This is a genomic window from Vibrio sp. S9_S30, assembly GCF_014694455.1.
Lineage (GTDB): Bacteria > Pseudomonadota > Gammaproteobacteria > Enterobacterales > Vibrionaceae > Vibrio.
Map to the genome: position 1 here is coordinate 346,028 of NZ_JAAUWT010000001.1, position 57,671 is coordinate 403,698.

Here is a 57,671-nt window from a genome sequence, read left to right on the forward strand (position 1 = left end):
ACAGGGATAAATGCCCCAGGGCTAATATACCCTTCCACAGGGTGCTTCCAGCGAACCAGCGCTTCTGCACCGTTGATACTGAAATCACGCGCATTCACTTTTGGCTGATACCACACTTCCAAACCGTTTTGCTGCAGTGCTTTTTGTAGCTCGATTTCAAGCCACAATCGCATGCGCGCTTCTTTATTCATCTGATCGTTGAACTTAATCAGGCGGTTGCGCCCACGATCTTTGGCTTCATACATAGCGGTGTCAGCGTTTTGTAGCAAAATACGCGCATCATGCCCGTCACCTGGGTAGCTTACGCTGCCGATGGAGCAAGCCAAACGCTTACTAAAGTGGTGCAAATCAAATGGCTGATTAATCAAGGAGATAATACGTTCAGAAAGCTGGTCAGCGGCGCGGTTATGCTCGGGTTCTGGAAGTATGATACCGAACTCATCACCGCCAAGGTGCCCGAGCACTGCTTGCACTGGCAACAATCTTTGCAAACGAGAAGAGACCTCTTTGATGACTTTATCGCCGATATGATGCCCTAGAGAATCGTTAATATTCTTAAAGTTATCGATATCCAGGTAGAGCATAATCAATGGTGTTTCATTGTGAATGAACTGCTCTAGACGCCGAGTAAAGCCAAAGCGGTTATACAGTTTGGTGAGCGAGTCTATATGAGTTTCACTCTGACCGATGCTGGCATCGTTTGCCGCTTCGTCTAGCCCTTGAATCAACACGATGTGTGATTGTTCACCAAGCAAACTGGTCAAATTTGCTTGCAATGAAACTCGTCTTTCTAATCCACAACGTTCGCCTGTTAAGCAAGTTAACTGGGTTTCAGTCAGCGTATTAAGCAGTTGGTTACTACTTAATGAGAGTTTGGATTGCTCATCAATGAACAGCTGGCTGAGCTCCTCTCCTAACAATTCGGTCGAGGCATTGAAGCCGAGTAACCGTGCTGCTGACGCATTTGCAGAAATGATGCAGCCATCTTCCACAAGAAGAAGCCCATTAGGCAGTAATTCTGTCAGTTTGGAAAATTTATTTTCGGACTCTTCAAGAGAGCGAACAAGAATTTGTTTCTCGGAAGTATCAATGGCATGAAAAGCAATATATTCGACCGTTTGCTCACCAATAACGGGAGATAAACTGAAATGTAGGCTGGTTTCGAGGTTGTGATCATTTAAAGTGATTTCTGCTTCTACAGATTCCCCTTCAAACGCTCGTTCATAATAGGGTTTCAAATTTCGATAAAACGCTTCACCTAAGACTTGTGTGTCGCGCATACCAACCAATTCTTCACTGCTAAGACCTGCGATTTCGCAATAACGAGCATTGACCATGCGGTAATTGTGCTGCTTATCTAAAATAGCAAAGAAAAACGGACTGTGATCAGTGAGTTTTGAAAACCAGTGTTGTAATTGTTCTGTTGGCATCAATCTGTTACCGAGTCTCCGGGGAGGTAATGCAAACACCTACAGGTGTGGGTCGATAAGTTTACTATAACCTTGATATACGAGATGTAAAAGCGATCCAAGGCCTAGCTGAGTTTTTTTTGATACATAACATAAATTCGAGACAAAGATTACTCTAGTATTGAAACCATTCATGCTTACTCAAGAGATATTACCGTGTTTGGACTCCTACGCACTAAGCTAGTGCATAACGCCGCATCCATTTTGAGATCTCCAGCCCAAATTTTACCTCATTATCTTCAAAACAAAGCTATACTTGAAGGTTTGCAATACATCTTTAAAGAAGCGTTGGAAGATGGAGATTTCGAATTTCTAGAGGGAAAGTGGTTGAAAGTAGAGGTTTCAGATGTCCAACTAGAGTGGTATATCAGCTATCGAAATGAATCTCTTATCGTGAAGAGCCATGCAGAGCAGCATGATGTTAGCTTCAGTGGAACATTGAATGATCTCGTTCTCATTGCTGGACGAAAAGAAGATCCTGATACGCTTTTTTTCCAACGTCGTCTTAAAATAGAAGGAGACACGGAACTTGGGCTAGAAGTGAAAAACTTAATGGACAGTGTGGATCTGAATGCATTACCGAAAGCACTTAACATTTTGTTAAATCAATTAGCCGACTTTGTTCAAAAAGGACTACAATCTGCGCCTGAACACAAAGAGGTAATGAATGCTTATACGAACTGAAGCACCAGCAGATATTCTGCCTATAGAACAGTTGATCAAAAATGCTTTCCCAACTGGCGCAGAAGCCGAGTTAGTGAATCGACTGCGTGAAAATGGACAAAGAACCTTATCGTTGGTTGCCTGTAATGATGAAGGTGAAGTGGTGGGGTATGTGCTATTCAGCCCTGTTACGTTAGAGCAACAAGATTTAAATTGGCAGGGTTTAGCGCCACTTGCGGTAAAAGAAGACTACCGTGGAAAGGGAATTGCTTCAGATTTGGTGAAAGAGGGGTTAGCCTCGTTAGCTGAATTGGGCTACCCAGCCTGCGTTGTATTAGGCGACCCTGCTTACTATGGTCGATTTGGGTTTGAAAGCGCTGCTGATTATCAACTGGATACACAGTGGGAGGTGCCTGAAGGGGCATTTCAAATTCAAGCGTTAAAAGAAGGCGAATTCGACGGTAAATCAGGAAAGGTGTTCTTTAGCCCTGAATTTTCAGAATGATAGCAGATGGAAGCGTGTACTATCTTGTTGAAGAATTGAAGAATTGAAGAATTGAAGAATTGAAGAAAGGGGCTCCAAGCCCTTTTTTTATGGCCTTAGAGGTGTGTTTTTTCGCTAAAAAAACGAGATTTTCGGCTTGCCGTTGATTAACATTTTGGCTTGCTTTTTTATGTCAATCATCTCGATTTTTTTTCAAATTTTATTTTGATAAGAATCAATTCTTTATTCATTTTAGTCGAAATTATTGTCAAAATTGCCTTTCGAGCTCACTGGTTTGTCTATACTCATTTAGCGGTTGTGAATGGTTTGACTAGGAAAGGGAGAGGATAATATGCTGGCTAGACATTTAGATTGTGCGCTGAACGATGTGTCACACTCCAAGGCACATATCGAGGTAAACCCAACTGGTGTGGTCGCTGTTGAAATCCATGAGAGTCATCAAAGGTTAAGAACGGAATTTGATTCTCTGAGATTCGAACGAAAGGGTAATGTTACAGAGCTTGTCGGAGAAACACCGAATGCTCGTAAAGGTAAAACCTGGAGATTACCACTTTGTCATCGTGATGCACGAGTTTTACAAGAATGTATTGAGGACGCATCGGAAGAACTTGAGATTTTGATGCGCGATCTCTAACAAGCAAGGTCAATGAATCATTTTTCTAGAGCACTTCGGTGCTCTTTTTTTGTATATACCCCAATTCAATGAGTGATTTCAGTGTGAATTAGATATGGGGCTCTTCTCGTTGAAGCTTTCCTTTGCTATCGAGCGAGTTCCCATGGGGAAAGTCGTTGCTCATTTAATGCCGTTTTACCTCGTCGCATTAGGCGTACTTGCACTGGTTAGCTTTGTACCTGAATTGACCTCGTGGGTACTGTAAATGAGGTGCACCTTTCCTTCGTGACTGGTGCACTTTTTTGTTACTATCGACCACCTTAATGAATAACTAATTGTGTCGATGTCATGAGTAACGCGTCTTTTCTTCAAGAAATGCAGATCGATCAGTGGCAGGTTCTTCACCCTGAGCGTTTAGAGGGGGTGAATATCACACCTATCTCATTGCCAGAACACTGCCGAATGTTACTGATTTGCCCTAATGTTCCGACATCTGCCGAGCGCACCTTTCTTACAAAAGTGCTTGGTAGCTTCAAAGTGAGTATTGATGATGCCTTTTTACTTGAGCCTCAGCAGTTGTCACAAGTTGATATTGCCAATGTCGAGTGGGTCTGGTTTTGTCAATGTGAGCCTATCGAACTAGAGAGTGTGAAAACGTTGCATTCGGAATCACTCTCATTGGTTGAATCGAATAAAGAGCACAAGCAAGCACTTTGGAAGCAAATAAAGTCCTATGAATAATGCAATTACGCCGCTGTCTGTTCAGCACTTAGATAGTGTGTGGGCCATTGAACAGCAAGCGCACAGCCACCCATGGAAAGAGTCGATGATACGAGATCTTAACTCTCGCGGAGCATGCCATTATGGGCTTCATATCGATGGTGAGTTGGTGGGGTATTTTTACGCGCAGAACATTGTAGGAGAAGTGACGTTACTGAACATTGCGGTGTCTCCTTCTCATCAAGGAAAAGGCTATGGAAAGCAGCTGCTTCAAGGGTTTATTGAAATCTGCACAGCCGCCAATGCCGAGAGTGCTTGGTTGGAAGTGAGAGAAAGTAATCAGAATGCATTTGGGCTGTATGAATCGGAAGGGTTTAATGAAGTCGACCGACGCATAGATTACTATCCGACGGCATCAGGGAAAGAAGACGCGATTATCATGAGTTATCTGTTTATGTAACGTAATGGTTTTTCTGTGTGAATAGAAACCCTCTTTCATCGTTCTTCTCGCGCCTTGATTTCCGATGAACTTGATTTCTGGTGACATACACCAAAAACAGCACATAACCGTCATTTATATTGACTCAATTGTTTGATGATTTGGTTAGCATATTGTGGGTTTTTTAGCCGCTCGGTCATGGTGGCGGCGTTCAAAGGTTTATCGAATAGATATCCCTGAAATTGTTTACAACCTAAGTCTGTTAACGCTTTTAGTTCTTCCGGCTCTTCGACTCCTTCAGCAATCACCTCTAGACCAAGGCGCTCTGACATCAAAATGATCGAATCAACGATGGCGGTATCGCTTTTATTGAGGTGAAGATCGGTCACAAATGAACGATCGATTTTTAATACATCCAGCGATAATCTTTTTAAATACTTAAGAGAGGAATACCCCGTACCAAAGTCATCAATGGCAATCTTGAAACCTTTCCTTTTTAACTCGGCCATTTTTATCACGCAGGAGTCGATGTTTTTAAGCAACATATTTTCGGTGAGCTCCAGCTCAATATCCTGTGGTGCTATGCCGGAGCGTTCCACAGCATTCGTCACGTGTTCAACAAAATCTGCCTGAGAAAATTGCAGTGGACTGATGTTGATTGCGAGGCGTTTAAAAGAATGCGGAGCACTTTCGCTCTCTTTCCAGAGTGCCATTTGTAAACAGGCTTGTTCAAGAATCCAAGATCCCATGGGGATGATCTGTCCGGTCTCTTCGGCAATAGACATGAATGTGTCTGGCGGCACAGTTCCTAGAGTAGGGTGGTTCCAACGGATGAGTGCTTCCGCTCCCACTAACTCGCCTTTTTTGTTAACTTGAGGTTGATAGTAGAGCTCGAATTGATTTTTGTTGAGGGCTTCATAAAGCCCTTTTTCGATAGACAAAAAAGAGTCCACTAACTTACGCATCTCAGGCTCGTAAATTTTATAGGTGTTGCTGCCGGCAGACTTTGCACGATATAGGGCGGTATCGGCTTGTCTAAGAAGCTCTAAAGCATTCGTATCTGGGCTTGGGAAGGTGGCAATGCCAACACTGATACTGCAATACAGATGGTGCGATTCGACAACATAGGGAGAGCGAGATAAAGATAATACGTCTTCTGCGTGTTGTTGAGCCTGATCCACTGATACGTTAGGCATAAGAATCGCAAACTCATCCCCCCCAATTCGAGCGAGCAGATGGATTGGATCGAGTAGCTTTTTCAAACGCTCTGATACGGCTTGAAGAAGTTGATCGCCAATCGCATGACCGAGTGAATCGTTAATGGTTTTGAACCGGTCAAGGTCAAGGTACAAAAGCACACCGGGCTCACTGGTACGATAAGATTTATTGAGCGCTTCATCCAGTCGGTCGAGCAGCTGCTTCCTGTTCGGCAGTTCGGTTAATCCATCAAAATAGGCCAGGTTATGAATTTGAACTTCCGTCTGCTTACGGTTAGAAATGTCTCTCGCTTGCACTAAAAACATCGGCGTATCATTCATTGTGAGCTCAGTAGCGGTCGCTTCTACGGGAAAAGTCGTCCCATCCTTTTTGCGATGAATGGCTTCAAATAAAGAAGCTTGGCTTTCTGAAGGTTGCTTAACTTTAAAGCCGATGTAATCAATTGAATAACTTACGCTTATGGTGGCCGCAGGAAAACCCACCAGTTCGTCTTTGTCGTATCCCAGTAAGTTGCAGGTATTACTGTTGACGTGAGTAATTTTGCCATCTCGATTGATCAGCAAGAGAGCATCACTTGAGCTATCCATGATGGTACTCGCAAAATGCTCGCTTTTTTTAAGCGCTTCAATATTCTGGCTTAATTGGGCGGTTGCTTGTTCACGTTCATTCCACATGGTTTGAAAAGACTGAGCAAGCTGACCGAGTTCATCGTTTCTGAGTTGACCAGGAAGCTTTTTCTGAGGTTCTTGAAATTGCAAAGAACGAACCCAGTAAGTGAGGTCAATAAGCGGTTTAGACAATTTTCGGTAAAAGAAACAAAGCAGAATACTCGCAAGCAACACATTTCGGATCATATCGAATATGAGCAGTGATTTGGCTCTTTCTAAAAAGCCATCAGCGGATGCAATGCCATTTACAGTGAAACTGAGCGTCCCTACGATTTGAGTCGTTCCTGGCTGGTGGAGTGAAATCGTGTAAATTTGCTCATTGGTGAAAAGCCACTGACCAAGGGACTGATTCAATCGGCTCTCATAATGAAAAGTGCGATGTTCTTCCGACAATATGTCATTAAAGTCGTCAGTCAGCACCACATGTCGCACTGCTTTATCAGCCATAATGCTGTCTGTCACCTGTTGCGCTAATAAGGGGTTGACGTGATAGGCTGCTTGGCTGGCATTGGTGTAATTTTGTTCTAGCTTAAGATGATATTTCTCGGATATTTTTATGCGCTCTCGGTGAAGATCCAGAACAATCTGATAAAAGCTAAAAAGCAGCCCCAGTGCAACAGCAACCAGAAATACAGTTGTGGTCTGATGAGTAGCAAGAGATTTTCGGGGCTGACGATACAAATTTTCTTCCTTAAACGTTAATGTAGCTCGATGAAAAGGCGCTGAATCATGATTTAATCTTTGGTTGCTTTGTATGTTGCAAGATCTTGATTAAACCTTGCTATGATTTCTCTTGCGTTGGGCGTTTGTTTGCCTAAGCACATATGCAGCGTGATGGGTGGACGCTCTTCAAACAATATGACTTTCAGCTTATCTTGTTTGTGTGACTTTTCAGCAAAATACTTCACACTCTCGGTTCCACTATAAATCGCATCAAAATTTCGCCTTAGTAGCATATCTAAAGCTTGAGGGATAGAGTTTGCTTGAGCGTGAGGGATATTATTTCTTACCAACTCGGTTTGAGTGTTCCACTTGTGGATAGCAATGAGTTTTATGCCATTTAAATCGCTGATGTGCTTTAGTGGTGCGCCTATATAGCTGTTTCGAACAATGAGACCGTTATTGATGGTATCAATGGGATCGGAGAAAAGCATATACTGAGATCTGCTCTTGTTTTTTGTACAGCTCACGAGCCCTGAAATCTTCCCGTGCTTGACACTTTTTAACGCCCGAGACCAAGGTGGGCTGATCAAGTTAATGCGTATTCCTTGCATAGCCATAACGTCAACAACAATTTTAGCGTCGGTTCCTGTTACCTCGTTGTCGTCGTTAATAATGGTGTAAGGAGGGTAATGAATGGCGGCTAAAGAAAGTTCTTTAGAAATAACAGGTAAAGAAAAAAACATCACGAGGAATAATACTCGAATTTTTCCATTCAACATGATGCGCTTCTTCCTGATTGTTATCGAGCCGTCAATTTAGATTCTAGAGACTTTACAACATATGTGAATGATAAATATCACAAATAATCTAAAACTTTTACAAAATTATCTAATTAAAGAATTTTGGTAAACTATTCATAATAGTTAAATTTTTTATCTATAGTAATCTCATTTTTTGAATAGCTCACATTTAAGACGAAAGCATAAGATGTGAGCCACGCTTTGTTTTTGTTTTTTTCACGTTATTACAAATTTCGCTGATTTTAATCTCATGTTTGGCGAAAGTATCGTGCTACTTGGCTTTTTAATATGCCACTTTTTTAACATTCTATTTACTTTTGAGTGTGCGACTTACTTTTGAGTGTGCGACTTAGTTAAAAAAATGGAGGTCATGACGTTTATTGTTCCGGTTATGCTGCCTATCCATTGACGTACTATCGATAACCAACTGGAAAGCTGAGCGCGGATCTCATACAATTGCGCCATTTGTTCACGCCTGACGATAAGACCGATGTAATAACCTGAATCCAAGTACACAGTTTATACCTCGCATATTGTGCCTAAAGCTTGTTTTTAAACAGCAGGTGGGCGTGTCGTGCATATCAGTTTCAATGTCATTGTAATGCAGTGATCAATAAAGAAGATTACAACCATGTCTAATTCTCCCTTTACGCAAGAAGTGTCTAAACGCAGAACCTTCGCCATTATCTCTCACCCAGATGCGGGTAAGACCACCATTACAGAAAAAGTTCTTTTGTTCGGACGTGCGATTCAATCTGCCGGTACGGTAAAAGGCCGAGGTTCTAATCAGCACGCTAAATCCGACTGGATGGAAATGGAAAAAGAACGGGGTATCTCTGTAACGACGTCGGTGATGCAGTTTCCGTACAACGAGTCTTTGGTTAACCTTTTGGATACTCCTGGACACGAAGACTTCTCGGAAGATACCTACCGCACCCTTACTGCCGTCGATTCCTGTTTGATGGTGATTGATGCGGCGAAAGGTGTCGAGGATCGTACCCGTAAACTCATGGAGGTAACGCGTCTACGTGACACACCTATCGTGACGTTCATGAACAAACTTGACCGTGATATCCGTGACCCAATGGAATTATTGGATGAAGTGGAAAGCGAGCTGAATATAGCTTGTGCTCCCATTTCTTGGCCTATCGGCTGTGGTAAAGAGTTCAAAGGGGTTTATCACATTCATCGTGATGAAACGATCTTGTACTCGACAGGTCAAGGTCACACGATTCAAGATGAGCGCGTCGTAAAAGGCTTGAACAACCCAGAGTTAGATGAAGCGATTGGTGAAGAATTTGCCGAACAGTTGCGTGAAGAGCTCGAATTGGTGGTAGGGGCTTCCCATGAATTTGACCGTGAATTGTTCTTACGTGGTGAGCTTACCCCCGTGTTCTTTGGTACCGCTTTAGGTAACTTCGGTGTTGATCACATGCTAGATGGTTTGACCGAGTGGGCACCAGAGCCTCTATCTCGCCAAGCGAATGAGCGAGAAGTAGAAGCCAAAGAAGAAAAATTTTCGGGCTTTGTCTTTAAAATTCAAGCAAACATGGATCCGAAACACCGTGACCGCATAGCGTTTATGCGAATTGTCTCGGGAACCTACACGCAAGGCATGAAGATGAACCATGTTCGTCTTGGTAAGCAAGTGAGTATTTCGGATGCCGTTACCTTTATGGCGGGTGACCGATCTCGCGCAGAAAACGCGTACGCTGGCGACATCATCGGTTTACATAACCATGGTACGATTCAAATTGGTGATACCTTTACGCAAGGTGAAAACCTGAAGTTCTCTGGTATTCCGAACTTTGCACCAGAGTTGTTCCGCCGTATTCGACTGAAAGATCCATTGAAACAAAAGCAGCTTCTGAAAGGGTTGGTTCAGCTCTCAGAAGAGGGGGCTGTTCAGGTATTCCGCCCATTGCAAAACAATGATTTGATTGTGGGTGCGGTTGGTGTTCTTCAGTTTGATGTTGTAGTGGCTCGGTTGAAGTCTGAATACAATGTTGAAGCGATTTATGAAGGCGTTAATGTCGCGACGGCTCGTTGGATTGAATGTGAAGACGAGAAAAAGTTGGATGAGTTCCAGCGTAAGAATCAGGCTAACCTTGCGCTCGATGGCGGTGACAACCTCAGTTACATTGCCCCCACCATGGTGAACTTAAACCTGGCACAAGAACGTTTCCCTGATGTGAACTTCCGTGCCACTCGTGAGCACTAATCCGTTCAGAAACGTGGTTCAAGAAAACGGTTCATGAAAACCCAACTAAAACGTCGCCTTTGTGGCGACGTTTTTAGTTGGGTTTATTTTATTTTGGAAGTCTGCATTTATTCTTGAAGTCTGCATATCGTTGATTGTGCTAGTTGGCCCAATATTAGGCTACACGATACCGCGCCTGCATCTAATACCCCAACCGAACGCTCACCAAGGCGACTTGAACGCCCAATTTTAGAGACCAAGTCTTTGGTTGACTCCGCCCCCGCTTTTGCTGCGGCTTCCATCTTGATGAGGCTGTCTTTGAACGAAAAACCTTCATTTACACTGTCTCGCATCGCTTTCACCGCAGGCACTAAGGTATCCATAATGCATTTATCACCCACGTTAGCGTCGCTGATTTCCTGCAATCCGACTAACCCTTCAGATAACATCTCAACAAAATCCGCTTTGCTAATGTGTTCTTTCCCTTCCGCCTCTAACCCCATGGAGACAAAAACACTGCCATAAATGGGCCCCATTGAGCCACCAATCGAGCCCATTAGAATGTTGGCGAGCACCTGAAAGGACTGACCAAGGTTCACCTCGTTGAGCTTTTCAAGATCGGACTTACACATGGCGAACCCTTTTGCCATATTGATCCCATGATCGCCATCGCCGATAAGCCCATCTATTTCACTGAGATACACTTTGTTTGCAACGATCACATCGCAAATTTCAATCATGATGTCTTTGCCATCGGCAGCCTGTAAATGTGACATGGTGTTCAGCCCTCCTGATGGAAACCAATGGAATGTGCAGGTGTGTCAATCAAAGGCTTTAGCCTATCGTCTACTTTCATTATGGTCAGCGTCGCACCGTGCATTTCCAAAGACGTGAAATAGTCACCGACATATTGGCGATGAATACCAATATCGCGTTGTTCAAGCAGGGTGGCAACTTCATGGTACAAAATGTGAAGTTCATTATTCGGGGTCGCCCCTAACCCTGAAATCAAAACGACCACCTCGTCACCCGAGGAAAAAGGCAGATCATTCACGACAGCGTCGGTCATGATTTTCGCCATGTCTGCCGCAGAAACTAAGTCACTTACCTCGATACCGGGTTCACCGTGGTGGCCGATCCCCACTTCCATTTTGCCCAGCGCAATATGAAAGTTGGGTTTTCCAACCGCAGGAATCACACAAGGAGATAACCCAATGCCAATACTGCGCGTATTGTCGATGGCGTGCTGAGCCAGTTCAATCACGGAATCCAAATCGTCACCTCTAGCTGCTGCTGCACTGCCGACTTTCCACATGAGGATTTCCCCAGCAACGCCGCGACGTTTTTCTAGATCACTGGGCGGGGCAGAGGGAACATCGTCATTGGCGACGACGGTTTTGATGGTGATGCCTTGTTTGTCGGCCATTTTGCATGCCATTTTGACATTCATGTTATCGCCAGCATAGTTACCATATAGGCACGCCACCCCTCGACCAGAATCAGCGGCTTTAGCGGCATCTAAAAAGCTGATAGCCGTAGGAGAAGAAAAGATTTCGCCAATGGCTACCGCATCCAATAAATTGTGCCCAACGTACCCTAAAAAGGCAGGTTCATGACCGGAACCACCGCCAGTAATCACACCTACTTTTCCTGTTGGTAACTGGCTGCTTTTAACGACTCTAGGGTTGTCGGTTGCGGTTATATACTGTGGATAGGCAGACAAGTATCCCTTTAGAGAGTCTTCGACGACTTGGTCGGGATCATTGATGATTCTTTGCATCATAGTAGGTTCCATCCTTCTCTTTTTTTAAGTAGTAAGGTCAACAGACCGGAGTTAGCTATTAGTCTTTCTTACTGGAGGCATTTTCATAAAATTGAATTCGTTCAACTTTTGACCCGGATCGCTCAGCTTCAAATTCGGACTCTAAGAAAGCTTTGACGATTTCTTTTGCCAATTCCGTCCCGACGACCCTAGCTCCTAGAGTAAGGATTTGAGCATTGTTGCTTTTCCTAGCACGTTGAGCTGAATACGTATCATGAGCTTGAGCTGCCCGAATCCCCGATACCTTGTTGGCTGTAATAGCCATACCAATTCCTGTACCGCAAAGCAATATGCCACGTTGGTGTTTGCCCGATTGAATGGATGTTGCCAGCGCAAAGGCAACGTCTGGATAACTCGTGTCGTCAACGCAAAGGTCACCATAATCTTCAATTTCAAAGCCTTGCTCTGAAAGAAATTCCATAATGGTGTTCTTTAAATCCGTCGCTGCATCATCACTTCCAATGGCGATTGAAAAATCGTCCATTCCGCCTCCTTATGTATGCCCATGTGATTTATACATTGAACATATGAACAGGTTGTTTTCATTTATTTCCTTTAGATTGTTGTAAATTTAATCACCTGTCAAATGCGCTATTTATCAATAATTCAAATAAAAACGGACCCTGTTTTATTTTTATTTGTTATTTAACAATGAGTTAATGTGGTGTGAGTTTGTCATTATTATAATTGAGACAAATATTATTAAAAATATGTGAACTAAAACATGCATCGTTCAAATGTTAATCATATTATTCATATGAACGATGTGAGTTGCGAATGTTCATGTTGGTTTTCGTAAGCAGGCAAGCTTCTCACTTCTCACAATCCTATGAAGCAAAGCTGACCTCTCTGAGTGCTGAGCTACTCAAGAAAGGCTTTGAGCGCAAATAAAGGGAATTATCATGAAACATGTGTTTAGGAAAACCTCATTACTGCTAGCAACGGCTGTTCTTACTCTTGGAGCCGGCACCGTTTCAGCCAAACCCATCAGAATTGGTGCAGCTGTGTATGGCTTACAAGCTGAATTTATGCAGTTGTGGAGTAATGCAGCCAAGCAGCATCCCGCCGTTAAATCAGGAGAAGTGGAAGTGACGGTGTTCGATGGCCGATATGACGCTTTAGTGCAGGAAAACCAATTCGATACCATGGTTACTCGACAATTTGACGCCATTGTTTTTGTTCCCATTGACGCCGAAGCTTGTGCCAGTGCCGTAGCAAAAGCCGCCGCTGCCAATATTCCAGTCATTGGGTCGAACACTCGATGTAATTCGGATCAGCTTGCGTCATTTGTTGGATCTGACGACGTTAAAGCTGGGGAAATGGTGGCGAATGCCGTTCTAGAAAAAATGGGTTTCAAAGGTAACGTTGTGGTCATTGAAGGGCCGATTGGGCAATCAGCCCAGATTGATCGAGCCCAAGGCATCAAGAACGTACTGGATAAAAATTCAAACGTGACAGTACTAGAAAAACGAACAGCAAACTGGTCTCGTGCGGAAGCGCTCTCATTGATGGAAAACTGGCTAACGTCTTATCGTGGAAACATTGGCGGCATCATTGCACAAAATGATGAAATGGCATTAGGCGCAATCGAAGCCATTAAAGCGGCTGGGTTAAAAGTGGACGATTTCTCTATCGCGGGTGTTGATGGCATTACCGATGCGTTGAGGGCAGTTAAAGATGGGAGCATGGAATCGGTGTTGCAAGATGCAGAAGCTCAGGCTCAAGGAGCGATTGATGTTGCTATTCGTCAGGTGATTGGCAGCCGTTATCAACCCAAATCCCCCATTTGGACTGCGTATCAGGCGGATATGGCATGGGCTGACGGGATGAAAAAGCATTACAACGTGCCATGGACCCCAGTCACACGGGATAACGTGGAGAAATTGCTAAGTAAGCGTGGTAATTAATCGGATTGAATATTTCGCCCAAGGCTAATGGCTTTGGGCGTTGTGGCTTTTATTTCTCTAAAGCTATGTATTTCACTAACGCTATGTATTTGTCTAACGCTATGTATTTATCAAAGGAGATGAGCATGCAGCAATTACCGGATCACTCTTTTTCTCTAGCCGGAAAAACGGCGATGGTTACTGGCGGTGCCGCTGGGATCGGCCATGCGATTTGTGATGCATTTTTGATGAAAGGTGCCCGTGTCGTGCTGATTGATATTCATCCTGATGTCGATAAGGTTGCCAAACAGCTGAGTGCCGATAGAGCTTTAGGTTTACAAGTTGATGTTACCTGTCGACAAAGCGTACAAAGCGCGACAGATGACGTGAAAAAGCGCTTCGGTCACATCGATATTTTGGTGAATTGCGCGGGCATAGTGGCACTGGATGACGCACTCGAACTGTCCGACAAAGACTGGGACAACACCATGAATGTGAATCTGAAAAGTGTGTACCTCATGAGCCAGATCGTTGGGAGAGAAATGGTGGCGAATGGGGTGGGGCGAATTGTCAATATTGCCTCTCAGGCAGGCATGGTCGCGATAGATAAACACTTGGCATATTGCGCCAGTAAAGCAGGGGTGATTTCGCTTACGCAGGTCTTGGCATTGGAATGGTCCCCTATGGGGGTCACGGTTAACGCTATTTCTCCAACGGTAGTATTGACCGAGCTTGGGAAAAAAGCGTGGTCAGGTGACGTTGCTAAAGAGATGAAAATGAAAATACCGACCCGTCGCTTTGCCGAGCCGCACGAAATTGCTTCGGCCGCCATTTACCTTGCGAGTGATGAAGCGGCCATGATCAGTGGGGCTAACCTAGTGATTGATGGTGGCTACACTATCCAGTGATGGAGAATAGAATGACGGAATATGTTCTGCAAGCCACTGGAATTAAGAAAACCTTTTCTGGTGTCGTGGCCCTCAAGCGAGGAGATCTGAACCTTCGTAAAGGCACCATTCATGCGTTATGCGGTGGTAATGGGGCCGGAAAATCCACTTTTCTGAACGTATTAATGGGGATTTACGCAAGGGATGAAGGGGAGATATTACTCAATAGCTTGCCGGTCAAATTCTCTAGCCCTTCTCAAGCATTAAAAGCAGGGATCTCTTTTATTAGCCAAGAGCTAGAACCTGTGCCAGATATGACGGTGGCCGAAAATATTTACCTAGGTCGTGAGCCTAAAAAGTTCGGTGGCTTTGTGGTCGACAAAGCGCTCATGGAAGGGAATACAAGCCAGCTGCTTCATGAATTGAAGTTTGATATATCCGCGAATGCATTCATGCGTGAACTGAGTTTATCGCAAATTCAGCTGGTGGAAATTGCAAAAGCCATATCCTACAACGCTCGAATTATCATTATGGATGAGCCAACGTCTGCGATAGGCGAGCAAGAAGTCAACGATTTGTTTGACACTATGCGCCAGCTTAAAGCGTCTGGCACCTCGATTATTTACGTGTCACATCGTATGAACGAGTTGTTTCGTATTGCCGACGATTATTCCATTTTCAGAGACGGTCAATTCATCCAATCCGGCGCAATGAAAGACATCAACCACCATGAATTGATCAATTTAATTTTAGGATCTGAATTGGAAGAGGAGTACGCCAAATTCAATCAACTGACGGATCGCCCTTTACTGAGAGTACATCAGCTAGCGCTTGCAGAGGCTTTTTCTCCCATCGATTTGACGCTGCACCAAGGGGAGATTTTGGGGGTGTTTGGTTTGATGGGAGCAGGAAGAAGTGAATTTTTGGAAACCTTGTTTGGTCTTCGAGAGCCCAGCCAAGGAGAGATCGAATTGGGTGATGAACGTTATCAACCTCGCTCCCCCAAACAAGCCATGGAAAAAGGGTTTGCTTTGGTGACAGAGGATAGAAAAGGCAGTGGGCTTTTTTTGGAAAGCAGCGTGGTGAAAAACATCTCTTACGCATCATTAAATCAATTGTCCCGCAGAGGGGTCGTTACATTAAAACAAGAGCAAACAGTATCGGATGAGATGTTCGAACGCTTTTCAATAAAAGCAACGAAAGACATGGACGTCAAAAGTTTGAGTGGCGGTAATCAGCAGAAAGTGGTGTTGGCAAAATGGATGGCAACTCAGCCCAAAGTCTTGTTACTGGATGAACCGACTAGGGGGGTGGACGTAGGCGCCAAGCGAGAGATCTACCAGTTTATGTCTCAATTTGCGCGTGAGGGCAAAGCCATCATTTTGGTGTCATCTGAAATTCCAGAAATATTGGGCATGAGTGATAGGGTCATTGTGTTTCGCAAAGGAAAAATAACAGGAGAACTCACACGCGAAGCATTGAGCCAAGAAGCACTATCGAAATTGGCCTCTTAACCCCAAAAAACGAATAAGACGTAGTCGAAGGATTGAATTCATGGGAACAGAACAGAACACATCGGAAGCCCCCAAAGCATCGTTTAGCAATCAGAACACGAATTGGCGTGGGTGGGCATCTAGGTATGGCATCGTGCTGGCATTTATCGCTATTTGCTTAATATTATCGATCGCAAGCCCATACTTTTTGACAGCCAATAACTTAATCAATGTCCTCCGCCAGACATCCATTAACGGCATTCTGGCTTTGGGGATGACTTTCGTCATTTTGACGCGCGGCATTGATCTGTCGGTCGGTTCCATGGTGGCATTCACTGCGATGGTGGCCGCGAGCTTTGCGACTGGATCAGGCAATACGGCTATTCTAGCTCCGGTGATCTTTGGAATGGGAGCGGGGCTCGCATTGGGTGTCGCCAATGGTTTTGTGATAGCGCGTTTTGCGGTGCCCCCTTTTGTTATGACGCTCGGCATGCTCAGCATGGCGCGCGGGCTGACACTTATCTACAGCGATGGCATGCCGATCTCCAACTTGAACCCAAGTTACAAGTTCATTGGTCAGGGGTTAGTGATGGGCGTCCCTATGCCGGTCATTCTGTTTTTAGTGGTCTTTGCACTCAGTTGGTTTGTGCTGCGTTACACCACCTATGGGCGTTATGTGTATGCCGTGGGTGGAAACCCCAAAGCAGCAAGAACCTCAGGCATCAATGTTAAATGGATTACGTTTAGTGTTTACGGTATTGCCGGCTTACTTAGCGGGTTAGCTGGATTGATTTTGTCTGCTCGAACTTCTGCGGCGTTGCCGCAGGCCGGTGTCGCGTATGAATTAGATGCGATTGCTGCGGTGGTGATTGGTGGAACCAGTTTAGCGGGTGGCGTGGGCAGTGTTGTAGGGACGCTGTTTGGCGCCTTGATTATTGGGGTATTAAACAATGGTCTCGATCTTCTTGGCGTTTCTTCTTTTTATCAGCAAGTCGTGAAGGGCGCGATCATTGTGTTGGCCGTCATGATGGATCGTTCGCGATTGAAAGAGTAATGCGCGTGACTCCCCCTTAAGGCTCAGCCGCAGAGGGCTTAATGCCAAGTTGGATTTATATTTTGTTCATTTGTTTTTTATTTCTATCAAATGAATGGTTCTTATCGCCTTTTTTCAATGTGTTTGGCGCGTCTGTAGTTTGGATGAGCGGATTGTTGAGCCGGATCTTTCAACGTACATGATGGTCTTATCATGCGGCGTTATTTTTATGAATGGAAAAACAATTGGTTAATGTGGTGTTATTTTTGTGTTTTAAAGTTAATACAAAATACCTGTAATATTGTGATGGTAATCACTAAATGTTCAAATGTGAATAGTAGTATTCAAATGAACAGATTGTGAGCATTGTGGAAGAGAAAGAATGACAAAAAGCAGTTCATTGATCCTAGAAAGAAAAATCAGAAGTCTTTCCGCAGGGTGGCTGTGGCTTACCTTTTTTGCTTTGGCTACCGCCGCGATACTCGATACCACGTTTGTGGTAATGGGGTCGAAAGAGGATACGCGTCAACAAGTTTTTTCCGTAGAAGGCTACGCAGTGGCAACATTCCCAAGCATTCAAAGTCACGTATTCTCGCGAGCCGTCGAGGCGACAGAACTGGCGTCAGCCATTACTCAAAACAAGAAAGAAGCCGCTGAACAATACGGCGTAAAGTCCAAAGGCGGTATCGGATCGGTTGTCCCTGTGTCCTTTAGAGGGGTGGTCGAAAAAGGCAAATCTGGTATTTGGACCGTGAATATTGATGGCATGCCAGCGAACATCCGAGTGCGCGTCCAAACCGGCCCCGCGATCAACGGCACCGATCTGAGGGACGCAACGGGATCGATTGAATTCAATCAATTTAAAAATCAGATCGAATACCAAAATGTGGGGGCGGCACTCAACAATGAAATGAAAAAACAGGTGTTAGCCTCGATAGACAATACAACCCTTGAAGGCAAAGAAGTCTCCGTAGTTGGGGTATTTAAACTGATTAACGCCAAAAACTGGTTAGTGACCCCCGTTCAGTTTGAGGTGCTGCCATGAATACGATGAGTAGCAACAACACGGATGCGATCGTGGCTGATGATACGATCAAGAGTGCTGGTGCGATCAAGAATGCTGATGTGATCATGGAAGCAAGGCAGGTTTCAAAGTCTTTCGGCAATACTCATGCTCTGAAAGCCGTCAACTTTTCCATTTATCGGGGGCAGGTTACCACGCTTTTTGGTGAAAACGGCGCCGGAAAATCGACCTTAATGAATGTGCTTTCGGGCATTTTGCGCCCCACCACGGGCGACATCCTACTGGATAATGAACCGGTTGTATTTCAATCGTCAAATGAAGCGCGTGATCATGGTATTTGCATTATCCATCAGGAACTCAGCTTGGCACCCAATTTAAATGTGCGTGACAACATTTTTATGGGGCGTGAAATACAGGGCTCTTTTGGTGTGGATTACGCGGAGGAAGAGCGTCAGACACGAGCGCTAATGAGTGAGTTGGAAGAGCATATCGATCCTCTCACCCCTGTGGAAGATTTGCGCTTAGGTCAACAGCAATTGATTGAAATTGCCCGTGCACTGTCGGTCAATTCAAGAATCCTCATTATGGATGAACCCACTTCGGCACTCAGCGCAGCCGAGGTAGACGTTTTATTTAAGGTGATCAGGGAATTAACAAGCCGTGGCGTATCCATTGTTTATATATCACACCACCTAGAAGAGGCGCTCCAAATTACGGATCACGCTTTGGTGTTAAGGGATGGCGCGATGACGGCGTATGCCCCGCGTGCAGATATCGATCTTGGTTGGATAGTGAGGCACATGGTTGGCGACAACTACAGTTTGGGCAAGCCGCCGCAAGATAAGAGGGATGGAGAGGTTGTCCTTGATATCAAAAACCTGTCGGTCGATGACCCTTCTGGCTCTGGGTTCAAATCCGTGGATAAACTTTCTCTCTCCCTTCACAAGAATGAAATTGTCTGTCTTTACGGCTTAATGGGCGCTGGGCGAACGGAGCTCATGGAATGCATCGCTGGTCGCCTAAAAGAGTCAGGGGGGGCTGTTGAAATGCAAGGTCACCCGCTGACTGGAATGAGCATTTCCGAAAGAATCCAATCTGGATTGGTGTTAGTGCCAGAAGATCGCCAGCGTGACGGTTTGGTTCAAACCATGGATGTCGGCAGTAATGTATCGCTGGCTAGCATAGGACGTTTTGTTAAGCGTTACGTGCTGTCTAAGGAGAGTGAGGAAGCGTTGATTGCTCGTTCTATCCAAAACGTCACGATAAAAGCCGATGGACCGAAAAGCCAAATCAGTTCGTTGTCTGGAGGCAATCAACAAAAAGTCGTGATAGGCAAAATGTTGGCGACAAAACCGAAAGTCATTCTATTGGATGAGCCAAGTCGAGGCATCGATATTGGTGCGAAAGCGGAAGTGTTTAAGCTGCTCAGTCAACAGGCTGAAAAAGGCTTGTCTGTGATGTATTCCACGTCAGAAGTGGAAGAGTGTTTAAGCATTGCTCATCGGATAGTGGTGCTTCGCCGCGGGAAAATCTCCGCCATTTTTGACTCAACTGCGGTCAAGGAAGACATCATGGCGGCATCGGGTGAATCTCTGATCGCCTAGCCAGAAACCAAATTAAATCACTATGGAGTAAGGGATATGTCCACAGAGATTCAAGCGTCCCGTTTGGAATCCAAATCGCAGCTAAGTAAAGGCAAAGAGCTCGCTCGATTTTTATTAGAAGGCAGAGCATTTTTTGCTTTGATTGCCATTGTGCTCTCTTTTTCTCTTTTGTCTCCTCACTATCTCACCGTTGAAAACATGATGATCATGTCATCCCATGTCGCGATTTTTGGTTTGCTGGCGATAGGCATGCTCCTCGTTATTTTGAATGGCGGCATTGATCTTTCCGTGGGCTCGACGTTGGGGCTGTGCGGCGTGTTTGCCGGATTCTTAATGCAGGGCATTACGGTGGAATGGGGCGGCGTCATTATCTACCCGCCTGTTTGGGTGGTCGTGTTGTTGACATGCGGCTTGGGGGCGTTGGTTGGTGTGATCAATGGAGTGCTTATCGCCTACCTAAAAGTCCCAGCATTCGTTGCGACACTGGGGACGCTTTATGTTGCCCGAGGCATCGCATTGCTAATGACCAATGGGCTGACGTACAACAAGTTAGCGGGCGATCCTTTGCTTGGTAACACGGGGTTTGATTGGCTTGGATTCAATCGCATTGCAGGGGTTCCTATTGGCGTCATTGTGCTTGGCACGGTCGCTACTGTTGTCGCCATCATGCTGATAAAAACCAGTTTTGGTCGATGGTTGTATGCGTCTGGTGGGAATGAGCGCGCGGCTGAATTGTCGGGTGTACCAGTGAAGCGAGTTAAGGTTTGGGTTTATGTGATGTCTGGCGTGTGCGCGGCCATTGCTGGCTTAGTGCTTTCCTCCCAATTGACCTCGGCTGGACCAACGGCTGGCACCACCTATGAGCTGACCGCCATTGCCGCGGTCGTTATCGGCGGAGCGGCGCTTACGGGTGGTCGAGGGAACGTGAACGGTACGCTCTTGGGCGCATTCGTTATTGGTTTTTTGTCGGATGGCCTCGTCATGATAGGCGTTTCCGCGTATTGGCAAACGGTATTTACTGGCACCGTTATTGTGTTTGCTGTGTTACTCAACAGCATTCAATACGGTCGTCGTTAGAGTTCGAGGTATGGCTTCGTTGTAAGTTGCAGCTTCCTTCAAAGCCATGAACAAAACATAAGGGTGTAAAACTTAGGACAAGGAGCAATACCAATGAACAACAAAATGAAAACCATTTGGCTGACTTGGCTGTCAGTCGTTGCCGTCATGTTCAGTGGGGCGGGGTGGGCTAACGGATTAATCTCCATCATCATTAATGATCCATCCAACCCATATTGGTACACGGAAGGGGAGGTCGCAAAAGCCACCGCATTGAAAATGGGGTACGAGGCAAACGTGAGTGCACACAAAGGCGATACCAACACGGAAAGTCAGTTAGTGGATACGGCGATTACCAACAAATCGGTCGCCATTATTCTGGATCCGGCGAATGCAGACGGTTCAATAGGTGCTGTGCGCAAAGCGGTCAATGCCGGCATTCCTATTTTCCTTATTAATGCCGAGATAAACCAAGAAGGGTTAGCGAAAAGCCAGCTTGTGTCGAATAACGCGCAGGGCGCTGCTCTTGGTGCGATGCAGTGGGTCGATAGCGTAGGAGAAAGTGGAAAATACGTTGAGTTGTTTGGTGCACCCTCCGACAACAACGCCGCCACGCGTTCAAACGGTTTCAAAACGGTATTAAGCCAGTATCCCGATCTTGAACTCGCCGCGTCAGATGTGGCGAATTGGGATCGTACGCAAGGCTACAATAAGATGCAATCTATGCTGCAATCGAATCCCGATATCATTGGTGTGATTAGCGGTAACGATGAAATGGCTCTCGGTGCGATCGCCGCCTTGAAAGAGTCTGGCAAGCTCAGCAAAGTGAAAGTGGGCGGTTTTGATGGGTCGCCCGATGCCGTCGATGCTGTTAAAGCGGGTGAACTGGCGTACACCGTGCTTCAACCCGTGGCCGTATTTGCGGCGGAATCCATTCGTCAAGCAGATAACTTTATCCGCACGGGTAAGACAGGTGCGGACACCGAGAAACAACTGTTTGACTGCTTGCTTATTACCGCAGAGAACGCTGACAAATACATCGGACCGTTTGTGTTGGCTGAGTAAGTCGTTCACTTCAAGGTTCCTATTCAGTAAAAGGAGATAGCGATGTGTGGAGAACATGTTCCATCAAAACAACACGCTGATACCCAGACCCCAGTCACAATGACGGCCGTTGTCGCTTATGCGCCAGGCGACTATCGGCTGGAGGAGGTCGAAACCCCAACGGTGGGAGAGGGGGAAATTCTGGCGAAAGTGGAAGCCTGTGGTATATGCGCTGGCGATATCAAATCCTTCAGCGGTGCCCCCAGTTTTTGGGGGGATGATACGCAACCGGCTTACATTAAAGCCCCGATGATTCCTGGCCACGAATTTGTTGCCAGAGTGGTTAAAGTGGGCGAAGGCGTGGAAGAGTTCGCGGTTGGTGATCGCGTAATCTCCGAGCAAATCGTGCCTTGCTGGAATTGTCGGTTCTGCAACCGTGGGCAATACTGGATGTGTCAAAAGCACGATGTTTATGGCTTTCAGAACAACGTTAATGGCGGAATGGCGGAGTACATAAAGTTTCCCAAAGAAGCCATCAACTTCAAAGTACCTGAAGAACTTCCTATCGAGAAAGCGGTTCTCATCGAGCCCTATGCGTGCTCCATGCATGCGGTGCAGAGAGCGAATATTCAGCTTGGTGATACCGTGGTGATTGCTGGAGCAGGCACTCTTGGATTAGGCATGATCGGAGCCGCGAAGAAAGCTGGGGCTGAAACGCTTGTTGTGCTCGACATGAAAGACGAAAGACTCGAACTGGCGAAAAAGTTTGGTGCTGATGTTGTTCTGAACCCATCGAAAGTGGATCCGGAAACGGAAATCAAAGCCATGACGGAAGGGTACGGTTGCGATGTGTATATTGAAGCCACAGGGCACCCGAAATCGGTTGAGCAAGGGTTAGCGGCCATTCGCAACCTAGGTCGGTTTATTGAATTTAGTGTGTTCAAAGACCCTGTAACCGTCGATTGGAGTATTATCAGTGATCGAAAAGAGTTGGATGTTTTGGGCTCTCACCTTGGACCTTATTGCTATCCGTTAGTGATCAAAGGGTTGCAGGATGGCAGTTTGCCCTGTGAAGGGGTGGTGACGCATCTGCTTCCGTTAACAGAGTTTGAAAAGGGGTTCGACTTGGTCACAAGTGGGCAAGATGCACTGAAAGTGGTTCTTGTTCCTTAACGAGGGATCCGCTTTGTAGCGATGAATTCGCTCCGTTAAAAACGACACATTATCCCCTTTGTGACAACGCTGCAATGCCATAAGGCAGCCGTGATAAAGGGGATACACATGGTTCATTTCTTAATGGCGTCATCCAAGCTTAGTACGGTAAGGGCATTCGCATAGCTGGTGGCCAGTGTATCGATGACTCCGGTACGCAAGGCACCTAAAATGCCCGCCGCTTTAGTGGATTCACTGGCAATGGCGATCACATTTGGGATCCGCAATAAATCATCCAACTGCAATCCAATAACCCGCCCTTGCATTTTTGTTGTCGATTCTTGACCATGAATATCGATAAAGTCATACCCCATCATATCGCCAACCGTGCCATTCAACCTGGCTTCTGCAATTTCTTGAGGAGAGAACCACCCCATTCGCACCATGTTGGAATCTTCGCTCATGTCACCAATCCCCACTAAGGCAAAGTCAGCTCTTCGTGCCTTATCCAGCGTTTGTTTAACCGTGCTGTTTTTAAGTAACTCTTCCATTAGCGTCATATTTTGCACAAACGCAGGGGCATAGAGGGATTGGCTTTTGCCACCAAATTTACTCGCCAAACGACGACAAATATGATCAGGATTAATCAATTCACCAGCCTTAAGAGAGCCTCCGATGGCGCAGACAAATGTGCAAGATTGTTTCTTTTCCGCGAACACGCTGTCTGCAACGGCGGCCACGTTGCGCCCCATCCCAACGGCCACAACGCTTTCTTCTTCCAATTGGCTGGTAAAGTAATCAGACACTAGCGCGGCCACTTCTTTTCTCTGTATGTCTGGATTGGCGTAATCTGGGGCAATTAAGGCGCGTTTGATGCCAAACTTTTCAATTAAGTTCTGTTCGACATCATTGAGTTGAGCGGGGTGATGTTTCACGCGAACGTCAACAATGCCTTCGGCATGCGCCCTTTTAAGCAATCGACCCACTTTCATTCTAGAGATGTCAAATTTGCTGGCGATGGCTTCCTGAGTTTCACTTTCGATGTAGTAAAGCGTGGCGATTTCCGTCATCAATTGAAATTCAGAGGTATCGTTCGGCATGGTTTATTCCTTGAGCAATGTCTATAGTCAGAGTCTAGCAAAATCGTATTTCCAAGTAATGTCGCATCTCTGGGTTTGAGCTGAAGTTATCTGGTGTATACGATAATCTGAACGTTTTTCTTTTCAACAGAAGTCGAAGACAAAGATCCCAATGTTATACCTTGAGGTTACGATGGGGTATCGCCATTTAATGAGCGCCCTTGATAGTATTTTTCCAGCGCATCTCTGGTCAGCTCCAATGACACTTTTGCGTCTTTTCCTCGGCGGAACATCAAGGCGAGATAAAGCAAATCGATCAAGTACAACTGGCAGGCACGTCCTTCAAGAAAGTCGCCATACAATGGCACTTGTTTTGGGTTGTGATTGTGCCACGTTAGCAGAGTATGGTCGGCGCTTTGCCCTACTTTAGAATCCTTAGAACTGGTGATGGCAATGGTACTGGCTCCATTGATTTTTGCTTGCGTTAAGGCTTTTGCCACAGTGTCGGTTTCGCCAGTGTGGGAAATGCCGATCATCACCGCATCCGACGGCAGTGTCGAGGCAACAATGGTTTGGGTGTATCCATCGCAATAGCTGGTGGCATCGATGCCAATTTTTAACAGCAAATGCACGGCTTCATCACAAATCTCAGCGGCACCACCCACACCGACGAGCACGACTTTACTGGCTTGATGGATGGCATTAACAGCCTGTTCTAGATCGCCGTAGTCGAGGTTTTTTGGGGTCATCCCCAAACCATTGATCAATGCGTTCATCAGTTTTTGGCTTAACACCACTAGCGAGTCTTTTTCCGATAGCTCACTAGGAATGTTGGGAATGGTATTTTCTTCTGCAATACTATACGCCGATTGCACATCAGCGGCGGATAATATGGTTTCGGTTAAGCGCTGCTTTAACCCAATAGCGAAGAATGCAGAAATCTACAGTGAGTATTATCAGAAGGTGTATTTGCATTTGTATGATTCCGTGAAAGCACTGTCTAAAGTCAATGCTAAGATCACATCCAGCCTTGTTAATTGACCTAAATCGGTTTATCTCATCGTTATTAAACCCACTTTTCACTGAGTTTATGTTGAGTGCTCTCATATTTTATTATCTACACCCACTCATTTCCCTCTTTACGCAAAAATGCGATAAAGCGTTATATTGGCTTTATCGCATAAGAGAAATATAAAAACGTATTTGAATGGATACTTAAAACAGCCAGTCCATTTCATTAAATAAAGATAGCTTTAGGGTTTGTTCCATTTGATTTGAACAGTGGTGTTGCCAGGCCATTTTTTTATATCGGTATTTTGGGAAGCTAGAGTTATTAACTCTTTTGCACCAGCCTCCATCTGTGCTGGGGTCCTTCCATCTCTTCGCAGCATCGTCGCAAACCATAAGTCGACAATCAAACTGTCTTGTCGATATTCCTGATTCCAGTTAATTGCATCATTAGACTTGTACTCTGATTTAGATAGCAGTACCAGTGTGTGGTTTTCAACAGAATTTTTGGCAAGATAAGTATTGAAACCAAATTCGGATGCTAATGTTGACACGTGACTCGCTGCGACTGCACTGATTTCCCCACATTGACCGAATCCAGATTCTTCTGTTTCTGTCGCTAATTGTCGTATCGCATCTGGATGGTGAGGAATATCAGTTAAGTTTAAATTATATTGGCGTGCGATCCGAATTCGTCTTTCTCTATTTTTCCTAGCTAGCTCGTTATCGTACTGATATTGAAGCATGCCGTGTGTGTTAGTATAACTTACATTGGTTACAGAGATTGTATCCATTAATGAATAAATTGGATTAGACGTCGCTTTTGCTTTCTCAATAAAAGAATTGAGGATATTTGTCGCTTCCTGATGCCTTCTCCTCGCGAATGGCTGCGTATTCCCACCACCCCTTAAACGATTCCTCTCTATGCCAAACTCAGTTCCTTCAGGGTTTGCTGCGTATAAATGATAGAAAGGTGCATACCAAAGCACTTTGGAGGACAATTTGGGAATCACTCCAGAAGGGGTAGCTTCCTCAACAGGTAAGTAATACGTCATACCGTTGTGAATAACCTTTACACCTTTTGAAATAATGCCATTAGCAAACTCACCCTGCACAAATCGAACGTCAATGTGCTTAATGGTTGATTCTTTAGCAACGATTGGCAGAATGTCTTTTTCGAATAGCTCTGCATCAAGAGGGGGGATTGAAGGGTTTATTTCGTGAACTGGGGTATAATGATCTGACACAGACTTTGCTGATTCTTTTGACAGGTTGTAAAATGATTCTCCACTTAATTGACCTTCATGAACACGATTTGCCAGCCCGTGCATTTTACTTCTTAAATGTACTGAATGATAAAAAGTGGCACCAAATACAGCGTCCAGGAGTTCCAGATTCGCATTTTCATTTTCTTGCTCGCTTTTTGCACTTAACTTGTCGGCTCCTGCGAAAACACCGTTTACAGCAAGACTAAAAGGCTTACCCGTTTGGATATCGAGTGCTCCTAATCCACTCTGAACAAGTAAATTAGCCCCTTCTTGAGCTTCTCCAAGACCTAGCCGAACCGAGCCTTCAACCGCCAATTCAACTTCAGCAATAGGAACACCAGTGGCTAATTCTATTAACTGAAGCCCACCGTGAAGTAACTCAAATGCGCCTTGTTGTGCATGACCATCAAAAATATCCCAAAAGCCATCGATGACATCTCCTAAAAATGGAACATGAGCCAGAATACTTTTCCAATAGTTACTCTGTACTTCATATTCAGTCAGTACGCCTTCTAGTTGACGGTCTCTTAAGTTCTCCAGATACTTTTTGTATGCTGTCAGCAAATTTGGTATTTCGATCTGTACGCCATCCGGTTGCATTATCCACCGAAAATTCGCGAAAACTGGAACACTCGGACCGATCCCCATGAGTTTTTCAATAGTGGGTAAATCAATCTTTCCTTCAAGCAACATCTGGTTCGTATGTTCGATGAATAACTGCTTATTTGTGTCGAAATGATCAAAAATGATGTTTCTATAGTCTTCTTTTAAGTCAGGGTACGCATTACCGCCCACCGCATATGTGTACAACCGTTTTTTTACATTATCAGATAGTTCGGGTATTAGAAGCACATTCATCCTGCCGTCCGCATAAGGTGGGTCGATGGACGGGATGGATTCAGCAAATAACGTCGTCCAATCCAGATAAGGCAATATGTCTAACTTATAAAGATGCACAAGTGTTGCTTTTCCCAAGGGGGCGTACTCAGAAGCTTCACCTGCGCCTCGGTGGTTGACGCCATAGTTAAACTTCTTGTGAAGCATTGTTTGTTCTTGCTCAGGTGTCGGGGTTTGGTTGCCATAAAATCGACGTGCAACAATGGTCGCTGCATGTTCATCGAGAAGCTTTGGTCTTAACGCTTTATGGAGTGTTTGAAGTTTCTTAAGCTGATTTTTGTGGCGGCTAATATCGTGTACTTGAAGATTGAGCCCCACTTCCTGAGCGGATAAGTTTGGGTTCACAGTCTGATCGGTGAGCCAGAAATGAGAGGGGGAGATTGCAGCCTGACCGCTAATGCTCGTTATCATTGATAGTGCGATACCTATCGGTGCTATCATCCGTCGGTTTTTAACTATACATTCATATAGACTTTTCATTTTAATCCTTTATTTGAATAACATTTGGCGGAAATTCAAAATAATAGGTGTCAATAATAACAAGGTCATGTACTTGTAAAGTTGGGTCTTATATATGTGATTTAATGTTCGGGATTCAAATTTCTGTTACTTCGGTTCAAGGATTCCATTAAACCTTCGATTTAGTGGGGATGCGTTTATTCCCTTGCGTGTAGCTGGCTCTGTTATCGCGAGCCCCAAAATTTGGACATATAAATAGCCCTAAGTCTGCATTTTAAGTGCATAAGGAGATAAACTGATGGAATGAATCCATATTGATCCGTCAGCTTATGTCCCCGCTTTTTGATACCCACTGCCATTTCGACTTTGATGCGTTTTCCAATACTGATGAAGCGTTAGCTACCGCGAAGCAATCGGGGGTGGAGCGCATCCTGATTCCGTCAATTGGATTATCAAATTGGGATAAGGTCAGCCTGCTTGCTTCAAACCACAGTGAACTCTATTTTTCACTAGGGCTTCACCCTTATTTTATCGACCAGCATCTAGACACGCATTTGGAGCAGCTCGATGACAGGCTCAGCCATCGTGGTGATAAATGTGTTGCGGTTGGTGAGTGTGGGTTGGACTTTTATTCTGGCGACGGCTCCAAAATGAAGCAAGAGACGCAAGCAAAGCAAGAGGCGATCTTTCAGGGGCACATTGCATTGGCGAAGCGACACCAGCTTCCGCTGATTCTTCATCAAAGAAAGTCCCATCAATTGATGGTGTCGATGCTCAAACAATCACAATTTGATGGTGGAGGCGTTATCCATGGCTTCAGTGGCAGTTTTCAGCAAGCCAAAGATTGGATTGATTTGGGGTTTGCCATTGGTGTGGGGGGAACGATTACGTATCCAAGAGCACAAAAAACCCGCAATACGATCGCCCAATTACCGCTCGATTCATTGGTATTAGAAACCGATGCTCCAGATATGCCTATATGTGGATATCAAGGGAAGCCAAATCACCCTAAATACCTACCCCAAATCTTAGAGTGTCTTGCGGTGCTCAAAAAAAGATCAAAGCAAACGATTGCGCCACACATGTGGAGTAAAAGCAATTTTGTGTTCGGTATATGTGAATAATTCGTCATATTTCTTGAAACTCACGTAAGCACACGTTTGCTTTGTGTGATTTCAATCACAAATTGTAATGATATAAGAGTGAATAGGACACTAAATTGCGACGATGCCATTACTTTCTTTACGGCGGGATGATTATAATGCCCACGCTTCAATTACGAGCCAATTTGTAACACGCCAATAAATAACTAATAAGGAAGTCATAAACTATGAGCCTGTTTATGAGCCTTGTCGGTATCGTTGTACTGCTAGGAATTGCAGTACTGTTATCCGGCAACCGCAAAGCAATTAATTTCAGAACGGTGGGTGGTGCATTTGCTATCCAATTTGCACTTGGTGCTTTTGTTCTATACTTCCCTTGGGGTCGTGATCTTCTGGCTGCCTTCTCTGCAGGCGTTCAGAATGTGATCGACTATGGTAAAGACGGAACAGGTTTCCTGTTTGGTAGCTTAGTTAACTTCTCTGTTGACGGTATCGGCTTCATCTTTGCTTTCCAAGTTCTACCAACGCTAATCTTCTTCTCTGCACTTATCTCCGTGCTTTACTACGTCGGTATTATGCAGTGGGTCATTAAGATTCTTGGTGGCGCGCTTCAAAAAGCATTGGGCACGTCTCGCGCAGAATCCATGTCGGCAGCCGCGAACATTTTCGTCGGTCAAACCGAAGCGCCTTTAGTGGTTCGTCCTTTCGTTCCTAAGATGACTCAATCTGAGTTGTTCGCCGTAATGTGTGGTGGTCTTGCATCTGTCGCTGGTGGTGTACTAGCCGGTTACGCATCAATGGGTGTGCCTCTTGAGTACCTTGTTGCCGCGTCCTTCATGGCAGCACCGGGTGGTCTTTTGTTCGCTAAAATCATCATGCCTGAAACGGAAAAGACAAAAGATGATCTCGATTCAGATATCGATGGCGGCGATGACAAGCCAGCGAACATAATCGATGCAGCAGCAGGCGGGGCCTCTGTTGGTCTTCAGTTAGCACTGAACGTTGGTGCAATGCTATTGGCATTCATCGGTCTTATCGCTCTAGTGAACGGCGTGCTTGGTGGCGTTGGTGGCTGGTTCGGTATGCCTGAATTGACTCTAGAGCTGGTTCTTGGTTGGATATTTGCCCCTCTTGCATTCGTTATTGGTGTGCCGTGGGAAGAAGCAACACTGGCGGGGTCATTCATCGGTCAGAAGATCGTTGTCAACGAATTCGTTGCTTACTTGAACTTTACACCGTACATCGGTGAAGGTGCCAAATTGGTAGCGGAAACTGGTCTACCAATGTCTGAGAAGACGACAGCAATCATCGCATTTGCATTGTGTGGTTTCGCGAACTTGTCATCTATCGCGATTCTACTTGGTGGTCTAGGTAGCCTTGCGCCTTCACGTCGTCACGACATCGCTCGTATGGGTGTGAAAGCAGTTATTGCAGGTACGCTATCTAACTTAATGGCAGCGACCATCGCTGGCCTATTCTTGTCTTTCTAAGCGTTAAGAGAAAGAGTATATAGACGCCACGAAAACCCACCCCGTAGCAAGAAATTGCTGCGGGGTTTTTTTGTTTTTAGCGGACTGAATTTTTTGAGATACAAACCGTTTGCGTCACATGGAATGCTATAGTTTTGAACAAATAGAGCGTATTGTGTAAACAACGAAATGGTCAGATCTTTACAGGATGTAAAGAGACCCGAATTTGCGAAAAACGTTAGCCACGACTTAGGCAACAAAACTTAATATCGTGCCATAGACCTTATGGGTACTGTGCGGTGACAGGGATAGCAATTGAACTTGGACACTCGCTTTGTTAGCAAGCGAATATGAACAAGCTCAAGTCTTCAGGGAACCAAGTCCGTTTATGTTGTGATGAGTTATGAAGACTCACTTACTAATTGAATAAACTGATCGGAGATAGAAATGAGCGATTTAAAAACAGCAGCTCTACGTGCACTTAAACTGATGGATTTGACTACGCTGAATGATGATGACACCGATGCGAAAGTTGTTTCGCTATGTCATAACGCAAAATCAGCAGTCGGCAACACCGCTGCCATCTGTATATACCCTCGCTTTATTCCTATTGCTAAGAAGACGTTGCGTGAGCAAGGAACCCCCGATGTTCGCATCGCGACCGTTACTAACTTTCCACACGGCAATGACGACATCGAGATTGCGGTGGCTGAAACCAAAGCCGCAGTAGCCTATGGTGCCGATGAAGTGGACGTTGTTTTCCCATACCGTGCACTGATCGCAGGGGATGAGAACGTTGGCTTCGAACTGGTCAAACAGTGTAAAGAAGCGTGTGGCGATGTCCTTCTTAAAGTGATCATCGAAACAGGTGAACTGAAAGAAGAAGCGTTGATTAAGAAGGCGTCTCAAATCTGCATTGAAGCGGGCGCTGACTTTATTAAAACCTCGACCGGCAAAGTGCCCGTAAACGCAACACCTGAATACGCCCGCATGATGCTGGAAGTGATCCGCGATATGGGCGTTGCAGAAACCGTTGGTTTTAAACCCGCGGGTGGTGTTCGTACTGCGGAAGACGCTGCGGCTTACTTAGCCATGGCTGATGAAATCCTAGGTGGAAGTTGGGTTGATGCTCGCCACTACCGATTTGGTGCGTCAAGCCTATTAACTAACCTACTGAATACATTAGAAGTAACAGACGAAACGGCTGATCCAGCCGCGTACTAATCTACTCGTTATATTTGGAGCTACAGCGTTGTTGACTGCGCAAGTCCACGGTCATTACATAGGAAATCTATGCTTATGGGGACGAATTTACTTGTCGCCTAGCTGCCACTCCAACGATTTAGAGTATCAAAACAATAAGATCTGTTTGATTGTGGGCGATGTCTTCTCGCCCATATTCTGCCTCTATTCCCTACAAAACCTGACCAACCGAGTCCGGTAGGAACTGACAATGTATTTACCTCAAGAAATTATTCGTAAAAAACGCGATGGCGAAACGCTGTCGGCGGAAGAAATTCAATTCTTTATCCAAGGCGTTGTGAAAGATGAAGTGTCTGAAGGACAAATTGCGGCCTTCGCGATGGCGATCTTCTTTAATGAAATGAGCATGCCAGAGCGCATCGCGTTGACGTGTGCGATGCGCGATTCTGGCATGGTGATCAATTGGGACCACATGAATTTTGAGGGGCCGATTGTCGATAAGCATTCCACTGGAGGGGTTGGGGACGTGACGTCTCTTATGCTGGGACCAATGGTAGCTGCGTGTGGCGGTTTTGTTCCGATGATCTCTGGTCGTGGGCTCGGTCATACTGGTGGCACGTTGGACAAGTTAGAGTCCATTCCTGGCTACAACATTACGCCAAACAACGAGGTGTTTGGTGATGTGACGAAAGACGCGGGCGTTGCAATTATTGGGCAAACAGGCGATCTGGCTCCAGCAGACAAACGCGTTTACGCCACTCGCGATATTACCGCAACGGTTGACAACATTTCTCTGATCACAGCTTCGATACTTTCCAAAAAACTGGCGGCAGGCTTGGACTCGCTCGTTATGGACATAAAAGTAGGTTCGGGCGCATTTATGCCCACTTATGAAGCGTCGGAGGAACTGGCGAAATCCATTGTTGCTGTGGCCAATGGTGCAGGCACCAAAACCACGGCGATCTTGACGGACATGAACCAAGTATTGGCTTCTTCTGCGGGGAATGCGCTAGAAGTGCGCGAAGCGGTACGATTCTTAACGGGTGAATACCGAAACCCTCGATTACTGGAAATCACGCTAGCGTTATGTAGTGAGATGTTGGTGCTTGGTAAGTTGGCAAGCAATACAGACGAGGCACGCGAAAAGCTGATGGCTGTACTGGATAACGGAAAAGCGGCTGAATGCTTTGGCAAGATGGTGGCTGGCTTAGGTGGGCCTGTCGACTTCGTTGAAAACTACGACAGTTACCTCGAAAAAGCCGAGATCATCAAACCGGTTTATGCCAAAGAGAGCGGCATTGTCTCCTCAATGGACACCCGAGCGATCGGCATGGCTGTCGTGGCGATGGGCGGCGGTCGTCGTGTGGCAACCGATAGCATCGATTACGCGGTGGGTTTTGACCAATTTATCCGCCTTGGTGAAGTCGCAAGCCGCGAGAAGCCACTAGCGGTGATTCACGCACGCTCCGCAGAGCAGTGGAATGATGCAGCTGACGCGCTGCTTAATGCGATGACTGTCGGGGGTGAGTATAAAGAGACGCCTGATGTGTATCGCCAATTCCGCTCACAAGACGCATAAGAAACACAGAAATAGAGATGCTAGACATCTTGTAGAGAACGAACTTTTATAGAGAACGTACTTTTTCTAAACAAAGGTAAAAAGCGCTTTCTCTCGTTTTATGGATACTTAATTAAGCGCGCAGGCAAAGGTGTTACAGAACGTAAATTGGGTTGATCTCATGACGTGATTAACTATATTTTTCCTGCAATCAAACCTTTATTACTTTTATAAGGACCACTTCAATGGCAACTCCTCATATTAACGCTGAAATGGGTGCATTCGCAGACGTTGTACTGATGCCGGGCGACCCGCTACGTGCTAAATACATTGCTGAAACATTTTTAGATGACGTTGAGCAAGTCTGTGATGTTCGCAATATGTTCGGTTACACAGGGACTTACAAAGGTCGTAAGATCTCTGTTATGGGGCACGGAATGGGCATTCCTTCGTGCTCTATTTATGCCACAGAGCTAATAAAAGACTTTGGTGTGAAGAAAATCATTCGTGTGGGCAGCTGTGGCGCTGTCAATGAAGACATTAAAGTGCGTGATGTCGTGATTGGCATGGGAGCAAGCACGGACTCCAAAGTTAACCGCATTCGTTTCAAAGGGCATGATTTTGCGGCTCTGGCGGACTACCAGATGGTGAAAAACGCAGAAGAAGCTGCGAAAGCTCGTGGTATCGATGTGAAAGTCGGTAACCTGTTTTCGGCAGAGCTGTTCTACACACCCGATCCAGACATGTTCGATGTGATGGACAAATACGGTATTGTGGGTGTGGAAATGGAAGCGGCTGGCATTTACGGCGTATGTGCAGAATACGGCGCCAAAGCGCTGACTATCTGTACGGTGTCTGATCATATTAAAACAGGCGAGCAAACCACCTCCGAAGAACGTGCAACGACGTTTAACGAGATGATTGAGATTGCGCTAGATTCTGTGTTGCTTGGTGATAACTAACCACCACTCCGACTTGAATAAAAGCGGTTCCTTATCCAAAGCGAAAGCTAACTAGACCAGAATAAGGCTAACTAGACCAGAAACAGCAAAACACAAAGCCCCGCAAAGATGATTTGCGGGGCTTTGTGTTGGATTTCATTCTCTGTTCTTAAACTCTACGGGGAACCCACATTTTTCAATAGCAAGTTTTCACCTTTTTGGCGGCTACGACGCTGGCGTCTGAACAACACCGTAATCAGTATGCCACTGACAAAACTCATCAGAATCATCAAGTACATTAGGCGGTCACTTTTGCGATAATGGTGATCCGATATCGCGGTGACGCGTCCTTTTTCAAAAGTAATACGCATAAAGCCAATGATGGCACCATCTTTGTATATCGGTTCGACTAATTGCTGGCGTCCAATGGCAGCCGTACCTAAAGGGGTATCAAGCCCTAACATTTCACGTACAGGTTTTGCTTTGTTGCTCGCCGCCAGCTTCACTCCTTCGGCATCGTAAATGGTTGCATCGAACACGAGGCGTTCTTTAGACAGTTGTTGAGTCAGCTTAAGCAGGTTTTCCTGATCTTGATTCATCAGCATGTCACTGGCAGACAGTGCCGCTTGGGTGACCAATACATTGGTCAAGGTTTCCAGTTGTCGAGCCTGAATGGCTTCGTTTCCTTTACTGATGACGACACTGTTTTGCACCATGGCAAAAACCAGCAAAGCTAGCACGATCATTGCGATGATGCGCAGGAAAGCACGGAATGAAAATAGGGAACTGCTCATACAAAGGCTCGCCATTCGTTAGGATTTAATTTGATCATAAACTTGCGTTTCCAAATTGCAATAGGGTAAGTTTACGTTCACTACAGGATTAAACTGTCATGGACGCAATGAAAACTCTGCCAATTAAGAAACACATCACACTACTGAAACGTCTTCCAGAAACACGATTTGCCTCTCGCATTGATTTACAACGCGCGAATTGGATCCTTTTTTCTGACTACCTTTCTCCTCACCATTTTGATGACATAGACTTCTATACCAGCACTTACAATGCCGTGGTGGCGACTTGGAAGGTGGGCCAATACGAAGTGGCGTTAATGGCGGGTGAACTAACCAGTGAGCACGAAACCATTTTACAGGCGCTGTCTTTAGATTACGCCAATCTTCATGATGTTCCGGATCTCAGTAAGCCAGGTTTGGTTGTGATGGATATGGACTCCACTGCGATTCAAATCGAATGTATTGATGAGATCGCAAAGTTAGCAGGTGTAGGTGAGCAAGTTGCCGAAGTGACAGAGCGTGCTATGCAAGGTGAACTGGATTTTGAAGAAAGCCTAAGACAACGCGTCGGCGCATTGAAAGGGGCGGATGAAGGCATTCTAGAAGCCGTAAAACGTGATTTGCCCATGATGCCAGACTTACGAGCGTTCGTGGCAAGCTTGCAAGCATTTGGCTGGAAAACGGCGATAGCGTCTGGTGGTTTTACGTATTTTTCAGACTACTTAAAAGACACACTCAACCTCGACCATGCTCAATCCAATACGTTGGAAATAGTGGAGGGTAAGTTAACGGGGCAAGTAGTGGGTGATGTGGTATCGGCGCAAACGAAAGCGGAAATGTTGAGTGAACTTGCAGAACAATACGACATTGAACTCCACAATACAGTGGCGGTTGGCGACGGTGCTAACGATTTAATGATGATGAACGCCGCCGGATTAGGGGTGGCGTATCACGCGAAACCTAAAGTTGAACAACAAGCGCAAACCGCCGTACGTTACAGTGGGTTGGGTGGCGTGCTTTGTATATTAAGTGCGGGGCTTGTGAAACAGCAAAAAGTGGCGTGGTAGATCTCCTCCGCAAGTGTTTACAGTAAAAAGACACAAATGCAGGCTATATCCGCCTGCATTTGTGTCTGTTTTTTCCATAAAAGAATGGTTAGGTCAGCTCCAGCCTAATCAGAACTTCTTCCGTAATATCGGTGAACTCGCCGTATCCAACTAAGCTGGTAAATTCTTTTTCTAACGCCCTAGCATGGTGAATCGTGGCTTTGGCCAAACTGTTGAGTTCTTCATTGAGTAGATTGGTTAATGAGTCGAAAATGGGCATGCCAGAAATACGGATAGCATAGAACTGCCCGATTGACTTGGCTTTCTTTATAAATCGCATCCGCTCTTTTATGGACTCAAAATCATTGAGCAAGCGAGTATGGATCTCTTCGATCTGTTTGCCATTCTGAGTCACGGCGATGTACAGTTCGTGAAATGTGGGCTCGGCTCCTTGGATTGGGCGCATAGGCGTGGCCAGCAGTGTATTCGTTCGGTTCTTAAAGATAGGTTCTAGGGAGAGTTTTCCCCCATGACCTAAAGACTGGAAAATTTTAGTGAGAACATCCATCGGGAAATTCACACCAATGGCTCTAGGCTGTAATATTCTGTCTTTTTTCTCTATGTAGAAAGGAACGGACACCATTCTTCCTAGCAGCAAATGGTGCATGGTGTTAAGCAGTTCTGAGGATGGAATGGATTCATTGTCTTCTTGAAGCTTGCCCTGATTATGATCAATCAAACGTTTTAAGAAATGTAGGCTACGCATACTCTGCGCGTTTTCAATGATAGATAAGTGAATACTTTTGCAGTCAGGACTGAGTTTGATCACCTTATACGGTACTTCTGATAAGGGTACTCCGCTGTCGTAGCGTTGAAGCTCAATATAGTTCACATTGATTTCGTCGCCGGCTTTGGCGTGCAAAGGTATGGTCAATTGAAGGTTTAACCCTCGACTGGAGAAGTCGACCGTTTTCCCTTTCAGCGGTTCAGTGCCTTCCAAGTGTGCCTCGACAGGGGAATCAAATACAAACCTTGGTTCAGTGCGACGAGCACTGGAATCAAAATAAATGCCTTGTGGCGAACCTACTATTTGACGAGTATGACGGAATCGATTGAGCTCAGAGCTTGGTATGTTAGGCTTTTCTGTTAACAAGTAATCGTGGCTGGTTTGTGTGTCGCTGACTTCTTGTAAAATGCCTGTGTGCGTTAGCGTTTCAATGGTTTCCGACATTTCAGGTGCGACTTCTAATAAGTGAGCGATCTCATCTTTAGAGAGCTCAAACATATGCAGCCGAAATACGCGCCAACTGTCGCGTCTCGCCCCTACATGCCAAAAGAGTTGTCTTTGTTCACGGGATGCCTCAGGTAGCATCATGCTGTAAAACAACGTTTTATCTTGATGCTCGTGAGTAAACGAGTAGATAAAATTACTGCTGGTTTTCATGCCTGGTTGGGTAAGAGGAGCCATTCGCTCATGATTAAATAGGGTGCCTAGCGTCTGCTGGTTACGCTCGTCATGCCAATAAGCCCAAAGCCTTTGGTTGGCATCTGTCAGCAGTGAATACCGGAGTTCGGTGCCAGAAAAAAAGAGCGGAAGGTTACTGGTGTGTTTGAGATAGCTGTGTTCGTAACCTCGGGAGCGTGCACGAAGAATGTGGTCCTGATTATCGTGTTTGGCTCTTTTCGAGCTATTTTTTAATATCTGCTCAATGGTATGAGAAATGACCTCGGTTTCAGTGAGCCTCATCAGGCGAAGCCATTTTACACTGTTGTTTTCAAAGCAATTGTCTACGCCGAGAATTCGATATTCGATGGCTTCTTCTAATTCGGGATTATTGGTTTCTTTCGCAAGCTGCACGAAGCGTGCTTCAATAACTTCGCCAAGCTTGTAGTCGAATGCGCTCGGCACTTTAAATTTTGCGCCAGAACTCGATAAGTCAACACTGACACCGTGGATCTCTTGCCCCGATTTTAAATGGATATCGACTTGGCTTCCCATGCGTAGACGGTTTTCCTGACGGTGCAGATCGTGCCCTAAGCGAATGGCTTCCGCTTCATATGGGCTGTCAGGGTCGGTGATACTGTAAGTCATGTTCGGGCGATTTTTACTCATCACCCTAAAGTTATTACGGGTGTTGACCAATGCCTCCCATACGCCTTCTGTATAACCGCCAAAGCGTTTTACTTTTTTGTGATAGGCATTAATTGCGACGTCATCGAGCCAATGGGTTAGCCCTTCTAGTTTGTATTCGCGACACTCTCCTTGTACTCGTCCTCTCAAATCGATGGTCTTAGTGCATGATGTCATCACGCGTTTCATCTCCATTTTGACCAAGATTTTGACCGACGGGTGCTCCCCCTCTGTCAATTGCGACAATACAAGGTCAAAATCATCCGAACGATATACGGGTATGAGGCGCTCAACCAGCGAGAGTATTTCAGCTTGTTCCATTATTTCTGTTAAAGTACCTGTCCTAACTGGGTTATCGACGACATAATCGTTATCTTTAAAAAATTATATTCTTATGAGCAGAGAGATGATCTCAATGCCGAGTTTTTTATTGTAAATAATTGAGAGGCTGCAAGTTCTATGGCGAAAGCAAAACGCGCATATGTTTGTAACGATTGTGGTGCAGATTTCCCCCGCTGGCAAGGGCAGTGCAACGCTTGTGGGGCATGGAACACGATATCCGAGATTCGCCTTGCTGCTTCGCCAACGGTTGCTCGTAATGAAAGACTGTCGGGGTATGCTGGTTCTGGTGCGGAATCTAAAGTTCAAAAACTTTCAGAAATCGATCTTCAAGAGGTTCCTCGTTTTTCAAGCGGATTCAAAGAGTTAGATAGAGTGCTTGGTGGTGGTATTGTTCCAGGCGCTGCGATTTTGATTGGTGGTAGCCCAGGAGCCGGTAAATCGACCCTTCTTTTACAAACCATGTGTTTGCTTTCAAGCCAAATGCCTTCCCTTTATGTTACTGGGGAAGAGTCACTACAACAGGTTGCGATGCGAGCGTCTCGATTGGGGCTACCCAAAGATAACCTTAGTATGCTGTCTGAAACTAACGTCGACAAAATATGCCAGATTGCGGAAAAGGAACAGCCTCGTATTATGGTGATCGACTCCATTCAAGTGATGCACGTGGCCGATGTGCAGTCGTCGCCGGGCAGTGTGGCGCAGGTTCGGGAATCGGCCACCGCTCTGACACGCTATGCCAAGCAGAACAATGTGGCGGTGTTCATTGTCGGTCATGTGACCAAAGACGGCACGTTGGCGGGCCCCAAAGTGCTGGAACACATTATTGATTGTTCGGTCTTGTTGGATGGGGGCACAGACACTCGTTTTCGTACCATGCGTAGCCATAAAAACCGTTTTGGTGCGGTGAATGAGTTAGGGGTGTTTGCGATGACGGGGCAGGGTTTAAAAGAGGTCAGTAACCCTTCGGCCATTTTCCTTTCCCGTGGTGAAGAGGCAACCTCTGGCAGCTCAGTGATGGTGGTGTGGGAAGGAACGCGCCCGCTTTTAGTCGAAATTCAAGCACTGGTGGATTATTCACAATTGGCTAACCCTCGTCGAGTCGCTGTGGGTTTGGAGCAGAACCGATTGTCTTTGTTGCTTGCAGTTTTACACAAGCATGGCGGGTTGCAAATGGCCGATCAAGATGTCTTCGTGAACGTGGTGGGCGGAGTGAAGGTGACTGAAACCAGTGCTGATCTTGCGTTGGTGATGGCGCTTTTATCGAGTTTTCGAGATCGAGCATTACCGAAAGACGTGGTGGTATTTGGTGAAGTCGGGTTAGCTGGTGAAATCCGCCCAGTCCCCAGTGGGCAAGAGCGATTGATGGAAGCCTTCAAGCATGGATTCACCAAAGCGATTGTTCCCGCAGCCAATATGCCCAAAGGAGGGATTCAAGGTATGCAAGTCCACGGTGTTCAGAAACTGTCAGAAGCCATTGAAGCCTTTGATGAATTGTAGGTGTTAACTCTTTAATAAAACGCCACTTTCTAAGAAAGTGGCGTTTTGGTTTTAATCGCTTGATTTGAAAGTTTATTGTCGCCTTGTAGGGACTATTGTAGTTTCAAATTACGAATGTCGAAGCCGTCGTTATTTTCGTCATATCCAGCCTGCGTAGTCGGTATGATATGGGTACGGTCTTCAAACTGTAATGCGAGCAGTAAGCAATTCTGGTATTTGGCGTCGTTAAAGGTTTTATCTATTTTTCCTTGCGTAACCAAAAGATTGTCTTCACGCTCAGTTCCTATTGTTTCCCAACGAGTTTCACGTGTACCGTTAGCAGCTAAGCAGTTCAATTTAGCAAGAACATAACCTTGCTCTGCGTAACGTTCGTAGTCCCAATTGTTCGATGTGAACTCTTGCATGGTGACTTTCTTATTGTAAATAGGACACGCAGAGAGTTTACCGTTGTTCGCCATGTTGAACGTAGAAACACCGCCTTTACCCACAGAGTAGAAGTTTTTCCAGCTGAGAATGTTCTGAGGATCGTAGCGTGAAGGCTGATTCGGTGCTCGTTCACCCGCTTTATCAACCACAAAGTTACCCAATTGAGAATTGATGTTCAGGTTACAGCTAATTTCGGAAGGGACGCCTGTTGCTCCACCATTCAAGCAGTTTTGCTGTTCAGCGCTGCCAGCAGGGTACAGAAGTTCACAAAGCTCTTTATTTGGGTTTTGCTTAGTGACGAATACTTTCACGTCTTTAAGCATTAGCCCATAGGAGTCTGGTAAGCCTTTATCGCGGAAGACTATGGGTGTATAGAAGCGATCGGCTTTGAATTGAACCACAGCTTTGTTGAAGCCCTTTATTAGGTTGGTGTCGTTCAACTGAATAGGAAACTGTAGGCGATGACCGCTGATCCCAACGCCATCATGCTCGTTCACCTTTGCACTTATGATTTCACCGCCCACATTACTAACAAGGTCGCGGTAGTAGTTATTGGCTTGCGACGTTGGCGTGTAATCGCGTCTTTGATATTTAAATACTAGGCTATATTCCGCTCCAGGAATGGTGGGAACGAACGTTCGAATGTTGACCGCCGCTTCGTTGTTGTCGAAATTTAGCGGGTAGTATTGACCATTGACGTTCAAGCGACGATTCTGCGGACAATGTGTTGTGTCTGAATCCAATTCAGCAAGATAGCCGCCGCCTTGATATTGTTGACCGTAAGTTTTAGAGGTCCCCACCTCTAATTTCGCTTCACAATGGCGATTAATGCGGCGACGAACTTCTTCCTCACCAATGGTGCTTTCTAGATATTGGTATTGAGATTTACCAAGCACATGACGCATGGTGCGTTTGGTCCAACGAGGTTCAAATAGTAGCATACTGCCAGACGAATAAGCTTCTGGATTGCTCGGTGTTAGTTGCTCTCCTGAAGGCGTAAAATCGACTAACCCCCAAGTTCCGTTCTCGAGTTGGTCTTGGTAAGTATTGAAAAGTTGTGTGTATTTATCTAATGTTTCTGCGGCAATAGGGAAAGCTAAGACAGCAGAAGCCATGCTTAAACTTACCAATGTTTTTTTTATCATTATTCTAATCCTTGTGTTTTTAAATATAAGCACTCAGTAATGCAGCCTACCTAAATGCATATCACTGCATTACTTAGGTACTGTCACTTTGTGTCCCGATGTTTCAATCAGGTTGCCCTAAGAGCTGCCATAGGTTAGTTCAGTCAAAACTCAAAAAATGAGAATATAAATACATTCTTAAGTCCGGTTTGCCGTCTTGCTTTTAAGAATAAAAGAAGAGGGAGGATCTGTACGCCTTTGGCATAACAAATGCCGCTCGCAAGCCAGCGGCATTGTTTGCTTTTTCAAACCGATTTTGGGCTTTATTAAACCGAAATCGAGTAAAGCTTAGTTTTCGATGCGCATCGCACGTACATCAAAGCCATCACTGTTCTCATCGTAACCTGGTTGCGATTCTGGAATGAGGTGTGTACGGTCAACAAAACGTACGGCTGTCAGGAGACAATTGTCGTACTTAGCGTCATTGAACAATTTGTCGATTTTCTTGTTCGTGATTAGGTAGTTGTTTTCTAGTTCTGTTTCAACGACTTCCCAACGGCTCGCACGGATTCCATCGTCTACACAAGAGAGTTTGACTTTCACTAGACCTTGCTCTGCCCAACGCTCGTAGTCCCAATTGTTTGCGGTGTACTCGTCCAGTTTTAGACGCTTACCTTTGATAGGACAGCCAGAAAACTTACCGTTTGATGCCATGTTGAAGGTAGTGATGCCTTCTTTGCCTACACCGTAGAAGTTCTTCGTGTCTAGAATGCTTAGAGGGTCATAACGCCAAGGTTGGCTTGTTGCACGGTAACCTTCTTGGTCTACCACAACGTTACCCAGAGTAGAGTCTACTTCAAGGTTACAGCTGATGACTTCAGGCTCTGGCTCGCCACCATTCAGACAGTTAAGCAATTCTGGGCTATCGGCTGAGAATAGTGCTTCACACGTGTCTTTGTTTGGGTTCACTTTCGTTACGTTAGTACGTACTTTGTTCACCAAGATTCCGTATGAATCAGGAAGACCTCTGTCTGCAATCGCAATAGCGGTGTAGAAGCGGTCTGCTTTAAACTTGATACGCGCAACGTAGAAGCCTTGACCATCGAGGCTTGCGCTAGGCGCGGCTGGTAAGCTTACGCGCTGACCATCAAAGCTGGCGTTTGAACCGCCGTCTAATTTTGCGGATTTGATGTCACCACGAACCCATACGGCTACGTCACGGTATGCATTATTGGTGTTGTTGTTATAGTTACGTTTAGTGTAACGAATTTCAACTTCGTACTCAGAGCCCGGTGTTGTTGGGATAAACGTACGCAAGTTTACTGTTGCCGCGTTATTTTTAGGGTAAGACAAGTCGTAGCGTTTATCATCCACATAAATAGCTGGCTGAACCTTCTGGCATTGATAAGTATCTGAATCCAGTTCTGTTAGATATTGTTTTTTTTGTTCCCACCAAGAAAGTGGACTGCCAAAGTTGTACGTTTTATGCTTGCCTACTTCAGCTCGGGCTTCACAAACTTGATCAACAAGACGGCGGATTTCATCTATGCCGATGCTGTTGCGTAATTCGTCAAACTGATCTGAACCTAGCATTCTTCTTAGTGTATTCCACGTCCAACGCACTTCAAACAAGATGTTTTGATCGTTGGTGGTATAGGCTGCTTTGTCGCTAGGAGAGAGAGTTTTATTTGGAGAAAGGTCAACGGTTGACCAGTCACCCCATACTTGATTTGAGTAGCCATTAAAGTCTTGTACGTACTCTTCAGCTTGTGGCTGGTTACTATCAATGACACTTGCAGGGACAAACGCTTGGGCTTGTGTCGTTGCAAGTGCGACTAAACCTAAAAGTTTCAATTTCATTACTCTAAATTCCTTTGTGTTTTCGTCTCGGTAAAAACACTCCGCAACGCAGCCTACCTAAAAGAAGACATCCTAAAAGGTTGTTTAGGTACTGTCATTTTGCGCCCTCATCTTTCAATGAGTTAGCCCTAAGAGTCGCAGTTAACTACATGATTTCCTTTTAAAAAGGCAGGAAAACAGGCATTCTCATGTGTGCTACCGATTTGTTATATTGGCAATAGCTAATTAATCTAAAAAGAATGAGTACTAGAAAGAAACAGAACGATATAACTCCGGGGGAAGGAGATATGCAGTTCAACCTAACGTACTAACCCCTAAAACTACTCACCTTCGATTCTAAGGTTACGAATGTCATAACCTAGAGCCATCGTGGTCTGCAGTGTAATCTTGCTATTTTTCTAAGCTTAAGATGCATTTCGCCTAAAAAATGAATTGCACTGCGTTAGCAATCTATCGCTAACAAGGCTTGCCAATAAATGCTGTGTCGAGCAGAAGGTAAGTTAAATAGGTCCGTTTTCCCATATGATAAAAGTATTAATTGAGGGAGCGGAAGCAAGTCGGTTAAGAAGGTGAATTGGTACTTTACTAGTACTTTCAGGATGGGTGATGGGTTTGTAACATTTAGATACATGATTTTTATAATAAAATCATACAGCTAAATTAGAGATATCAATAATGAGCCCCTTGCGAGTATTACATACTTTTCTTGAACTAAAAGTACAAAACCACGTCGTCGGTATTATATTTTGTGATCTTGTTTCAATGAAAAGCTTGTTTTTTGTATTGACATTAAAGATTTTTTATTTTTTGGTAAGGATTATTCGCCGAAAATGTCTTCTTGAAGTAACTTGACCTTAATACGTGACTGAAAAACGGAGCCTGCCTTGAACGTACCTTCATCATATTGGAATAAAACCCCCGTTTACTTTGCTTGGATACAGGCACTGAATAATTGGATAGACCCGGATTCTCCAGAATATCTTTCACCAGAGAAGCGCGTGGCTGTGTTTGATTTAGATGGTACTATTTGGTGCGAGAAACCGTACTTTGCGGAAATCTTCTTTGTGATTGATAAGTTAAAAGCGGCACTACAAGAAGATCTGACTAAAGAGGTTCGTTCTCAGGTTTTAGATGCCGTTGCAATGGCTGAAAATCGGTTTGTTGGCTCCGGTATGATGTTAATTGACGCATTTAACCTTGTGTACTCAGATTACTCCAATAAACAGTTGGAAATGATGAGTGGTGAGTGGCTGGATAGGGCACAACATCGAGATTTCTCTTGCTCGTATCTGGAGCTTGCCTATTTGCCGATGAAAGAGTGGATAGACGCACTTCACGCTCAGCAATTCAGTTGTTATGTCTGTACTGGCAGCTCTGAACCATTTGTTCGACCATGGATTGAGGCGGTGTTTGGTATTCATGCTGATAAGGTGCTGGGATCTGAGCTATATGGAAACGATGGAAACCAGCCGATCGTACTTAATATCAATGAAGAGAAAATCTGTTCTGTTAAGTCACGGTGTCCGGTGGATCCGGTATTGGTTGTAGGAAACTCAGATGGCGACTTGGAATTATTAGAGTGGGCTTTGACAAACAATCTTTCGGCTCAATGCTATGTGGTTGACCATGATGATCCAGAAAGAGAATATCAATACCCGTTAAGTGACACCATAGAGCATTGGCTTGCGCAAGATAGCACCCAATTAACGCGAATCTCTATGAAAGAGGATTGGTCTCGTGTCTTTACATCCAATCACAAAAAAGTCTAACTATTGAATCGGGTAAACGCACCCCAATATACTCAAACAACGGCAAGGTGCAGGGTTCAAAGCCTTAGATTCTTTCTTTAGAATACGAAAGCACTCCTCTTAGAGCAGAAAGAGCATGTGAATCCTTTCCTAGACATAATGGCATCAAGAGCTAAGCTCATTTATCGAAATGAAAAGATCTTAGAGCTACTTTTTATGTCTAAGCGCTACTTTTTACTTCCAAATAATGGTAAAAAGTTTTTTTCCTATAAATGCACGCAAGGGTATCAGTCTTGACAGATTGTGATATACTCTGCGCGCATTTTATATCCTATTAATAGAGTAAGACAATGGCAGATTTATCAAAGTACAGAAACATTGGTATTTTCGCGCACGTTGATGCGGGTAAAACTACCACCACTGAGCGTATACTAAAGCTTACTGGTAAAATCCACAAAACGGGTGAAGTACACGACGGTGAGTCTACAACTGACTTCATGGAGCAAGAAGCTGAGCGTGGTATTACAATCCAGTCTGCTGCCGTAACTTGTGAGTGGAAAGAGCATCGTCTAAACGTGATCGATACTCCGGGACACGTTGACTTTACAGTCGAAGTATACCGTTCTCTTAAAGTTCTTGACGGTGGTATCGGTGTATTCTGTGGTTCTGGTGGTGTTGAGCCTCAGTCAGAAACTAACTGGCGTTACGCGAACGACTCAGAAGTTGCTCGTCTGATCTTCGTCAATAAACTAGACCGTATGGGTGCCGACTTCTTCAACGTAGTTGAACAAGTACGTAAGGTACTAGGTGCTAACCCTCTAGTAATGACTCTGCCTATCGGTCGTGAAGACGATTTCGTTGGTGTTGTAGATATTCTAAACCGCCAAGCTTACGTTTGGGACGAAACGGGTTTACCAGAAAACTACGAAATTCAAGATATCCCAGCAGATATGCTTGATGAAGTAGAACAATACCGTGAAGAGCTGATTGAAACGGCGGTAGAGCAAGACGACGATCTAATGGAAGCTTACATGGAAGGTGAAGAGCCGACTGTTGAGCAACTAAAAGCTTGTATCCGTAAAGGTACTCGTGATCTTGCGTTCTTCCCAACATTCTGTGGTTCTGCATTTAAGAACAAAGGTATGCAACTGGTTCTTGATGCTGTAGTAGATTACCTACCATCTCCAAACGAAGTTGATCCTCAGCCTCTAACTGATCCAGAAACGGGTGAGCCAACGGGTGAAGTTGCAACAGTATCTGCTGATGAGCCTCTACGTGCTCTAGCATTTAAGATCATGGATGACCGTTTTGGTGCACTGACGTTTATCCGTATCTACTCTGGTCGTCTGAAGAAGGGTGACACTATCCTTAACTCTGCGACTGGTAAGACTGAGCGTATTGGTCGTATGTGTGAAATGCAAGCGGATGAGCGTAACGAGCTTACTGAAGCACAAGCAGGTGACATCATTGCTGTAGTTGGTATGAAGAACGTTCAAACTGGTCACACTTTGTGTGATCCTAAGCACGAATGTACTCTAGAAGCGATGATCTTCCCAGAACCAGTAATCTCTATTGCTGTTGCGCCAAAAGACAAAGGTTCTACAGAGAAAATGGGTATCGCGATCGGTAAAATGGTTGCAGAAGATCCATCATTCCAAGTTGAGACGGATGAAGATTCAGGTGAAACCATCCTTAAAGGTATGGGTGAGCTTCACCTAGACATTAAGGTTGATATCCTTAAGCGTACTTACGGCGTCGATCTCGTTGTTGGTCAACCTCAGGTGGCTTACCGTGAAACTATTACTCAAGCAATTGAAGATAGCTACACGCACAAGAAACAGTCTGGTGGTTCTGGTCAGTTCGGTAAGATCGACTACCGCATCAAACCAGGTGAGACTGGTTCTGGCTTCAAGTTTACATCTACAGTTGTTGGCGGTAACGTTCCTAAGGAATTCTGGCCTGCAGTAGAGAAAGGCTTCGAGTCTATGATGGAAAACGGTGTTCTTGCTGGCTTCCCAACACTAGACGTTGAAGTTGAACTGTTCGACGGTGGTTTCCACGCAGTTGACTCATCTGCAATCGCATTTGAAATCGCAGCGAAAGGCGCATTCCGTCAGTCTATGCCAAAAGCGGGCGCTCAACTTCTAGAGCCAATCATGAACGTTGACGTGTTCACTCCAGAAGACAACGTTGGTGATGTTATCGGTGACCTTAACCGTCGTCGTGGTATGATCAAAGACCAACAAGCTGGTACGACTGGCGTGCGTATCAAGGCTGAAGTACCTCTATCAGAAATGTTTGGTTACATCGGTCACCTACGTACAATTACTTCTGGTCGTGGTCAGTTCTCTATGGAGTTCGCACACTACTCTCCATGTCCACAAAACGTGGCTGAAGAAGTTATCGCGAAAGTTAAAGAAGAGAAAGAGAAAGATAAGAAGTAATTCTTTTTCTCTAACGTAACTTTAAAGCCCCGTCAGTATTGCTGACGGGGCTTTTGTTTTATTGGTGTTGTTTTTATATTGGTGTTGTTTGATACGTGGATACTGGCTAACCAATAATGAAGCGGAATGGCAGATCCGTCGTTCAACAGACACTCAGCTTGGGCACGACATCGGATGCAGGAGAGACGTTTCACCGTCGTATCCGTACGCTTGTTAAAACCTGTGAAAAGCATGGTGTATCTCAATGCCCATTTTGACAGAGCTCGTTAAGGTGCGAACCTTACTCAAATATTTTTCAGCTGTAACACAATATCAAGCCAATGGTAGTAATGAGTGGTTACGAGTAGTCGGTTTCGATGATCGTTAGCCCTTCGCGCCCAAGGCTACAAAACTCTTGGACTTGTTGCTGAATCCAAGTGGTAAAGATTTGTATTTTCTCGCGGCGAAAGTAACCTGAAGGCGCACAGAGAAAGTAATTATATTTGGGCTTTAAACCCACATCGCCAATTCGTACTAATTTTCCTTCTTGCAAATATCGGTAGGCGAGGCTGTGTTTGACTAACGCAACCCCTTGTACGGATAAAGCACCTTCTAAAACAAAATGCGAACCATCGTATTGAAGAGTGGAATTGCCAGTTTCGATACCCATACTTTCTTGCCACAGTTGCCAATCCATATCGGGCCACATGTCTTCGATAAGTTCGGCTTTGCTGAGATCTTTGATCGTGTAGATTTGATGCTCTTTTTGGTAGAGTGGGTGGCAAACCGGATACACCACTTCATCCATAAGCCAAATACTTTCGATGTTTTTGTATAGCCCGGTTCCGTACCGGATGCATAAATCGACACTGGAATCTTGAAAGGTGACCAATTCATTTTTTGGTTCAATAAGTAAAGCGATTTCTGGATGCCTTTCTCTGAAATGCCGAATTCTAGGGACAAGCCAATGTTGCGCGAAAGAAGGAAGTGTCGAAATAGACAATCGATTTGGATCGGGGTCTTGGTTTATTAGTCTAATTCCATCTTGTAAGTGAGCGAAGCCTTTTTGAGCTTGCCTGAATAACATTTCACCTTCATGGGTTAAGTGAACTTTTCTGTGTTGGCGAACAAATAACTCAGTTCCTAGCCACTCTTCAAGCAGTCGAATTTGTTGGCTTACTGCCGCTGCCGTTACAAATAAACGGCTAGCCGCTGCTTTAAAACTTCCCAACTCCCCAGCAATATAAAAATAGTAAAGCCCTTGAAGCGGCGGCATTTTATCTTTCACTTAAGTTTTCCTTAACTCAATGTCAATTTCTATCGTTTGTCTACGCACTTAAATTGATTGATTATTAACCTGAAGCTTAAACTAATCAAGGAGGAAATGATGACTGCATCAGCGATTTATTCAGCACGAGTAGTGGCAAGAAAGCCGGCAGATTTAATTAAGAAAATCTTCTCTGAGATTAAGCGATGGCATCGAAATTACCGCACGCGTAAACAAATAACGGAAATTCCAGCTCACTTGCTTGACGATCTCGGTTTGACGAAAGAACAGGTCTATCACGAAGCTCAACGACCGTTTTGGGATTAACTCCAAGTTAGCGACCAATCTTCCTGTATCCCGTTTTGTTGTCTGCGTAGGATTTAACGAAACGCTTAATGGGTCGCGCACTCAGCATGACTGTCATGCTGAGTTTTTTTTTGGGGGGGGGGTAAGAAAGGGGATCGACTTAGGCATAGACACTGGTATCTCAATTCTCTGAAATCGCGGAGACTTCAAAATGCATCCAATCTGAGAAAGCTTTGATTCGGTTACGGCGTGGAGAGTTAGGATCGGAATACAAGTGAAATTTAAGCCCTGGCGTCATGCCGATATCAAAAGGTTTAACGAGTAATCCACGTCCAATGTAGTCAGATGCTAAACACTCTGTTGCCAAACAAGCCCCATGTCCTGCCGCCACCGCATTCATTGCCAAATCAAACGTGCCGACTTCCATCCATTGAATGGTTGATTTTTTCATTTTCACATCGACAAGTTTAAACCAATCCTCCCATGGGAAACATTTCGATTCGTAATGTATGAGCCAGCAGTTGAGCAGCTGTTTAGGGTGAGTAAAGTTCATGGAATTCGCGAGAGCTGGAGAGCAATATGGAAAAATCGGTTCTTCCAGCAAGATTTCTTTAATTAGGTTCTCAGAATTTTTCATATCATCACCTTGCCAAACCGCCACATCAATATTCCCATGGCGAAGATCCAGATCGTCACAAGTGGTGATCACTCGGATAGGAATATTTGGGTGCAGCATGGAAAATTTCCACAGCCGCGGCAGTAGCCAGCGGGAGGCGAATGAAGGGGGGGCACTCACCGACAATACTCCGTCGATGGGTTCGTTGGTGATTTGGTTCAAACCTTTCAATATATGCTCAAAGCCGTGAGAAACGTGCTTGAAAAGTGTTTTCCCTTTTTCCGTCAGCGCCATCTCGCGCCCTTGACGTATAAACAGCTTACACCCCAATGCTTCTTCTAACTGGCGTATTTTTTGGCTGACCGCTGCTTGGCTAACGAACAGCTCTTCCGCCGCTTTACTGTAGCTGCTTAAGCGCGCGGCTGTTTCAAAATACCGGAGCCCTGATAAGTGGCGTAGTCTTGAATCCATAACTTCTGCTTATATTCTTTGTAAGTAATTGTTGTTCGATTATTGTTCATGTCCATCTCATAATAACGACAAATAAGAAGGATTAACAAGTGTGATGTAAGGGGAGAGATGATGAGGGTAGTATTTCATTGGGGGTTCGATTTTGAAATTTCATTACCTAATTATCAGTTTAAAAGGGGGTTTAGCACTAAAAAAGAGAAAAGGCGTAATGTGAAAGATAAAGGGAACTATGTGGAAATAAGCGATATGTCTCCGCATCTGCAAAAAGATATCGGGGTTCAAACAACCTCTGAGGTTAATCAAGACTATACGCGCTTCTTATAAGGCCTAGTTATTATAGAGCGCATGGAAAATTGCAGCTGACCTTTAATAGCGCCACTCTATCGAATAGAACGGAACGAAAAAGAGAACCGCTCGGCTCTCTTTCAGTGGCTAATTTCTTTTAGCGAATTAGCGAATTAGCGAATTAGCAAATAAATGAGAATCACTCTTCCCAAACAATAAGTTTGCCTTTTGGCCAGTTTGCGCCGACATCATGATATTTCTTTTCTAGCACATGTCGCTTGATTTTAAGCGTAGGTGTCAGAATGCCATTCTCTATACTCCATGGTTCTTTTATCATGAGTACACCTTTAATTTGTTCGTGCGACTCCAAGGTTTGATTCATGCGCTCGATGACTCTAGCGGCACGCTTTTCGTAGCGGATAGGATCGAAGTCGGTGTAGGCATGGGGGACGGCGAGTAAGATGGGGCCTGGTAGACCAGAACCGATTAAACACATCATTTCCACTTTACTGTACTCAAACAGTTTTTTCTCAATCGGTACAGGGGCAACAAATTTTCCTTTGGCTGTCTTAAAGGTGTCTTTCTTCCTACCTTGAATGGTTAAATAGCCATCGCTGTCTATCGTGCCAATGTCACCAGTATGCAGCCAACCGTCTTCATTAAACGATTCTTTGGTGGCTTCATCATTGTTGTAATATCCTGCAAACATGCCTTGGCTGCGAACGAGGATCTCGTCATCGTCAGCAAGCTTTATTTCGACACCAGGACCTGCGTTACCTACTGTCCCAATTTTGTCGGCTTTGAATGGGTGATTCAGAGTGCTATACGCGAAAGATTCCGTCATGCCCCAAGCTTCGGTAATGTTCAACCCAACGGAACGATACCATTCCAAAAGTGCAGGGGAGACGGGTGCCGAACCACAACCCAAGATACGAGCTTCACTCAGCCCTAGCCCATCCGCCAATTTCTTTTTAATGAGCGAGTTAATGAATGGGATTTTCAGCAATATATTTAATTTTTTCTGCGGTAATTTTTCTTGAATACGCTGTTGGAACACGGTCCATAAACGTGGAACGGAAATAAACAGTGTGGGGCGTTGCATCTTTACGTCTTCAATGAAGGTGTCCAAAGACTCTGGAAAGGCCGTCATAACTCCTTCGCGAATTGATGTGCCAAAGATATAGACACGCTCAGTAATGTGAGCCAGAGGAAGGTAGGACAGCAATCGATCGTTGCCAGCGCTGTCTACCTCCAAGTGCTCAATGAGTTTCTGGCTTGACCAATTGAATGCGCCGTAGGTTAACATGGCGCCTTTTGGTAAACCCGACGTCCCTGAGGTATAGACAATAGACATCAATTTATCGTCGTAATGTACTGGTCGCAGCTCGCTGGGAGTTTGGTTGCTTATCAGTGTTGTGAATTCATACTGGCAACTTGGGGCGGAGCTGTAAGGCAGCGAAATGGTGATCAAATCGCTTAACTTATTCATGATTTCGGTTGTCGCTGCTGAATCATCCAATTTGCCCGCAATCAGCGCTTTACTGCCACTGTGCGTTATACAGTGTTCTATCGTTTCACTGCCTGCCGTTGGGAAAATAGGCACGCTGATGTAATCGCCTAACATTAAGGCGAGATCGGTAATAAACCACTCTGCACAGTTTTTAGAGATCAGGGCGACTTTATCGCCGGGTTCTAAACCCAAAGCTTGTAATGCAGAGACCAATTTAAGTGCTTTGTCGGCAACATCAGCGTAGGTGAATTCGACAAATTGTCGGTTAATGATCTGTTTGAGGTAAACCTCATTTGGGCGTTCTTGAGCCCATTTCAAGATCAGTTCATTTGGCGGTGTGAGAGAGCATTTCGCGTTATGTGTCGTTTGAGGCTGAACCATCAGATGACTCCATGTCTTTTTTATAATGAATTGTGGTTGTTATCATAATGTTAAATCAGTTGTTAAGTATAGTCTTGGTTAAGCAAATGGTTCAAATTCTGCGACGTTTAGAGTTCGCATACTCACCAATAATTTGATGCTTTGAGTCACTTTTCTTTTGTTAATCATCGTATTATTTTTAACGTTTTTTTGCTGTTATATCGAGCTGATCTTTTTTTGAATATCTCGCTATTTCCAACTAGCCTTATAGATGGGAGACCGTTATTTGGCAGATAATTGGAGTGAAGTATGGGTTCGGCAATTATACATCTCATCAGGATCTGTACGGGCAAGGTCTTCAAAAAACAATCCAGCGTTACCGCAATTGAATACGCGATTATTGGCGTTGCATTATCGGCAATCGTGATCGCTATATTCGACGAGGACTTACAGATTTTCCTTACAGAAACGATCACTTCTATTTCTGAAAATAGGGCTTCATATTATTCTGAATAATGACTAAAGAAAATTGAAATTCAGTAAGTAAATGCGTATTAGAAATCGCTTTTTCCTTTTGACTCCCCTCCTTTTTCTGGTTTCAGCCGCCAGCGTTGCCTCTCACTTCGATCGTCGATCAAACGGCCTTATTATTTATTGTGATGCTCCAGTTCTTGAATATCACCAAACCATTCAGTTGGGAAATGGAAAAATGGGTAAGTATGTAAGTCGAAATATTGAATCGTCCCTAATTAACGTGCAATCTCATTTTGATACACAAGCGAAGCCTATTAATCAGTGGCTTATCGCTGATATTCAAAACTTAGGTATTGATAAAGACTGTGCAAAATATTTGGTGTCTCGCGGTGCGCTTTCTAAAGCGAGAAAACCCGACTTATTAGCGTATGTGACTTTTACTTTTAAGCAAGATGAACTGACGCAAGAATCGATGTGGGTGTTGGACTATGTGGCTAAATCTATTGCGCAAAACCCTTCGTCTTTGCAACTTGTAAAACGAGCCGACCAAAACGGCAACCACTTGCTGCTGTCGATAAAGTTATCCGGTGACATCGAAGTGTACCTTGTGCAGCACGGCATTAACCCAAAGACTTTAAACTTGCCGAATAGAGAGTAAGTCTAGCGCTTAATGATGAGTGATATTTTCGCGTGGGTCATGCTCAGGGTGTTGTTCGAGAACTTGAGTGATGTAGCCTTGATGTTCGCGGAGAACATTAACGCAATTGCCATCCAATTTTCCATCCGCCACCATTTTTTCCAATTCGAGAAGTGCCGATGTGACACACCAAGCTTGAGCGTAAGGGCGGTGACTGGTTAATGCATCGAAAATATTTGCCACCGCAACAATCCTTGCTGATATAGGAACATCAGTATGGCTAACCTTATTAGGGTAACCACTGCCATCCAAAAATTCATGGTGATAAGACATAATCTCTTTCAGTATCTGAATGCAAGGGTGGTCAGGTGAGCCCAAGTTATGGAGGATTTTGTTGATAATCATTACCCCTTTATCTACATGACTTTCCATGACTTTTCTTTCCTGAGCACTAAGTGGAGCGGGCTTCAGTAACAATGCGTCTGGTAATTCGATTTTGCCGATATCATGTAAACGTGAAAACAAATGAATATGTTCAATGGTTTCATCATCCAGTTCGTACAAATCGGATACCTCTAACGCGATCAATTTGGCGTAGAGGCTGACTCTCAATATGTGTTCATTGGAGTCACTTTGTGCACCAGGATAGATATCACGAGTCAATTCAGCGGACGTTAAAATCGAATGCATCAATGAATATTCCGAGTTGATGGTGAAGTTGATTTGTTCACAAAATGGCATCAATTCATGTTGAACCTGAGGGCTAAACACATGGCTTTGGTGTGAATTGAAGTTAATAAACCCAATAAATTGATTATGGTGATAGGTCGGCACGGTAAATGAAGAAAGGTAGCCCTGTTCCATCAGCCAGCGAGAATGGTGCCTATTGGAGTTCACTGTGGTGGCGATGTCATTGATCACTCGGTAAAGGTTTTTTCTGGCACATTCTTGCAGGGATCGACATTCTGAAAACGGGTATTCATGGTGGCTCAATGTATTCCCTGCGGTATCGCTTTCTGCGTAGGTACGGAGAAGATCCAGATGCGCGTCGTATAAAGTAAATGAGATACGATCCACTTGAGGCACTTTACCTTTGATTTGATGGTGAACGTGAGCAAGAAGCTGGTTCAATGATGCCATTTGACTTGGAAAAGAATGAAACGACTGACGCTGCCGAATAAACATAACCGCGATCCTCTGTGTTTAAAGCCTTGAGTGCGAGTTGTTATCAATAAATGTGCACTTAATATATGTGAATATCTAACGATCAAGCTTAGTCAAAGAAGTCTTCTTTTGCATAAGTTTTGTTCAATAAGTTAGCTAATCAAGAAAGTGCGAAACCGATAAAGAAAGGATAAAACGGATAAAAACGATAAAGCCGATAAATGAAAGATAAAGCCGATAAAAAGATAAAACCGATAAAAAGATAAAACCGAGTGTATGTGACTCGGTTTTATCTTTTACGTTTGCGGTTCTTATACAGGGAGCAGACCGAGAAGCAAACCTGCACCAATGAAGAAAGCCACAAGAGCAACAATAGGAAGTTTATGTTGTTTCAACAAATAGAAACCGGCTAATACCACCGCCATGTCTGCCCCCGTTAATACACCACTGGTAAAAACAGGTTGGTAGAGAGCCGCGAGTAAAAGACCGACTACCGAGGCATTCACCCCAGCCACTGCCCCCGCTAATTTGGGTCTGCTTGCCAATGCTTGCCAGTGATGTAATACGGCGAGCAGCAATAAAAAGCCAGGTAGAAAAACCGCTAAGGTTGCCAGTAATGCGCCCATAATCGGAGAGGAGGGCAAAAGCTCATAACCAATGTAGGTTGCAAACGTAAACATGGGACCCGGCACGGCTTGGGCGGCGGCATAGCCGGTAATAAAGGCGTCTTGGCTGATCTGGTCACCAACAATATTTTGCAACAAAGGCAGCACCACATGTCCTCCCCCAAAAACCAAACTGCCTGCTTGGAAGAAGTCACTGAACAGCTGGATTTCTGCCATTAAGTTGCCTACGAGAGGTAACCCAAATAAGAGCGCGGCAAACGCAATCAGAGGCGTCCAACGGATTTGTATTGGTCGAGAAGCGTCGTTTTCTTTCGGTTGCCCTTTTAACAAGGCTTGTCCCACAAAAGCCGCAATCACTAAAACCATCATCTGAGTATACAGATTAGGAAACAGAAGAAGTGCCAAAGCGGTCGCAACACACAAGGCAATGGTTATCTTTTGTTGGCAAAAATTCTTGTACATGCCAATCGTTGCGTCTGCGACAACAACGACCGCGAGCAGTTTCAAACCATGGATGATGTTTTGGAAAACACTGGAATCAGTTAGCTGGCTACTCAGGACAGCGAGCAGCAGCATCAGAATCACTGAAGGCAGAGTAAAGCCTAAGAATGCGGCCATCGCCCCCGTAATACCGCCTTTGCGATACCCTAATGCAAAGCCGACTTGGCTGGAACCCGGACCGGGTAAAAATTGGCTAAGCGCAACAATCTGAGCATACTCTTCTTCCTTTAGCCATTTGAGCTTTTCAACAAAGGTATGGCGAAAGTAGCCAATATGCGCCGCAGGGCCACCAAAGCTCACCCAACCGAGCAGGAAAAAGGTTTTAAAAATCGAGAACATCTACCAAATCCAATCTAAATACAGTCGTTACTGGTTAGATAGAGTAATGGCACGACTTAAATGATTCAAATTGATAGTTTTAATATAGAATATGAATGAAATGGGTTTGGAAGAAGGCGACGTATGCGCTTCGATATGAATTGGAAGAACATCGATTTGAATCTTTTGGTGGCATTTTCTGCGTTGTTTGAAAGCCAAAGTGTGAGTGGTGCCGCGAAACAGTTGCATGTGAGTCAATCTGCAATGAGCCACAGCTTGGCCAGGTTGCGGGTGTTATTGGATGATCCACTTTTTGAAAGGCACGGTCATACCATGTTACCGACGGAACGAGCGCTCTCATTAGCCTCCACTGTCGAGAGCATATTAGATAAAGTTACCGGAGAGCTGCTGTCTCCCCAAGTCTTTTCTCCTCAAGACTATCAAGGCGTGTGCCGAATCGGTTTAACGGATTACGCCGAATTTATCTTTGCTCCTGTTTTGTATGATGGCATTTCCAAGCAAGCGCCTCATAGCCAAATTAGCTTTGTTAACGTGAATCGGAGCAACTATGTTCGGTTGGTTGAAGAGCAAAAGCTGGATGTCGTGATTGGCAGTTTTCCCGATCTAGACGCACGATTCCAAAGTGAACACCTTTATGATGAAGAACACGTTTGTTTGTTCGATTCCACCTTATTTGGCAAGGTAAAGCAGCTATCTTTGGAACAGTATTTATCGGTAGATCATGCTCTGGTGAGCCCAAGCGGTGAGCTGACCACAGGGATCGATAGTCATTTAATGCAGATGGGGGAAGTTCGGCAAGTGAGAGTAAGTGCTGGGAATTTTTTGACAATTCGACAGCTGCTTCGCCAACGCAAATTGCTCGCGATTGTTCCGAAACGCATGGCGGAAATTGAAGGGTTTGATGATCAACTGTTGATGTCAAAACCGCCCATCACTGTCAGCAATTTTCCCATTTCGCTGATTTGGCCATCTAAGCAGCACACACGAGCCAAAAATATGTGGCTACGAGAATGGGTGAAGGAAGGGGTAACGATAATACCCACTTGAATTGGTTGGCTTTCCAACCGTATCAACCGTCATGCCGAAAGAGCCTCCTAAGTTGAGTGTTTAGTTTACCTCTGGGGCTTATCTCATGAGCAGTGGTCTCTTTTTTTGAGCGTAATGACTTTGCTTTCTTTAAATTGCTTTTTGGGTTTACCAGAACGCTCGCAATGTCTGACTAACCAAGCTTGCACTTCAAGTTGCACATTGCCAGTGCTTGAGCGAGTGAACGCCAAGGTCATAAAGTGTTCTTTATTCTGATAGTAATTTTTCAGCATGTACCATTTGCTGACGAGTTCCGATTTTGTGCACCACACATCTTCGTATTGAACGTCCCCGTGATGACCTGAAAAGTGAGGCAGGTGTTTCACTTTCCTAGGTGTCGCAGCGGAGAGCTTTCCGCCATCGCATGGAGGAATATTCGACATTGGGGAAGAGATGATTTCGTGTAGCGTGGCGCTTTTGCTGCCAATCTCAACGCTGGCAATGCGACCATAATGCACATCGCCCGACAGACAAAGGATGTCATTTCCAGACTCTCCTAACGCATCGAGCAGTTGCTTGTATTGGCTTTCATAGTTAGCAAGGTTGTAGTCTGATGTTGACCCTGGTTTCACGATCAGCGGCTGTGGTAAGACTAACACGCCCACTTTATTGAGGTTTTTCGCCCAGTCGATAAGCTGTTGAAATACTTTGCTGGTGGTCATCGATTTGGGGGGCTCATGTTTGTTTCTGTCTG

General features: G+C 44.9%; 48 protein-coding genes and 2 riboswitches (2 of these 50 running past the window's edge). Of the genes, 28 read left to right on the top strand and 20 right to left on the bottom strand.

Annotation, left to right across the window (positions count from 1 at the left end; genetic code table 11):
- A protein-coding gene (locus HC752_RS01535; protein ID WP_190333318.1) for a sensor domain-containing protein crosses the window boundary here: on the bottom strand, nt 1–1,430 show its 5' portion. The gene continues 610 nt to the left of window position 1, outside the view; 1,430 of the gene's 2,040 nt are visible here — the first part of the coding sequence; its start codon is at nt 1,428–1,430; the stop codon falls past the left edge of the window.
- A gap of 195 nt (nt 1,431–1,625) precedes the next feature.
- On the opposite strand from HC752_RS01535, the gene ubiT reads away from it, so the two are divergent.
- The 5 genes from ubiT (at nt 1,626) to rimI (ending at nt 4,430) form a co-directional block, all read left to right on the top strand.
- Nucleotides 1,626–2,153 carry a ubiquinone anaerobic biosynthesis accessory factor UbiT gene (gene ubiT, locus HC752_RS01540; RefSeq protein WP_190333319.1) on the top strand — a complete coding sequence of 176 codons (528 nt, stop codon included), beginning with the start codon at nt 1,626–1,628 and terminating at the stop codon, nt 2,151–2,153.
- Nucleotides 2,137–2,637 carry a GNAT family N-acetyltransferase gene (locus HC752_RS01545; protein WP_190333320.1) on the top strand — a complete coding sequence of 167 codons (501 nt, stop codon included), beginning with the start codon at nt 2,137–2,139 and terminating at the stop codon, nt 2,635–2,637. Before ubiT ends, HC752_RS01545 begins: the two co-directional genes overlap by 17 nt.
- A 331-nt stretch (nt 2,638–2,968) precedes the next feature.
- Nucleotides 2,969–3,271: a hypothetical protein gene (locus HC752_RS01550; RefSeq protein ID WP_190333321.1), complete on the top strand. Its 303-nt coding sequence runs from the start codon at nt 2,969–2,971 to the stop codon at nt 3,269–3,271.
- A 327-nt stretch (nt 3,272–3,598) separates the two neighbouring features.
- Nucleotides 3,599–3,991 carry a DNA polymerase III subunit psi gene (locus HC752_RS01555; RefSeq protein WP_190333322.1) on the top strand — a complete coding sequence of 131 codons (393 nt, stop codon included), beginning with the start codon at nt 3,599–3,601 and terminating at the stop codon, nt 3,989–3,991.
- A complete protein-coding gene (gene rimI, locus HC752_RS01560; protein WP_190333323.1) occupies nt 3,984–4,430 on the top strand; it encodes a ribosomal protein S18-alanine N-acetyltransferase in 447 nt (148 codons plus the stop codon). The genes HC752_RS01555 and rimI overlap by 8 nt, the downstream gene beginning before the upstream one ends.
- 110 nt (nt 4,431–4,540) lie before the next feature.
- On the opposite strand, the gene HC752_RS01565 is transcribed toward rimI, so the two are convergent.
- The 3 genes from HC752_RS01565 to HC752_RS01575 form a co-directional block, all read right to left on the bottom strand.
- On the bottom strand, nt 4,541–6,976 hold the full coding sequence (locus HC752_RS01565) for an EAL domain-containing protein (RefSeq protein ID WP_190333324.1): 2,436 nt from the start codon (nt 6,974–6,976) through the stop codon (nt 4,541–4,543).
- 53 nt (nt 6,977–7,029) lie between these two features.
- Nucleotides 7,030–7,737: a substrate-binding periplasmic protein gene (locus HC752_RS01570; protein WP_190333325.1), complete on the bottom strand. Its 708-nt coding sequence runs from the start codon at nt 7,735–7,737 to the stop codon at nt 7,030–7,032.
- A gap of 351 nt (nt 7,738–8,088) precedes the next feature.
- Nucleotides 8,089–8,274 carry a hypothetical protein gene (locus HC752_RS01575; protein WP_190333326.1) on the bottom strand — a complete coding sequence of 62 codons (186 nt, stop codon included), beginning with the start codon at nt 8,272–8,274 and terminating at the stop codon, nt 8,089–8,091.
- Between the two features lie 115 nt (nt 8,275–8,389).
- Between HC752_RS01575 and prfC the strand changes: the two genes are divergently transcribed.
- Nucleotides 8,390–9,979: a peptide chain release factor 3 gene (gene prfC, locus HC752_RS01580; protein WP_190333327.1), complete on the top strand. Its 1,590-nt coding sequence runs from the start codon at nt 8,390–8,392 to the stop codon at nt 9,977–9,979.
- Between the two features lie 107 nt (nt 9,980–10,086).
- Here prfC and dhaL read toward each other — a convergent pair whose 3' ends face one another.
- Genes dhaL through rpiB form a run of 3 tightly spaced genes read right to left on the bottom strand, consistent with a single transcriptional unit; the run spans nt 10,087 to nt 12,264 of the window.
- Entirely contained in the window at nt 10,087–10,734 is a 648-nt protein-coding gene (gene dhaL, locus HC752_RS01585; RefSeq protein ID WP_190333328.1) for a dihydroxyacetone kinase subunit DhaL, read from the bottom strand.
- A gap of 5 nt (nt 10,735–10,739) precedes the next feature.
- The gene (locus HC752_RS01590) at nt 10,740–11,741 is read right to left on the bottom strand and encodes a dihydroxyacetone kinase subunit DhaK (protein ID WP_238930392.1); all 1,002 of its coding nucleotides are present in this window, start codon (nt 11,739–11,741) and stop codon (nt 10,740–10,742) included.
- Between the two features lie 58 nt (nt 11,742–11,799).
- Entirely contained in the window at nt 11,800–12,264 is a 465-nt protein-coding gene (rpiB, locus tag HC752_RS01595; RefSeq protein ID WP_190333329.1) for a ribose 5-phosphate isomerase B, read from the bottom strand.
- Between the two features lie 418 nt (nt 12,265–12,682).
- Between rpiB and HC752_RS01600 the strand changes: the two genes are divergently transcribed.
- From HC752_RS01600 to HC752_RS01640, 9 genes are all read left to right on the top strand, one after another.
- Nucleotides 12,683–13,687 carry a substrate-binding domain-containing protein gene (locus HC752_RS01600; RefSeq protein ID WP_190333330.1) on the top strand — a complete coding sequence of 335 codons (1,005 nt, stop codon included), beginning with the start codon at nt 12,683–12,685 and terminating at the stop codon, nt 13,685–13,687.
- Nucleotides 13,688–13,812: 125 nt separating this feature from the next.
- The gene (locus HC752_RS01605; protein ID WP_238930393.1) at nt 13,813–14,574 is read left to right on the top strand and encodes an SDR family oxidoreductase; all 762 of its coding nucleotides are present in this window, start codon (nt 13,813–13,815) and stop codon (nt 14,572–14,574) included.
- An 11-nt stretch (nt 14,575–14,585) separates the two neighbouring features.
- Nucleotides 14,586–16,067, top strand: coding sequence for a sugar ABC transporter ATP-binding protein (locus tag HC752_RS01610; protein ID WP_190333332.1), 1,482 nt, complete (start codon nt 14,586–14,588; stop codon nt 16,065–16,067).
- A 40-nt stretch (nt 16,068–16,107) separates the two neighbouring features.
- Nucleotides 16,108–17,100 (top strand): ABC transporter permease, encoded by a 993-nt coding sequence (locus tag HC752_RS01615; protein WP_190333333.1) that lies wholly within the window; start codon nt 16,108–16,110, stop codon nt 17,098–17,100.
- Nucleotides 17,101–17,461: 361 nt separating this feature from the next.
- A complete protein-coding gene (locus tag HC752_RS01620) occupies nt 17,462–18,124 on the top strand; it encodes a DUF2291 family protein (RefSeq protein WP_190333334.1) in 663 nt (220 codons plus the stop codon).
- Nucleotides 18,121–19,707: a sugar ABC transporter ATP-binding protein gene (locus HC752_RS01625; RefSeq protein ID WP_202987877.1), complete on the top strand. Its 1,587-nt coding sequence runs from the start codon at nt 18,121–18,123 to the stop codon at nt 19,705–19,707. Before HC752_RS01620 ends, HC752_RS01625 begins: the two co-directional genes overlap by 4 nt.
- A 36-nt stretch (nt 19,708–19,743) precedes the next feature.
- Nucleotides 19,744–20,784 carry an ABC transporter permease gene (locus HC752_RS01630; RefSeq protein WP_190333335.1) on the top strand — a complete coding sequence of 347 codons (1,041 nt, stop codon included), beginning with the start codon at nt 19,744–19,746 and terminating at the stop codon, nt 20,782–20,784.
- Nucleotides 20,785–20,877: 93 nt separating this feature from the next.
- On the top strand, nt 20,878–21,828 hold the full coding sequence (locus tag HC752_RS01635) for a D-ribose ABC transporter substrate-binding protein (RefSeq protein WP_202987878.1): 951 nt from the start codon (nt 20,878–20,880) through the stop codon (nt 21,826–21,828).
- 42 nt (nt 21,829–21,870) lie between these two features.
- Nucleotides 21,871–22,980: an MDR/zinc-dependent alcohol dehydrogenase-like family protein gene (locus HC752_RS01640; RefSeq protein ID WP_190333336.1), complete on the top strand. Its 1,110-nt coding sequence runs from the start codon at nt 21,871–21,873 to the stop codon at nt 22,978–22,980.
- A gap of 113 nt (nt 22,981–23,093) precedes the next feature.
- On the opposite strand, the gene HC752_RS01645 is transcribed toward HC752_RS01640, so the two are convergent.
- Complete coding sequence (locus HC752_RS01645; protein ID WP_190333337.1) at nt 23,094–24,059, bottom strand: sugar-binding transcriptional regulator; 966 nt, start codon at nt 24,057–24,059, stop codon at nt 23,094–23,096.
- Nucleotides 24,060–24,226: 167 nt separating this feature from the next.
- Nucleotides 24,227–24,913: an SIS domain-containing protein gene (locus tag HC752_RS01650; protein WP_190333338.1), complete on the bottom strand. Its 687-nt coding sequence runs from the start codon at nt 24,911–24,913 to the stop codon at nt 24,227–24,229.
- Between the two features lie 16 nt (nt 24,914–24,929).
- Here HC752_RS01650 and HC752_RS01655 point away from each other — a divergent pair, with 16 nt between their 5' ends.
- Complete coding sequence (locus HC752_RS01655) at nt 24,930–25,079, top strand: hypothetical protein (RefSeq protein WP_190333339.1); 150 nt, start codon at nt 24,930–24,932, stop codon at nt 25,077–25,079.
- Between the two features lie 212 nt (nt 25,080–25,291).
- On the opposite strand, the gene HC752_RS01660 is transcribed toward HC752_RS01655, so the two are convergent.
- Nucleotides 25,292–27,691: a hypothetical protein gene (locus tag HC752_RS01660; RefSeq protein ID WP_190333340.1), complete on the bottom strand. Its 2,400-nt coding sequence runs from the start codon at nt 27,689–27,691 to the stop codon at nt 25,292–25,294.
- Nucleotides 27,692–27,999: 308 nt separating this feature from the next.
- Here HC752_RS01660 and HC752_RS01665 point away from each other — a divergent pair, with 308 nt between their 5' ends.
- The 5 genes from HC752_RS01665 to deoD all read left to right on the top strand — a co-directional run bounded on the left by HC752_RS01665 (nt 28,000) and on the right by deoD (nt 33,965).
- Nucleotides 28,000–28,794, top strand: a complete 795-nt coding sequence (locus HC752_RS01665) for a TatD family hydrolase (RefSeq protein ID WP_190333437.1) — start codon at nt 28,000–28,002, stop codon at nt 28,792–28,794.
- A gap of 206 nt (nt 28,795–29,000) precedes the next feature.
- A complete protein-coding gene (locus tag HC752_RS01670) occupies nt 29,001–30,263 on the top strand; it encodes a NupC/NupG family nucleoside CNT transporter (protein WP_190333341.1) in 1,263 nt (420 codons plus the stop codon).
- Between the two features lie 426 nt (nt 30,264–30,689).
- On the top strand, nt 30,690–31,466 hold the full coding sequence (gene deoC, locus HC752_RS01675) for a deoxyribose-phosphate aldolase (protein WP_190333342.1): 777 nt from the start codon (nt 30,690–30,692) through the stop codon (nt 31,464–31,466).
- A gap of 229 nt (nt 31,467–31,695) precedes the next feature.
- Nucleotides 31,696–33,024 carry a thymidine phosphorylase gene (gene deoA, locus HC752_RS01680; protein ID WP_190333343.1) on the top strand — a complete coding sequence of 443 codons (1,329 nt, stop codon included), beginning with the start codon at nt 31,696–31,698 and terminating at the stop codon, nt 33,022–33,024.
- 224 nt (nt 33,025–33,248) lie between these two features.
- Nucleotides 33,249–33,965 (top strand): purine-nucleoside phosphorylase, encoded by a 717-nt coding sequence (gene deoD / locus HC752_RS01685; protein WP_190333344.1) that lies wholly within the window; start codon nt 33,249–33,251, stop codon nt 33,963–33,965.
- 155 nt (nt 33,966–34,120) lie between these two features.
- On the opposite strand, the gene HC752_RS01690 is transcribed toward deoD, so the two are convergent.
- Entirely contained in the window at nt 34,121–34,738 is a 618-nt protein-coding gene (locus tag HC752_RS01690; protein ID WP_190333345.1) for a YtjB family periplasmic protein, read from the bottom strand.
- Between the two features lie 98 nt (nt 34,739–34,836).
- On the opposite strand from HC752_RS01690, the gene serB reads away from it, so the two are divergent.
- Nucleotides 34,837–35,805 carry a phosphoserine phosphatase gene (gene serB, locus HC752_RS01695; protein WP_190333346.1) on the top strand — a complete coding sequence of 323 codons (969 nt, stop codon included), beginning with the start codon at nt 34,837–34,839 and terminating at the stop codon, nt 35,803–35,805.
- Between the two features lie 88 nt (nt 35,806–35,893).
- Here the strand turns inward: serB and HC752_RS01700 are convergent, their stop codons facing one another.
- Nucleotides 35,894–38,236 (bottom strand): PilZ domain-containing protein, encoded by a 2,343-nt coding sequence (locus HC752_RS01700; RefSeq protein WP_190333347.1) that lies wholly within the window; start codon nt 38,234–38,236, stop codon nt 35,894–35,896.
- A 138-nt stretch (nt 38,237–38,374) separates the two neighbouring features.
- Here HC752_RS01700 and radA point away from each other — a divergent pair, with 138 nt between their 5' ends.
- Entirely contained in the window at nt 38,375–39,754 is a 1,380-nt protein-coding gene (radA, locus tag HC752_RS01705) for a DNA repair protein RadA (RefSeq protein ID WP_190333348.1), read from the top strand.
- Nucleotides 39,755–39,846: 92 nt separating this feature from the next.
- On the opposite strand, the gene HC752_RS01710 is transcribed toward radA, so the two are convergent.
- Both HC752_RS01710 and HC752_RS01715 read right to left on the bottom strand, forming a co-directional pair.
- Nucleotides 39,847–41,325: a hypothetical protein gene (locus HC752_RS01710; RefSeq protein ID WP_190333349.1), complete on the bottom strand. Its 1,479-nt coding sequence runs from the start codon at nt 41,323–41,325 to the stop codon at nt 39,847–39,849.
- A 32-nt stretch (nt 41,326–41,357) separates the two neighbouring features.
- A riboswitch (cyclic di-GMP riboswitch) is annotated at nt 41,358–41,452 on the bottom strand.
- Between the two features lie 200 nt (nt 41,453–41,652).
- Nucleotides 41,653–43,164, bottom strand: coding sequence for a hypothetical protein (locus HC752_RS01715; RefSeq protein WP_190333350.1), 1,512 nt, complete (start codon nt 43,162–43,164; stop codon nt 41,653–41,655).
- A 39-nt stretch (nt 43,165–43,203) separates the two neighbouring features.
- Nucleotides 43,204–43,302: riboswitch (cyclic di-GMP riboswitch) on the bottom strand.
- A 746-nt stretch (nt 43,303–44,048) separates the two neighbouring features.
- On the opposite strand from HC752_RS01715, the gene HC752_RS01720 reads away from it, so the two are divergent.
- Both HC752_RS01720 and fusA read left to right on the top strand, forming a co-directional pair.
- Nucleotides 44,049–44,933: a haloacid dehalogenase-like hydrolase gene (locus HC752_RS01720; RefSeq protein ID WP_190333351.1), complete on the top strand. Its 885-nt coding sequence runs from the start codon at nt 44,049–44,051 to the stop codon at nt 44,931–44,933.
- Between the two features lie 329 nt (nt 44,934–45,262).
- A complete protein-coding gene (gene fusA / locus HC752_RS01725) occupies nt 45,263–47,356 on the top strand; it encodes an elongation factor G (protein ID WP_190333352.1) in 2,094 nt (697 codons plus the stop codon).
- Between the two features lie 337 nt (nt 47,357–47,693).
- Here the strand turns inward: fusA and HC752_RS01730 are convergent, their stop codons facing one another.
- Nucleotides 47,694–48,611, bottom strand: a complete 918-nt coding sequence (locus HC752_RS01730) for a LysR substrate-binding domain-containing protein (protein ID WP_194717262.1) — start codon at nt 48,609–48,611, stop codon at nt 47,694–47,696.
- Nucleotides 48,612–48,719: 108 nt separating this feature from the next.
- On the opposite strand from HC752_RS01730, the gene HC752_RS01735 reads away from it, so the two are divergent.
- Nucleotides 48,720–48,929, top strand: coding sequence for a DUF1127 domain-containing protein (locus HC752_RS01735; RefSeq protein ID WP_342029445.1), 210 nt, complete (start codon nt 48,720–48,722; stop codon nt 48,927–48,929).
- Nucleotides 48,930–49,089: 160 nt separating this feature from the next.
- Here the strand turns inward: HC752_RS01735 and HC752_RS01740 are convergent, their stop codons facing one another.
- Both HC752_RS01740 and HC752_RS01745 read right to left on the bottom strand, forming a co-directional pair.
- Complete coding sequence (locus HC752_RS01740; RefSeq protein ID WP_190333354.1) at nt 49,090–49,995, bottom strand: LysR substrate-binding domain-containing protein; 906 nt, start codon at nt 49,993–49,995, stop codon at nt 49,090–49,092.
- 484 nt (nt 49,996–50,479) lie between these two features.
- A complete protein-coding gene (locus HC752_RS01745; protein ID WP_190333355.1) occupies nt 50,480–52,171 on the bottom strand; it encodes an AMP-binding protein in 1,692 nt (563 codons plus the stop codon).
- Between the two features lie 688 nt (nt 52,172–52,859).
- Here HC752_RS01745 and HC752_RS01750 point away from each other — a divergent pair.
- Nucleotides 52,860–53,282, top strand: a complete 423-nt coding sequence (locus tag HC752_RS01750; protein ID WP_190333356.1) for a hypothetical protein — start codon at nt 52,860–52,862, stop codon at nt 53,280–53,282.
- A gap of 9 nt (nt 53,283–53,291) precedes the next feature.
- On the opposite strand, the gene HC752_RS01755 is transcribed toward HC752_RS01750, so the two are convergent.
- Entirely contained in the window at nt 53,292–54,446 is a 1,155-nt protein-coding gene (locus tag HC752_RS01755) for an HD domain-containing phosphohydrolase (protein WP_190333357.1), read from the bottom strand.
- Between the two features lie 290 nt (nt 54,447–54,736).
- Entirely contained in the window at nt 54,737–55,891 is a 1,155-nt protein-coding gene (chrA, locus tag HC752_RS01760; protein WP_190333358.1) for a chromate efflux transporter, read from the bottom strand.
- Nucleotides 55,892–56,014: 123 nt separating this feature from the next.
- Between chrA and HC752_RS01765 the strand changes: the two genes are divergently transcribed.
- Nucleotides 56,015–56,938, top strand: coding sequence for a LysR family transcriptional regulator (locus HC752_RS01765; RefSeq protein ID WP_190333359.1), 924 nt, complete (start codon nt 56,015–56,017; stop codon nt 56,936–56,938).
- Between the two features lie 83 nt (nt 56,939–57,021).
- Here HC752_RS01765 and HC752_RS01770 read toward each other — a convergent pair whose 3' ends face one another.
- Nucleotides 57,022–57,671 carry the final stretch of a hypothetical protein gene (locus HC752_RS01770; RefSeq protein ID WP_190333360.1) on the bottom strand. It continues 862 nt past the right edge of the window, so 650 of the gene's 1,512 nt are visible here — the last part of the coding sequence; its start codon lies beyond the right edge, outside the window; it ends in the stop codon at nt 57,022–57,024.

Coding starts and splice junctions, on each gene's coding strand:
- HC752_RS01545 (WP_190333320.1), top strand. CDS start 2,137: ATGCTTATACGAACTGAAGCACCAGCAGATATTCTGCCTATAGAACAG.
- HC752_RS01550 (WP_190333321.1), top strand. CDS start 2,969: ATGCTGGCTAGACATTTAGATTGTGCGCTGAACGATGTGTCACACTCC.
- HC752_RS01555 (WP_190333322.1), top strand. CDS start 3,599: ATGAGTAACGCGTCTTTTCTTCAAGAAATGCAGATCGATCAGTGGCAG.
- rimI (WP_190333323.1), top strand. CDS start 3,984: ATGAATAATGCAATTACGCCGCTGTCTGTTCAGCACTTAGATAGTGTG.
- HC752_RS01570 (WP_190333325.1), bottom strand. CDS start 7,737: ATGTTGAATGGAAAAATTCGAGTATTATTCCTCGTGATGTTTTTTTCT.
- prfC (WP_190333327.1), top strand. CDS start 8,390: ATGTCTAATTCTCCCTTTACGCAAGAAGTGTCTAAACGCAGAACCTTC.
- dhaL (WP_190333328.1), bottom strand. CDS start 10,734: ATGTCACATTTACAGGCTGCCGATGGCAAAGACATCATGATTGAAATT.
- HC752_RS01590 (WP_238930392.1), bottom strand. CDS start 11,741: ATGATGCAAAGAATCATCAATGATCCCGACCAAGTCGTCGAAGACTCT.
- rpiB (WP_190333329.1), bottom strand. CDS start 12,264: ATGGACGATTTTTCAATCGCCATTGGAAGTGATGATGCAGCGACGGAT.
- HC752_RS01600 (WP_190333330.1), top strand. CDS start 12,683: ATGAAACATGTGTTTAGGAAAACCTCATTACTGCTAGCAACGGCTGTT.
- HC752_RS01605 (WP_238930393.1), top strand. CDS start 13,813: ATGCAGCAATTACCGGATCACTCTTTTTCTCTAGCCGGAAAAACGGCG.
- HC752_RS01610 (WP_190333332.1), top strand. CDS start 14,586: ATGACGGAATATGTTCTGCAAGCCACTGGAATTAAGAAAACCTTTTCT.
- HC752_RS01615 (WP_190333333.1), top strand. CDS start 16,108: ATGGGAACAGAACAGAACACATCGGAAGCCCCCAAAGCATCGTTTAGC.
- HC752_RS01620 (WP_190333334.1), top strand. CDS start 17,462: ATGACAAAAAGCAGTTCATTGATCCTAGAAAGAAAAATCAGAAGTCTT.
- HC752_RS01625 (WP_202987877.1), top strand. CDS start 18,121: ATGAATACGATGAGTAGCAACAACACGGATGCGATCGTGGCTGATGAT.
- HC752_RS01630 (WP_190333335.1), top strand. CDS start 19,744: ATGTCCACAGAGATTCAAGCGTCCCGTTTGGAATCCAAATCGCAGCTA.
- HC752_RS01635 (WP_202987878.1), top strand. CDS start 20,878: ATGAACAACAAAATGAAAACCATTTGGCTGACTTGGCTGTCAGTCGTT.
- HC752_RS01640 (WP_190333336.1), top strand. CDS start 21,871: ATGTGTGGAGAACATGTTCCATCAAAACAACACGCTGATACCCAGACC.
- HC752_RS01645 (WP_190333337.1), bottom strand. CDS start 24,059: ATGCCGAACGATACCTCTGAATTTCAATTGATGACGGAAATCGCCACG.
- HC752_RS01655 (WP_190333339.1), top strand. CDS start 24,930: ATGGTTTCGGTTAAGCGCTGCTTTAACCCAATAGCGAAGAATGCAGAA.
- HC752_RS01660 (WP_190333340.1), bottom strand. CDS start 27,691: ATGAAAAGTCTATATGAATGTATAGTTAAAAACCGACGGATGATAGCA.
- HC752_RS01665 (WP_190333437.1), top strand. CDS start 28,000: ATGTCCCCGCTTTTTGATACCCACTGCCATTTCGACTTTGATGCGTTT.
- HC752_RS01670 (WP_190333341.1), top strand. CDS start 29,001: ATGAGCCTGTTTATGAGCCTTGTCGGTATCGTTGTACTGCTAGGAATT.
- deoC (WP_190333342.1), top strand. CDS start 30,690: ATGAGCGATTTAAAAACAGCAGCTCTACGTGCACTTAAACTGATGGAT.
- deoA (WP_190333343.1), top strand. CDS start 31,696: ATGTATTTACCTCAAGAAATTATTCGTAAAAAACGCGATGGCGAAACG.
- deoD (WP_190333344.1), top strand. CDS start 33,249: ATGGCAACTCCTCATATTAACGCTGAAATGGGTGCATTCGCAGACGTT.
- HC752_RS01690 (WP_190333345.1), bottom strand. CDS start 34,738: ATGAGCAGTTCCCTATTTTCATTCCGTGCTTTCCTGCGCATCATCGCA.
- serB (WP_190333346.1), top strand. CDS start 34,837: ATGGACGCAATGAAAACTCTGCCAATTAAGAAACACATCACACTACTG.
- HC752_RS01700 (WP_190333347.1), bottom strand. CDS start 38,236: ATGGAACAAGCTGAAATACTCTCGCTGGTTGAGCGCCTCATACCCGTA.
- radA (WP_190333348.1), top strand. CDS start 38,375: ATGGCGAAAGCAAAACGCGCATATGTTTGTAACGATTGTGGTGCAGAT.
- HC752_RS01710 (WP_190333349.1), bottom strand. CDS start 41,325: ATGATAAAAAAAACATTGGTAAGTTTAAGCATGGCTTCTGCTGTCTTA.
- HC752_RS01715 (WP_190333350.1), bottom strand. CDS start 43,164: ATGAAATTGAAACTTTTAGGTTTAGTCGCACTTGCAACGACACAAGCC.
- fusA (WP_190333352.1), top strand. CDS start 45,263: ATGGCAGATTTATCAAAGTACAGAAACATTGGTATTTTCGCGCACGTT.
- HC752_RS01730 (WP_194717262.1), bottom strand. CDS start 48,611: ATGCCGCCGCTTCAAGGGCTTTACTATTTTTATATTGCTGGGGAGTTG.
- HC752_RS01735 (WP_342029445.1), top strand. CDS start 48,720: ATGATGACTGCATCAGCGATTTATTCAGCACGAGTAGTGGCAAGAAAG.
- HC752_RS01740 (WP_190333354.1), bottom strand. CDS start 49,995: ATGGATTCAAGACTACGCCACTTATCAGGGCTCCGGTATTTTGAAACA.
- HC752_RS01745 (WP_190333355.1), bottom strand. CDS start 52,171: ATGGTTCAGCCTCAAACGACACATAACGCGAAATGCTCTCTCACACCG.
- HC752_RS01750 (WP_190333356.1), top strand. CDS start 52,860: ATGGGTAAGTATGTAAGTCGAAATATTGAATCGTCCCTAATTAACGTG.
- HC752_RS01755 (WP_190333357.1), bottom strand. CDS start 54,446: ATGTTTATTCGGCAGCGTCAGTCGTTTCATTCTTTTCCAAGTCAAATG.
- chrA (WP_190333358.1), bottom strand. CDS start 55,891: ATGTTCTCGATTTTTAAAACCTTTTTCCTGCTCGGTTGGGTGAGCTTT.
- HC752_RS01765 (WP_190333359.1), top strand. CDS start 56,015: ATGCGCTTCGATATGAATTGGAAGAACATCGATTTGAATCTTTTGGTG.